Source organism: Halomonas sp. CSM-2, assembly GCF_002119345.1.
GTDB classification, from domain to species: Bacteria; Pseudomonadota; Gammaproteobacteria; order Pseudomonadales; family Halomonadaceae; genus Vreelandella; species Vreelandella janggokensis.
The window spans coordinates 1-53,609 of the sequence record NZ_NBYR01000023.1 but is presented as its reverse complement, the minus strand read 5'-3'; the positions used below and the strand labels follow the sequence as shown (position 1 = coordinate 53,609).

The window sequence follows — 53,609 nt, the reverse complement described above, 5'->3', positions numbered from 1 at the left end:
AAGGAAATGTTTAACTCAACTTTCCTTCCTGCTATTTGCCTAACCTACTGACAAACCGAGGTTTTTACACCTCATTCACCGCTGGCAACGCTGGGCGTCCCCGGCAGCGGATGCGTACTTTACGGCTTTGCTGACGAGGACGCAAGGGGCGTGCGGAATTTTTTAACTTTTCGGTTTTGCCTTGCGCATGACGGCCAATACAGGACCAGAGAGCACGTAGGTACCAAACAGCAAAAGCAGCATGACAGACGGCTCAACGGAAATCATCACAAAGCCCAGCACCACGGCTAGCAGGACCACGAAAGGCACTGGTTTTTTGAAGTCGAGGTCCTTGAAGCTGTAATAGCGAATGTTGCTGACCATCAGCACGCCAGCCGCCGCCACAACCACCAGCATCAACAGTTTGAAGCCAAAAGCATCTGCGTCGAAGCTATGGAATGTCCATACGCTCGCCGCCACCAGCGCCGCGGCTGAGGGGCTGGGCAAGCCGATAAACCATTTTTTGTCCACGCTACCAATCTGCACATTAAAGCGCGCCAAGCGCAGTGCCGCGCAAGCAACGTAGAGAAATGCCACCACCCAGCCTGTTTTACCAATGTCCTGCAGAATCCAGGTAAAGGCGACGAGCGCGGGCGCCATGCCAAAAGAAATCATGTCGGCAAGACTGTCGTATTCGGCACCAAAAGCACTTTCTGTATTGGTCATACGAGCAACTCGACCATCTAGCCCGTCAAGCACCATGGCAATAAAGATGGCGACGGCCGCCGCTGTAAAGTCACCATTGATCCCCGCCACCACGGCAAAGAATCCTGAAAACAGCGCCGAAGTAGTAAACAAGTTGGGCAGCAGGTAGATACCCTTGCGGCGAACCTTTTTGCCATCTTCAACCGCTTCTTCAACCACTTCCGTGTCGCGCAAGAAGGCTGCTGCCAAGTCCTCATTGCCGCCTATTTCTGATTGGTCAGCGGTATCTGGTCGCGTACTGCCTGCCTGGTTTTCGCCAGAATGATCTGAACTTGGTTGCTCTTGATCGCGAGCGTCCTGGGTCATAGGTCTCATCCATTAAAAGTAAATCACGGGAACAGTGATCACTTTCATTCTACACGCTGAAGACTTATCAGCCAGTCAATTGCGCCCGAGCGTGCCTTAAACAATCGCACCATAAAAAACGGGGCGCGCCAGTGCGCACCCCGTTAGCCTTCCCTGTGGTGTTAATGACTTACCACCATCAGTTTTTAGACTTATCAACCAGTTGATTAGCGGCGATCCATGGCATCATGCCACGCAGCTTGGCACCCACCTGCTCAATGTCGTGCTCGGCATTAAGGCGGCGACGCGCGGTCATTGAAGGATAGTTGCTGTTACCTTCGTTGATGAACATCTTGGCGTACTCACCCGTTTGAATACGTTTCAATGCATTGCGCATGGCGGCACGCGACTGCTCATTGATGACCTCGGTGCCGGTCACGTACTCGCCATACTCCGCGTTATTGGAGATGGAGTAGTTCATGTTGGCAATGCCGCCTTCGTACATCAGGTCGACGATCAGCTTGAGCTCGTGCAGACACTCAAAGTAAGCCATTTCTGGTGCGTAACCCGCCTCTGTGAGGGTTTCGAAACCAGCTTTTACCAACTCAACGGCACCACCACATAACACTGCCTGCTCACCAAACAGATCCGTTTCGGTCTCGTCTTTGAAGGTAGTTTCAATGATGCCGCTGCGGCCACCGCCTACACCCGCCGCATAGGAAAGCGCCAATTCCTTGGCACTGCCCGATGCATCCTGATGGATAGCGATCAGATCAGGAATACCGCCACCTTTTACAAACTCAGAGCGTACAGTGTGACCCGGCGCTTTCGGTGCAATCATGATCACATCGAGATCTTTACGCGGTTCAATCTGGTTGTAGTGAATGTTGAAGCCATGGGCAAACGCCAGAGTGGCACCCTCTTTCAGGTTCGGCTCGACTTCCTGCTCATAGATAGCCTTTTGATTCTCATCCGGCGCCAGAATCATCACCACATCGGCGGTTTGGCAGGCTTCAGGAACAGTAGCGACTTTCAGGCCAGCGCCTTCTGCCTTGGCCGCCGACGAAGAACCTTTGCGCAATGCAACGGTGACATCGACACCTGATTCTTTCAGGTTGTTGGCGTGGGCATGCCCCTGAGAACCATAACCAACGATGGTGACTTTCTTGGCTTGGATAAGGGACAGGTCACAGTCTTTATCGTAATAAACGCGCATGGCAATACTCCAAAAATGGGTTGAATCAGCAGTTTGAATAGCGTGTGGTTCAGCGTTGATGGCCACCCGTGCCGTCTTCTGCAGCACTGGGATTCGTCATTGGAGTCACTCTACGACAGCATCACCGTTGCGTAAAACGCTATGTTTGCAACATACTATTTCATTTTATGAAATACTCTCGAGGATACTGGCCTGCCATGGACTTCCGCTTACTCAAACATGTGGTCACCCTGGCCGAGACGCTGCATTATGGTCGCGCCAGCGAACTTTGCCACATCAGTCCGTCAACACTCAGCCGCTCGATTCAGCACGTTGAAGCTGAACTTGGCACTCGCCTGTTTGAGCGCGACAACCGTCATGTCACGCTGACCTCGCAAGGCTTGGCGTTTCATCACTACGCCAAAGACACGCTGGAGCAGTGGGAAACGCAAAAGCGCACCCTCGCGGCCACCACCGAACAGCTGCGCGGTGAAATCAGCATTTACTGCTCGGTCACCGCCAGCTACAGCTTTCTCTATGAGTTATTGAGCGATGTCCGCACGCGTCATCCGGGCATTGAGCTCAAGCTGCACACCGGCGACCCCGCCAACGCCATGACCCGGGTGCTGGATGGCGCTGACGATATGGCGATTACACCGCGCCCGCGCATACCGCCTGGCGCACTGGCCTTTAAATCGCTCACACGCTCGCCGTTAGTATTTATTGCGTCCAACGAGACACAGGACTGGCTACCACTCGAACCCGAAAGCTCGACCGCTGCGCAGTGGCAACGGGTGCCCATGATTCTGTCTGAAGCGGGGCTATCCAGGGAGCATACCAATACCTGGTTCAAGGCATTGGGAATCGCACCGCGGATTTATGCCCAGGTGGCCGGACATGAAGCCATCGTCAGCATGGTAGGCCTGGGTTTTGGCGTGGGCGTAGTGCCGAAAATTGTACTGGATAACAGCCCGCTGGCCGGGCGGGTTCAGGTGCTGAACGTGAAACCTGAACTCCCTCACTACGATGTTGGGTTATGCGTACTCAACCGACGTTTAAAAAATCCCATGATCGACGCTTTCTGGGCAACCGTCAGCGCCCGGTAAAAACCTTCACCCATGAAAAAGGCCGCCCAGAGAGGGCGGCCTTTCGACCAGAGGCATTCGTCAACAGAGCTGCCTACAGCGACAGCACCTTGTCGCCGCGGGCAATACCCGACACCCCGGTACGCGCCACTTCCAGAATACCCACCGGTGCCATGGCCTGAAGGAAGGCATCCAGCTTGGCGGCATCGCCGGTGATCTGTACCGTGTAAAGGCTCGGCGTGACATCGACCACCTGGGCGCGGAAGATATCCACCGTGCGCTTCACCTCGTCACGCGCGGCGCCTAGCGCTTTCACCTTCACCAGCATCAGTTCACGCTCGATATGGTTGCCTTCGGTGAGATCCACCAGTTTGACCACATCAATCAGTTTGTTGAGGTGCTTGGTGATCTGCTCAATCACCCGGTCATCGCCCACCGTCGTCACTGTAAGGCGCGACAGCGACGGGTCTTCCGTGGGTGCGACGTTAAGCGTTTCAATGTTGAAGTTTCGCTGGGAAAACAGCCCGACCACACGTGACAGCGCACCCGGTTCGTTTTCCATCAGAATCGAGATGATATGACGCATCAGGTACGCTCCGTTTTAGACAGCAGCATGTCGCGCATGGCGCCCAACGGCACCTGCATCGGATAGACGTGCTCAAAAGGGTCGACCTTCACGTCAAGAAACACCAGCTCGTGCTTGTCAGCAAACGCCCGCTCCATCGCCGGTTCCAACTCATCAATGGTTGTCACGGTGATCGCGGTGAACCCATACGCCTCAATCAACATATGAAAATCGGGCAGCGACTCCATATAGGAGTGGGCGTGGCGCGACTTGTAGTTCAAGTCCTGCCACTGACGCACCATGCCAAGCGAGGCATTGTTGAGATTGACAATCTTGACACCGACACCGTACTGCTTACAGGTCGAAAGCTCCTGCATCATCATCTGAAAGCTGCCTTCACCGGTGACGCATACCACGTCATCGTCCGGGAAGTTCTGCTTGATACCCATGGCAGCCGGGAAGCCAAATCCCATGGTGCCCAGCCCCCCTGAGGTAATCAGTCGGTTGGGTTTATCAAACTTGTAGTATTGCGCCGCGAACATCTGGTGCTGGCCCACGTCGGTGGTCACGTAGGCCTCACCGCGGGTCACCCGGCAAAGCGCTTCGATTACCTCCTGAGGCTTGAGGGCTTCCCCCGTGCTGGACGGCTCGTAAAGTTTGCCTTCACGGTCGGCGCGCCAGTCATCAATCTTCTGCCACCATTCCGTCAGTGCTTCCGGATGCGCAATTTCCTGCCCCTGCACCAGACTAATCATCTCATTAATGACACTTGAGGCCGGGCCCACAATCGGCACATCGGCGCGTACGGTCTTGGAGATGGAGCTTGGGTCGACATCGACGTGAATAATCTTCGCCGTTGGGCAGAACTTCGACGTATTGTTCGTCACGCGGTCGTCAAAACGCGCACCAATGGCGATGATCAGGTCCGCATGATGCATCGCCATATTGGATTCATAGGAACCATGCATCCCCAGCCAGCCCAAACACTGCCGGTCACTTTGAGGGTACGAGCCAATCCCCATCAATGTGGTGGTTATCGGAAAGCCCAGTTGCTTGACCAGGTCGGTCAGACCGTCGCTGGCCTTACCCAGCACGACACCGCCGCCGGTATAGAATACCGGGCGCTTGGCCTTGAGCATCATCTCGACGGCTTTCTTTATCTGCCCTGTATGGCCTCGGGTCACCGGGTTGTAGGAGCGCATCTTGACCTTCTTCGGGTAGACGTACTCGTAACGCTCGGTGGGTGCGGTCATGTCTTTGGGAATATCGACCACGACGGGGCCGGGACGTCCAGTGGCCGCCAGGTAGAAGGCTTTTTTTAGCACTTCCGGGATTTCGGATGGGTGACGAATCGAGAAGCTGTGCTTCACAATCGGGCGGGTCACACCGACGATATCGGTCTCCTGGAAGGCATCATCGCCGATCAGGTGACTCATTACCTGCCCACACAGCACCACCATGGGAATCGAGTCCATATAAGCGGTAGCAATGCCGGTCACGGCGTTGGTGGCACCCGGGCCCGAGGTCACCAGCACACAGCCGGGCTTGCCGGACGCGCGTGCATAACCGTCGGCTGCATGGGTCGCCGCTTGTTCGTGACGCACCAGAATGTGCTTCACCTTGTCCTGGCGGAAGAGCGCATCATAGATATGCAGCGCCGCACCGCCGGGATAACCATAAATGTATTCGACGCCCTCATCTTGCAAGAAGCGGGCAATCATATCTGCGCCGGAAAGCAGTTCCACAGTGTTTCTCCCCTGAAGGTCTCGAGTGCGATCCGCAGACAATTCTACGGTGTCGAGTGCGGCGGTATGCCGCTGCCAGCCATCGCTGGCACCTGATGCCAAACCCTGGCATAAGGCCCGGTTAGGGCCTGCACTCTTATCACGGCAGTTCGCCGTGTCGGGGCGTTGGCCAGGTCGGGCGGTTAGCCCAAGCCCGGAAGTCCTTCGGCGGGTAGAGGCATTCGCCTACCCTTCGCGCGGGGACTGGGGATTACCCGTTGGTTCCGCGCCCGCAAATCAGGAACCCTCAAGATTCCATTAGCATCCTCAGCCTGTCAACCTTCGATCCAACGAAAGCCGACAAACAGGTTATTTGAAAGCAAAAAAAGCCCCGCTGACATCGTCAAGCGGGGCTGATAGGCAGAGAACCTTATATTAAGAGAACACTAATTTACCATCGGCCGCACTGATATGAATGGTGTCGCCGGGTGAAAATTTGCCGGCCAGCAGATCCTGGGACAAGGGGTTCTCGATACGGCTTTGAATCGCCCGCTTGAGCGGCCTTGCACCATATACCGGGTCAAACCCCACTACGGCTAACTGTGCCAAGGCATCGTCACTGATTTCCAGACGTAACTCGTGCTCAGCAAGGCGCGCTTTCAGGCGCTCAAGCTGAATGCCGGCAATCGCCTGAATCTGCTCTTGGCCAAGCGCGTGGAACACCACCACTTCATCGATACGGTTGATCAATTCAGGCCGGAAGTGGTTACCCACCACCTCCATGACGCTATTTTTCATCACTTCGTAATCACTGTCTTGATCCTCACCAGCGCCTCCGCCCATACGCTGGATAATGTCCGATCCCATGTTGGAGGTCATGACGATCACGGTATTGCGAAAATCTACCGTGCGGCCCTGACCGTCGGTCAAACGCCCGTCTTCCAGCACCTGGAGCAGGATATTGAACACATCAGGGTGAGCCTTCTCTACCTCGTCCAACAGCATTACCGAATAGGGCTTGCGGCGCACCGCTTCAGTCAAGTAGCCGCCCTCTTCGTAGCCCACGTAACCGGGCGGCGCACCGATCAGACGGGCCACGGAGTGCTTCTCCATGAACTCCGACATGTCGATACGCACCATGGCTTCCTCGGTGTCGAACAGGTAGTTGGCCAGCGACTTGCACAGCTCTGTCTTACCTACCCCGGTGGGGCCGAGAAACAGGAACGAGCCGTTCGGGCGGTTGGGGTCAGCAAGACCGGCCCGTGAGCGACGCACGGCGTTGGCCACGGCCTCGACCGCTTCATCCTGGCCGATTACCCGTTCGTGCAGCGCCTCTTCCATACGCAGCAGCTTGTCCCGCTCGCCTTCCAGCATCTTGGCGACCGGAATACCCGTCCAGCGGGAAACGACCTCGGCAATCTCCTCCTCCGTCACGTTGGAGCGCAGCAGTTGATGGCTTGAGGTATCCGTTTCGCTGTCGGCGCTTTCAGCGATTTTCTTCTCCAGCTCGGGTATCTTGCCGTACTGAATCTCCGACATGCGGCCCAGGTCACCCTGGCGGCGGGCCTGTTCAAGATCGATACGGGCCTGTTCCAGGTCGGCCTTGAACTGCGCTGCCCCCTGAATACTGGCCTTCTCGGCTTTCCAGATCTCATCCAGATCCGCGTACTCGCGCTCCAACTCTTGGATCTGGTTGTTGAGCGCTTCCAGGCGTTTTTTGGTCGCCTCGTCGGTCTCTTTCTTAAGCGCTTCGCGCTCCATCTTGAGCTGAATCAAGCGGCGGTCGAGCTTATCCATCTCCTCAGGCTTGGAATCCAGCTCCATACGAATACGCGAGGCTGCTTCATCGATCAGGTCGATGGCTTTATCGGGCAACTGGCGGTCGGTAATGTAGCGAGTGGAGAGTTTTGCCGCGGCAATAATCGCCGAGTCCGTGATATCGACGCCGTGGTGGACCTCGTAGCGCTCCTTAAGGCCACGCAGAATCGCCACAGTGTCCTCTTCCGTCGGCTCGTCGACCAGCACCTTCTGGAAACGGCGCTCAAGCGCGGCATCTTTCTCGATATGCTGGCGATACTCATCCAGGGTAGTGGCGCCCACGCAATGCAACTCACCGCGAGCCAGCGCCGGCTTAAGCATATTACCCGCATCCATGGCGCCTTCGGCCTTGCCTGCGCCAACCATGGTGTGCAGCTCATCGATGAACAGGATCACCCGGCCTTCTTCCTGGGAGAGCTCCTTGAGCACCGCTTTCAGGCGCTCTTCAAAATCGCCGCGGAACTTGGCCCCCGCCAGCAACGCGCCCATATCCAACGACAGCACGCGCTTGTCTTTCAGGCCTTCTGGGACTTCGCCATCGACGATCCGCTGCGCCAGACCTTCGACAATGGCAGTTTTACCGACACCGGGCTCACCGATGAGAACAGGGTTGTTCTTGGTGCGACGCTGCAGCACCTGGATGGTGCGACGAATTTCGTCGTCGCGGCCAATCACCGGATCCAGCTTGCCGTCCAGCGCGCGCTGAGTCAGGTCCAAGGTGTACTTGTTGAGCGCCTCACGCTGGTCCTCAGCGTTCGGGTCGTCCACCTTGGCGCCCCCGCGCAAGCTATCTATGGCGGCTTCAAGCGATTTGCGGGTAAGCCCGACCTGCTTCATCAACTTGGTGATGGCGCTGTTCATTTCCAGCGCGGCCAGCAGCACCAGCTCGCTGGCAATAAACTGGTCGTCACGCTTCTGCGCTTCGCGGTCGGTCAAGTTGAAAAGCTTGACCAAATCCCGCGAGGGCTGCACCTCGCCATCGAACTGGCCGACCTTGGGCAAATCGTCAAGTTGCTGAACCAAGCCATCGCGCAGGCGCGAACTACTGCCCTCAGCTTTTTCGACCAGGGCCTTGATGCCGGTATCTTTGGTATCCAGTAGCGCCAGCAGCAAGTGAGCAGGCTCAAGCTGGTTGTGTCCACGGCCAACAGCCACTGATTGCGCCTCGGCAATGGCGGCCTGAAGCTTGGCGGTAAATTTATCAAATCGCATAGTTTCCTCCTGGGGGTGGCCGCGCGTTTGGACGTACGGCGTATCCCGATAACCTGTCATCATCGTGCTAATCACGATTAGATTGACTAGTTAAATGGCGTCAGCGCCAGGAGGTTTCAAGGGGAAGTGTGACCGTCTGCTGATTTACTTGATCCAGATCACGCTCGCCATTCTGCCGGTACGGCCGCCGTCTCGACGATAGGAGTAAAAGCGTGACTCGCAGGCAGTGCAGAAGTGACCGCCGCTGATGTGATGAATCCCCAACGCCTCAAGACGAAAGCGGGCCAACCGGTAGAGGTCAGCCATGTGATGCCCCAGACGATAAGGGCTGTGGTCGAACGCATCCGCCGTTTCAGGCTGAGCTGCCACAAAGGCCCCGTAGACCTCGGGGCCCACTTCAAATTGCGCGTTCGATATCGCCGGGCCCAGCCACACCAGAATATCGTCTGGATCACTGTTCATCGCTGAGACCGTGGCTTCCAACACGCCCGTGGCCATGCCACGCCAGCCCGCGTGGGCAACCGCCACCTGGGTCCCCGCTCGGTTGCAAAACAATACCGGCAGGCAGTCGGCCGTCAGCACCACACAGGCGTAGCCGCGGTCATTGGCAATCGCCGCGTCAGCCTCTGGCGCATCACATTGATACGCCTGCTGAACGCGCGCGCCATGGACTTGATTGAGCCACAGCAATGGACGCTCATCACCGAGTTCTTTTTCAAGTAACCGACGACACAGATCAACGTGGTCAGCGTTATCACCGACATGGGCAGCCGGATTGAAGGCAGCAAAATCACCTTGGCTGGGCCCCGTTTCCCGGGTGGTGACAAACGCCCCCACGTTAGCCGGTGCCGGCCAATCAGGCACCAACAGCGTGGGCTTCAGGTCAATGGCATCGCTCATTGCATGGTCTCGCTATCGTCGCGCAGGTAGTCCAACAACATTAGTAGATCATCAGGCAGGCCTGCGTGGAAAGTCAGTGTTTCGCCGCTAACAGGGTGGATAAATCGCAGCTTGCGCGCGTGCAGCGCCTGACGGGGAAACTCGCGCAGTATGTCTTTTAATGGACCAGCAGCGCCAGGCGGCAGCTTGGCGCGCCCGCCATAGAGCTGATCACCAATCAGCGGGTAGCGGGCGTGGGCCATGTGGACACGGATCTGGTGAGTGCGCCCGGTTTCCAGCTGGCAGCGAACGTGCGTATGCGCACGAAAGCGCTCCACCACACGAAAATGGGTCACCGCCGGTTTGCCTGAGGCGTTCACCGCCTGGCGTTTACGATCTTTGGGATGGCGTCCAATCGGTGCATCGATCGTGCTGCCCGCGATCGGCTTGCCAATCACCACGGCATCGTACTGGCGGGAAACAGTGCGCGCCTGTAGCTGCTCAACCAGAGCGGTTTGCGCGGGCAGGGTCTTGGCCACCATCATTAGCCCGGTGGTATCTTTATCCAGCCGGTGGACGATGCCTGCCCGGGGGACTTCCGCCAACGCAGGATGATGATACAACAGGGCGTTCAACAACGTGCCATCCGGGTTGCCCGCCGCCGGGTGAACCACCATCCCCGCTGGCTTGTTGACCACCATCACCGTCTCGTCTTCAAAGACGATATCCAGCGGGATCGCCTGAGGCTCAAAACGCGTATCTTCCTCGAGTGTTGCTTGCAGCACGAGCGTCTCGTAACCGTGCAACTTCGCCTTGGGTTTGGCTTTTTCGCCATCGACCGTCAACGCACCGGCATTGATCCACGCTTTCAAACGTTCACGAGAGTAATCACTGAACAACTCGGCCGCCGCTTGGTCCAAACGGGCACCTGCCAATGACGTTGGCACGCGTTGCGTCGCTTCAACACTGCGAGGCATAGGATAACTTCCTTTAACGACACCCCGGCAATGTAATACGAAGCCTGCGTTTTTTGCCGAGGTGATTTATAGTGGGCTGACTGTGACTTATTCTACCATTTCTACTCATGGCCATCGTCGCTTTTCGGTGATTGAGGCTTGTTTGCAACGAGGATGATGATGCGCGCTTTTTCCGCTGCCAACCGCTTTGGCGTGTTTGCTTTAAGTTTTGCTCTACTGGCTGGGTGCGCCAGCAATGGCAACAACGACACAGCCTACGACGATGACGAATACGCTGGCGTTGCCGAGCGTGAACTCTACGAACGGGCGCGCGATGCTCTTGATGCGAACCGCTTCAATATCGCGGTAGAACGCCTGGAGGCGCTGGACACCCGCTACCCGTTTGGCGAGCACGCTGAACAGGCCCAGTTGGAGTTGATTTACGCCTATTACGAGAATGGCGACTGGGAAGAAGCGCGCGCCGCCGCCAGCCGATTCATTCGCTTGCACCCCGATCACCCTCAGGTCGATTATGCCTATTACCTGCGGGGCTTGTCTGCCTGGCAGGCAGGGCGTTTCAGCCTTGAGCGCCTGCGCTTGATTGATATCTCCAAGCGCGACTTAGGCGCCACACGTGATGCTTACAGCGATTTCCGTGAGCTGATTCAGCGCTACCCACAAAGCGAGTATGCACCGGATGCTCAGCAGCGAATCGTGTACCTGCGTGAATTGCTCGCTCGCCATGAACTCCATGTGGCCGATTACTACCTGCGTCGCGGCGCCTATCTTGCCGCCGTTAAGCGCGGTCGCTGGGTGATCGAAAACTACCCTGAATCCAACGCCACTCACGATGCACTTGCCACCATGATAGAAGGCTACCAGGGTCTGGAGATGGACGACAGAGCCAACGAAGTGCTCGCGGTTCTGCGCGACAATGCGCCCAACCATGACCAGCTAGAAGGCAATCGGTTTGTACCCAAGCATATCGATTAGCGTATCGCGTATTCGCCATGTCAGGCGTTGACATGAGCTAGCAAGAAAGCTGTACAAGTTTTCTTGCTAAACCGCCATTTTAAAAGCCACGCATTCGCGTGGCTTTTCTTTTTATACTTATACTTATCAATTAGTTAACAAAAAACCACGCTAAATCCGCCGCCAATAGTTGTACAAAAGCTATATAAATGACTAATATCCTCGTACCAACATGATCAAGCATCTAAACGGTGCCTAAGGAGAAACTCAATGCTTTTGTCAAACTCACGGTTCACGGGAACCAAGATCAGTACGCGTCTTACCCTGGGGTTTTCGGCACTCCTTGCGCTTCTCGTGATATTGACGGGCATTGGTATCTACCAGGTCAACCAGATTGACCGCGACCTCGCAGTCATCAACGACGTCAACGGCGAAAAGCAGCGTCACGCGATTGACTGGCGAGGCAGTGTCCATGACCGCGCCATCGCGCTGCGCGACATTGTGCTCACTGGCGACGGCAACATTGCTGCGCTTCAGGACACCATGCAGCGTTTGCAGGACAACTACACTAGCGCCTCAGCAGGCATGCAGAGCGTTATCGCCAACAACGCCAGCCTACAGGGCCAAAACAACAGCGAAGAGCAAAACATACTCAGCCGTATTGAAGAGCAAGCCGAGTCGACCCGTACGCTCACCGACGAAGTACTGGATGCCCATGCGCAAGGAAATTATCAAGCGGCTGAGCAGTTACTGCTGGCTGAAGCCGGGCCTGCCTATGCCGAATGGCTCAACCGCATCAACCAGTTCATCGATTATCAGGAACAGCTGAATAACGCTACCACTGCGTCCGCTCGCGATACCGCATCCGGCTTCCAGATGCAGATGCTCGGCCTGACTGTATTCGCCTTGCTTGTAGGCGGCTTTATTGCGGTCTTCATGACCCGTCAGCTGATGCGTGAGCTGGGCGCCGAGCCCCATGAAGTCAAGGCGTTTGCCGAAGCCATTGGGCGTGGCGAGCTGGATAGCCAAGGGCGCTTGAAGAAGGGCGACAAGCGCAGCATCATGGCCTCTCAGGTGGAGATGGCGCGTCAACTGCAGGGCATCGTCGCTGACGTTCGGGCATCAGCCCAGGCGGTCGCCAGCAACAGCGAGCAAATTGCCGAGGGCAATAACGACCTGTCATCGCGTACCGAGCAACAGGCCAGCGCACTGGCAGAGACCGCCTCGGCCATGGAACAGCTCAACAGCACCGTCAAACTCAACGCCGACAACTCCGAACAGGCCAGCCAGGAAGCGACCAGTGCTTCCCGTACAGCGACACAAGGCGGTGACGCCGTGCGTCAGGTGGCTGACACCATGAACGATCTCAACAAGAGTTCACAGGAAATCGCCGGGATTATCTCGACCATCGATGCCATCGCCTTCCAGACCAACATCCTGGCGCTGAACGCTTCCGTTGAAGCGGCCCGTGCTGGCGAACACGGCCGCGGCTTCGCCGTGGTGGCCGAAGAAGTTCGCAAACTTGCCCAGCGCAGTGCCGACGCCGCCCGCGAAATCAATGATTTGATCTCCAGCAATCTTGAGCGCGTCAAGCACGGCAATGAACGTGCCGCCGACGCCAACAAGTCCACCGAAGAGATCGTGGCGGCAATTGGCCGGGTCACCGACATCATGAAAGAAATCAGCCATGCCAGTGCTGAACAAAGTGCCGGGGTGCAGGAAGTCGGCCAAGCGGTTACCGAGATGGATCAGGTCACCCAGCAGAACGCTTCCCTCGTACATGAAAGTGCCACAGCTGCCAACAATTTACGTCAGAATGCCCATAAACTGATCGACTCCATGTCCATCTTCAAGCTGCCTACTAGCGGCTCAGACCACACGATGGCCTTGGCCTCGTCTCAGACCACCGCTAACACTATGCCAGCCGCCTCTCGAGCCGCATTGCGTCAGCAGCAACAACCTCAGCCAGAGTGGGAAAGCTTCTAGGCAAAGGCCCCCTGTCTTCATTGCCACGGATAGGCACTCACCAAAAGAAAGGCTCCCAATGGGAAGGGAGCCCACTATTCAAGGCCCTCTGTGCTGAGGCGAATATGAAACCCACCCAAAATCTTATCGTGTTTTTCCTGCTGCCCGTCTTGATGTTCGTTGTTCCTGCCTTTGTGTTGGGCATGCTTGCCCTGGGCATTGCCCGAGAACAGTTCCTCGACCGTCACCAGACGCAATCAAACGATCTTGCCAGCCTGGTTGAAATGGCAACCTTCGAGCGCCGTCTCGGCGCCCTTCACGAACGCCTTAGCCACGTTCTCGTTGAAGCCGACAACGACCAGCTCAGTGCGTTTGATAGCTATAGCGAATACAGTCAAATTCACCTCAAGCTGAACGAAATGGGCGAGCGTATCGAGCATTTGGCGTCTTCGGGCCTGATTGATGGCATGCATGCCGAAAGTGCTGAAACGCTACTGGTCGCTTTTCAAAAATATCGGCGTTTTATCCAAATGGCCAACGAAGCCGCCACGCTTAATCAAGCAGACATCGGTTTTTTGATGCAGGAGGCGGAAAGCAACTTCAATCGTTTCATGATCCTCACCCAAGGTACCTTTGAAACACTCACCGAACGCGCCAGTGAACGTCATCAACAAACCTTCCATACCCTGAGCCGATCTATAACTACCCTTGCCTGGCTGGGATTAGGATTATTGAGCATACTGGTCGTCGCCGCTGTCTTTGCCGCTTGGCGTATCAACCGTCGACTGGTGATGGTTGGTGACGCCATCCTGGCGCTTTCCAACACGCACCAAGCATTACCTGACTTTGCCGATATCCAACACCTTAGCCAACGTCAGCGAGGGCCACTGAAGCGCATTGCCTCAGCACTGCTATCGTTTCGAAAAACCGAGCAGCAGCGTCGTGAGGCCGAACGCAAGGTACACCGACTGGCCTACTACGACAGCCTCACCCAACTGCCTAACTGGCAGCTAATGAAAGAGCACCTTCAGCATTCCCTGGACACCAACCAGCAGACAGAGACCTACGGCGCGTTGCTATACCTGGACGTGGACGACTTCAAACGCATCAATGACAGCTGCGGTCACCGGGCAGGCGATAGCCTGCTTCAAGAACTTTCCCGGCGGTTATCGGCCCTTGGTATCGAAGGCGCAACCATTGGACGAATAGGCGGTGATGAATTTGTCATGATTGTGGATGGATTACCGGCGGATCAACTGAAGGCCGCCGAGAAAACCGAGCTGCTTACCGAGAAACTCCATCACGCTCTCGGCCAGCCTTATCTTTGGGAAGAAAAAGAGCACTTCCTGAGCACGAGTATTGGCGTAGTACTGTTTGGCGACGCAGCGCATAGCGTCGACAACCTTTTTCAATACGCCAACGCGGCTGCCCACCTTGCCAAACAGTCAGCTCCCAACGGCCTGAGGTTTTATGACCCGGCGGTGCAAGCTGAACTAGAAGCCAGGACCGAGCTGGAGCGCGACCTGCGCTTGGCCATTGAACGTCAGGAATTCATACTCGTTTATCAAACGCAGGTCGATAGCACAGGGCGGGCGATTGGCGCGGAAGCGCTGATTCGGTGGGAACATCCGCAGAAAGGCATGGTATCGCCAGGGACTTTTATCCCCTTGGCCGAAGAAACCGGACTGATCGTACCGATGGGCCAATGGGTGCTCGAAACCGCTTGTGAGCAGCTCGTTGCCTGGGCCGACGATGAGAGCACCGCGCATCTGACGCTTGCGGTCAACGTCAGCGCCAAACAGTTTCAGCAGCCCGATTTTGTCGATAGCGTACGTTGCGTACTCGCCAGGAGCGGCGCTCTGCCACAACGGTTAAAGCTGGAACTCACCGAAAGCATGATAATTGGTAACGTGGACGATACCATTGCCCGCATGCATCAGCTTAAAGCGCTGGGGATCAGTTTCGCCATGGATGATTTTGGTACCGGTTATTCATCGCTCCAGTACCTTAAACGACTGCCGCTGGACCAGATCAAAATCGATCAGGCGTTTGTCCGCGACCTGCATAAGGACGCGGACGATATGGCGATTGTGCAAACCATTATTGCCATGGGGCAGGCACTGGGTTTGAACGTGATCGCCGAAGGCGTAGAAACCCAGGAGCACTGGCGCCACCTCAACGATCACCAGTGCCATGCCTACCAGGGTTACTATTTCAGCAAACCGGTCTCCGCTGTCGAAATGGTAAAGCGGAGTCTGGCACCACCGCCGATACTTGACTAGGTCTCGGAATGCCCGGCTACTCGCCGGGCTGCCAGCCATTAACGATCGGGTAGCGCCGGTCGCGGCCAAAGCCACGCGGGGTGACCCGCACACCAACTGGTGCCTGTCGCCGCTTGTATTCGCAGCGGTCAACCAGCTTGACGACCTGATAGACATCCTCCCGGGCAAAGCCCGCCGCAATGATCGCTTCGGCACTCATATCGCCTTCGATATAGCGAGCCAGAATGGCGTCGAGTACGTCATAATCGGGTAACGAGTCGCTATCCTGCTGATCAGGTGCCAGCTCGGCGCTGGGCGGGCGTTCTATGACGCGCTCGGGTATCGCCGGTGACTGGGTATTGCGCCAGCGCGCCAGCCGGCACACCCAGGTTTTGTATACGTCCTTGATGGCGTTGTAGCCGCCCACCATATCGCCGTAGAGCGTGGCATAGCCCACGGCCATTTCGCTTTTATTGCCGGTGGTCAGGACCATCAAGCCCTTTTTATTGGAGATCGCCATCAGCAGCACACCACGGCAACGCGACTGCAGATTTTCCTCGGTAGTATCCCGCTCGGTGCCCGCAAAGCTTTCCGCCAGTGTGCCCATGAACGCCTCCACCATGGGCTCGATGGGCATGATGTCATAATGCACGCCCAATAAGCGGGCCTGCTCGGCGGCATCCTGCTTGGAGATGTCAGCGGTGTAGTGGTAGGGCATCATCACCGCCTGGACCCGTTGCGGCCCCAGTGCATCCACGGCAATCGCCAATGAGAGTCCCGAATCGATACCACCGGAAAGGCCCAGCACCACACCATCAAACCCGCTTTTATTGACGTAATCGCGCACGCCGGTTACCAGGGCACAATAGAGACTTTCTTCGGGCTCAACTTCAGGCTCTATCTCCCCGGGTTGCGGCTCCCAGGTCGCGGCACTGGTTTGCAGTAACTGCACCGGCATCAAGCCGACCTCCCAGTAAGGCGCCAACACCTGTAGCTGCCCCTGGGCGTTGAAGCAACAGGATCCGCCGTCAAATACCAGCTCGTCCTGGCCGCCAATGGTATTGACGTAGACGATGGGCCGCTCGACATCCTGAGCACGCTGCTCGAGCAGGCGAAGACGTTCACTGGGCTTATCCTGATGATACGGCGACGCATGCAAGGTGATCAGCACTTCAGCGCCAGCCGTTGCCGCGGCTTTGATCGGCGCGCCATCCCACAAGTCTTCACAGATGGCGATGCCCAGTTTCACCCCTTTGTGCTCATGCACCAGCGTCTCGGTGCCCGGTGTGAAATAGCGCTGCTCGTCGAACACCTGATAGTTGGGCAGCGCCTGCTTGGCGTACTCGGCCTCCCATTGGCCGTTGTACAACAACCCCGCCAGATTATAACAGTGGCCTTCCCGTACACCGGGATACCCAATGATCACCAGCACGTCCGGCGACATCTTCTCGGCCATGCGGGCACGCGCTTCACGCAGACGCGTTTCCATGGACGGACGCAGCAGCAAATCTTCCGGCGGATAACCCGACAAAAATAACTCGGGAAACACCACAATGTCGGCACCGTGCTCAATGCGCGCTTCTCGCACGGCTTCAATGGCGCGTGCGGCATTGCCGGGAATATCCCCCACCAAGGGGTCGAGTTGAGCCATGACCAGCGTTAAATCTTGCATGGGCGATAAAATCTCTTGAGAATCTTTTAGAATGGAGACACACCATCAATACGCATTGTCCCGCAAGGGCCGCTCGCAGGCAAAGGCCGCGCTTGCAAATTGCATGAGGGCGCTAACAGGATGAACCTTTTGATTATTCGGCTACTCATTTTCGCGGTGTTGTTCTACGCCGGTCTCAAGCTTTTCAGCATGTACCGCCAATGGCAGCGTGAACGTCTTACCCAGCAGCATGACCAACAGCACGACGGCGGCCATATGGTACGCTGCCGCTGGTGCGACGTGCATTTACCCGAAGAGGAAGCACTGCGCGAGGCTGAGCAATGGTTTTGCTCAAGCGCCCATCGCGACCGTTTCCTGCAGGAGCAGCAGAGCCAGCGTGATAACGACACCGACCCATAGCCTACCCGGCAGTTAATCGTTCTGGCGTCATCTGATACGGCGCCGGATCGATCAACGGTGGGCGCCCGAGCAACTGATCCACCAGCAGGTGCGTTGACGCTGGGGCAAGCACCAGACCATTGCGGTAATGCCCCGCATTCACCGATATATTCTTCCAGCCGGGCAGTTCGCCGATAAAGGGTACGCCATCCGGCGACCCCGGTCTCAACCCTGCCCAATGATACGCCACCGGATAGTCGGCAAGCGCTGGCACGATGCCCTCCGCACTCCGGCGAAGCGACATCAACGCTTCCTGATCAGTCGCCTTGTCGAACCCACACTCCTCGAGTGTCGAGCCGACCAGCAGCAGACCGTCGGCCCGCGGAATCACGTAGCGCCCGTCCTTGAGCACAACGCGCTTTACCAAGCCAGGCGGCGTTTGATAAGCAAGCATCTGGCCTTTTACCGGCCTGACGGGCAGCGAGACCTCAAGCGTTTCCAGCAGCGCCCCGGCCCAGGCGCCGCCACATACAATCGTATGCGCCGCGGTCAGCGTCCGCTGGGCAGTGCTTACACCCTCAATGCGCTCGCCGCGACGTACAAAGCCATTCACCTCACACTGCTCATGCAGCGTCACGCTGGGCATCGCCGATAACCGGGCACGCAGCGCCTTGCCAAGGCGCGGGTTACGCACGCTGCCCAGCGTCGGCATCCAGAGTGCTCCCTCGGTCGGTGGCAGGCAATGTTCTTTGGCACGCACCATATCCGCACTCACACGCTCAAGCGGCTTGCCCATTTGCCGCGCCCAGGACAGCGCGGAATCCGGATCATCCACGCTCAGGTACAGCAGCCCTTTTTGACGGTACTCCGGGTCGATACCGGTCTCTTCCAGCAAACGCAGGGCGAGGCTTGGATAGGCGCCTTCCGACCAGCGCGACAGTTGGGAAATCGCTGGAGCGTAACGCCATGGATACAGCGGCGAAACGATGCCGCCCCCCGCCCATGAGGCTTCTTGTCCACAGTCGCCACGCTCGACCAGACTGACCTTTTGCCCTGCATCGGCTAGCTGCAGCGCGGTCATCATGCCGATGACGCCGCCACCCACAATTAAGAAATCGCTCACACACTTTGTCCGCTTTGGCTTACATAAAAAAGTATCGGCAGCCCCTAAGGTAAGAGTTTCACCACCTGCCGCTTGCTCACGAGCATAACGGTGGGCGCCAAGGGGTCAAGTGCAAGGAGGCGATATGTATCAACCAGAATGGCGCATGAACGTTGCCAAGGCTCGGGGATTTACCCTGCTGGAGCTCTTGGTCACCCTACTGGTCATGGGCATCATCGCTGTCTGGGGCATTCCCAGCTTTCAGGCGCTGGGTGAACGGACGGCGCGCACCGGCGAAATCAATCGACTGCAAACGGCGCTGGGCTTTGCCCGGCAAACCGCCATTACCCAGCGTCGGTCGATCACGCTATGCCCCATCGCCGACTCACAGACTACATCGCGCTGCGGCGATAACTGGAGCCAGGCTCTGATGGTGGTCCGTGGAGATCAAACCGAGGATATTGCGACAATCGACATACTACGCACATTTCCCGCCAGCGAACGCATCGACGTTCGCTACAGTCGGGGCTGGCGGCGAATACGCTACGATGCGCTGGGCCACAGCAGCGGTTACAACGGACGATTTATCCTCTGCCCCCAGGGCGAAAAATCCCGCTCCAGGGGCAGCACCCTGATCTTGAGCCAACTTGGACGCTGGCGAGTGGTGCCCTCACCAACCCAATGCACCCACTAGCCTGGCCAGTGGCGTCTGTCAGCCTGTAATGCCGTCCAGGTAACGCTCAGCGTCCAGCGCCGCCATGCAGCCACTTCCCGCAGAGGTGATCGCCTGACGGTAGACATGATCCATTACATCGCCGCAGGCAAAGACACCAGGCACACTGGTCGCTGTGGCATTGCCTTCCAGCCCCGACTTCACCTTGATATAGCCACCGCTCATATCCAGCTGACCGTCAAAAATGCCGGTATTCGGGCTATGCCCAATGGCAATGAATAGCCCCGGCGCGTGAATATCCTTCAGAGTGTCGTCTTTTGTCGATTTCACCCGCACGCCGGTCACCCCGGTGTTATCACCGAGCACTTCTTCCACCTGCTGAAACCACTCCAGCACGATCTTGCCCGCATCGACTTTTTCAAACAGCTTGTCCTGGAGAATTTTCTCTGCGCGAAGGGTGTCACGACGATGCACAAGGGTCACCTTGGAGGCGATATTCGAAAGGTAAAGCGCTTCCTCAACCGCGGTGTTGCCGCCGCCGACGACAACGACCTCTTGATTACGATAGAAGAACCCGTCACAGGTGGCGCAGGCCGACACGCCCTGCCCCATGAACTGCTGTTCGCTGGGCAGGCCCAGGTAACGCGCGCTGGCTCCCGTCGCCACGATCAGCGCATCGCAGGTATATACACCATTGTCGCCTTTCAAGGTAAAGGGTTTATCGCTTACGCTAACCTCGTGGATATGATCAAAAAGCACTTCGGTATTGAAACGCTCGGCGTGCAGCTTCATGCGCTCCATGAGCTCAGGGCCTTGTACGCCTTGCGCATCACCGGGCCAGTTATCCACGTCGGTGGTGGTCGTTAACTGGCCACCTGCTTGCAGTCCGGTAATCAACAGCGGCTTCAAATTGGCGCGCGCCGCATAGACCGCTGCCGTGTAGCCTGCCGGGCCAGATCCCAGAATGATTAAGCGCTCGTGACGTGTTTGCATGACACCACCTTGTAAAGAGTCGGCTGATAATTTTGCACAGAGTCTGCCTGAAATGGCGTCAAGTACAAGGGATTGCAAGGCCAGTATTACCCAAAAAGGTCGCTGCGACTTGAAACCGCAGGCGTACAGACCCACCTCTAATAACAACCATGGGCCATGATGCTCGGGTGTAACGACCCGGATGAGCCATACTGATAGTCGTCATATCAAGATCAGCCAGAGGAAAGGAAGACAGTGACCGGCGCGCATCGCGCAACGCCAAGCAATAGAGAGGAGAATCGCATGAGCAAGCTTTCTGACACGGAAAAAACATTAACGGTAGGCAACACGTCCTATCACTATTTCAGTCTGCCAGACGCAGCAGACACTCTTGGCAACATCGACCGGCTACCCAAGACACTCAAAATTCTGCTCGAAAACCAGCTGCGTTTTGCCGACGACGAGAGCGTTTCCCAGGATGACATGCAGGCCCTGGTCGACTGGCAAAAAGAAGGCAAATCCAGTCGTGAGATCGGCTACCGTCCCGCCCGCGTGCTGATGCAGGATTTTACCGGCGTGCCGGGCGTGGTCGACCTGGCGTCCATGCGCGCCGCTGTTGAAAAGCTCGGCGAGGATCCTGCCAAGATCAACCCGCTGTCGCCGGTGGACCTGGTCATCGACCACTCGGTGATGGTCGATAAATTTGGCAACCCAGCCGCTTTTCAGGAAAACGTCGACATTGAAATGCAGCGCAACCGGGAACGTTACGAGTTCCTGCGCTGGGGGCAACAGGCCTTCGATAATTTCCGCGTGGTGCCGCCCGGCACCGGCATTTGCCACCAGGTCAACCTGGAATACCTGGGCAAAGCCGTGTGGACCAAGCAGGAAGATGGTCGCACCCTTGCCTACCCCGACACGCTGGTCGGCACTGACTCACACACCACCATGATCAACGGGCTTGGTGTCCTTGGCTGGGGTGTTGGCGGTATCGAGGCCGAAGCGGCCATGCTCGGCCAACCGGTTTCCATGCTGATCCCCGAAGTGATCGGTTTCAAGCTCACCGGCAAGCTACGCGAGGGCATCACGGCAACCGACTTGGTACTGACCGTGACAGAGATGCTGCGCAAGAAAGGCGTCGTGGGTAAATTTGTCGAATTCTACGGCGATGGCCTGAAAGACCTGCCGCTGGCCGACCGGGCGACCATTGCCAACATGGCACCGGAATATGGCGCCACCTGTGGTTTCTTCCCGGTTGACGACGAAACGCTTAACTACATGCGCCTGACCGGCCGTGAAGATGAGCAGGTTGCCCTGGTCGAAGCCTACTCGAAGGCTCAAGGCCTATGGCGCGAACCGGGCGACGAGCCGATTTTCTCTGACAACCTGCATCTCGACATGACCGAGGTCGAAGCCAGCCTCGCAGGCCCCAAGCGTCCCCAGGACCGCGTGGCCCTGAAAGACATGGCGTCGGCCTTTGAAAAATTCATGCAGGAAGATACCAACGCGGAACCGACCGCCAACGGAAAACTTTCCTCTGAGGGCGGCCAGACTGCCGTGGGGGTTGAGCGCAGCTTTGAACATGACACCAGTCAGGCCGTTAAGCTCAATGACCACGATTTCAGCCTCGACCCCGGTGCCGTGGTGATTGCCGCCATTACGTCGTGTACCAACACGTCCAACCCCAGCGTGATGATGGCGGCCGGCCTGCTCGCCCGCAAAGCGCGCGAAAAAGGTCTCACCACCAAACCCTGGGTCAAGACATCCCTCGCACCGGGCTCCAAGGTCGTCACCGATTACCTGGAGGCCGCCGATTTGAATTATGACTTGGACGCGCTGGGCTTCAATCTGGTGGGCTACGGCTGCACCACCTGTATCGGCAACTCTGGTCCACTGCCCGATGAGATCGAAAAGGCTATTTCCGACGGGGACATGGCCGTTGCCTCGGTACTGTCGGGTAACCGTAACTTTGAAGGTCGCGTTCACCCGTTGGTCAAGACCAACTGGCTGGCATCGCCCCCCTTGGTCGTCGCTTACGCGCTGGCGGGCAACGTCCAGTGCGACCTGAGCAAGGATCCACTGGGTCAGGACAGCAACGGCAATCCGGTTTATCTCAAGGATATCTGGCCAAGCCAGGCGGAAATCGCCACCGCTGTCGAGCAGGTCAATACCGCGATGTTCCATAAAGAATATGGTGAGGTGTTTGAAGGCGACGATATATGGAAGGCCATCAAGGTACCCGAAAGCAAGGTCTATCAGTGGCCTGAGTCGACCTATATCCAGCACCCGCCGTTTTTCGAGGGCATGGGCCGTGAACCCGACGCCATCGAGGACGTCCACAACGCCCGCGTACTCGCCATGCTGGGCGATTCGGTGACCACCGACCATATCTCCCCGGCCGGCGCCATCAAACCCGATAGTCCCGCCGGGCGCTACCTTCAGGAGAACGGCGTCAAGCCGGTGGACTTCAACTCCTACGGCTCGCGCCGCGGTAACCATGAAGTCATGATGCGTGGCACCTTCGCCAACGTGCGGATCAAAAACGAAATGCTCGATGGCGTGGTTGGCGGCGAAACCCGTCATGTGCCAAGCGGTGAGCAGATGGCGATCTACGACGCCGCGATGAAGTACAAGGAAGAAGGCAAGCCGCTCGTCGTGATCGCCGGCAAAGAGTACGGCACCGGCTCTTCGCGTGACTGGGCGGCCAAAGGCACCCGCCTGCTGGGCGTTCGCGCCGTGCTCGCCGAGTCTTACGAACGCATCCACCGTTCCAACCTGATCGGCATGGGCGTGGTACCGCTGCAGTTCCCCGAAGGGGAGAGCCGCAAGACGCTGGGGCTAACCGGTGATGAAGAGGTATCGATTGCCGGACTCAGCGATTTAACACCTGGAGGTAGCGTCAAGGTGACCATCAAAACTGCTGATGGCGAAAAAACCGTTGATGCCAAGTGCCGGATTGATACGGAAAACGAACTGGCTTACTTCCGTCATGGTGGTATCCTACATTACGTGCTGCGTAACATGATTGGCGCAGCCTAATCGGGAAACCGACCAATGCTTGCTGGCCCCCACCTTGTGGGGGCTTTTTTTTGCACGTAAGCCCAGAAAGCGCGCCGCCGGTAGGTGCGGTATTCCGGATTCCATGAAGCACGATCGATGGCAGCGCGCAGTTCGGTACCGCCGGTCTTGAGGGCCACACCGTTCTGTTGCGCCTGGGCCGCCACTTCAAAGGCGATGGACTGACTGATGTCACGGATACGTGACAGCGGTGGCAGCAGCGCGCCCTTGCCCTCCTTGACCAATGGCGCCTCCCGCGCTAATGCCCGCGAAGCACTCATCAACATTTCATCAGTGACGCGCGATGCCCTGGCAGCCACGACCCCAAGCCCGATGCCGGGGAAAATATAGGCGTTGTTACACTGCGCAATCGGATAGGTGCGGCCGTTAAAGACCACCGGTGGAAACGGGCTGCCGGTTGCCACCAACGCCTGGCCTTCCGTCCAACGAATGACATCCTCGGGCACCGCTTCCGCCTGGGAGGTCGGGTTGGATAACGGCATGATCACAGGATGCTCACACCCCGCGTGCATGGTGCGCACCACCTGCTCGGTAAAAATCCCGCGCTGGCCGCATACGCCAATCAGCACTGTCGGCTTGATCTGCGCAATCGTCTCTTCAAGCCCTTGCCCGTTCCAGTTGGCGACCAGGTCTGCCTCGTGGGCCAGGCGGCGTTGAAAATCGCGCTGCCAGGGCTGATCGTCAGTCATCAGGCCTTCTCGGTCCACCATGTAGATGCGCGCGCGGGCTTCGCTTTCGGGCAAGCCCTCCGTCTGCATGGCCACCACCACCTGCTCGGCAATGCCGCAACCGGCAGAGCCGCCGCCGACGAAAACCACCCGCTGATCAGCAATGGTTTGCCCGCGAGCCTGGCACGCCGCCAGGAGCGTCCCTACGACTACCGAGGCGGTACCCTGAACATCGTCATTAAAGCAGCACAGCTGGTCACGATACTGCTCCAGCAAAGGCATGGCGTTGGCCTGGGCAAAATCCTCAAACTGCAGCAATACGCTGGGCCAGCGACGTTTGACGGCAGCAATGAAGGTGGCCATGAACTCATTGTATTCCTCCTGACCGATCCGCTCGTGCCGCCAGCCCATGTACATCGGGTCATCCAGCAGCGACTTATTGTTGGTACCCACATCAAGCATGATCGGCAGCGTGTACGCGGGGCTGATGCCGCCACAGGCCGTATACAGGGCCAGCTTGCCAATGGGAATGCCCATCCCGCCGATGCCCTGGTCGCCCAGGCCGAGAATCCGCTCACCGTCAGTGACAACGATCACCTTGACGTTGTCCTTGGTGGCGCTGCGCAGGATGTCGTCCATGTGCTCGCGGTCAGGGTAGCTGATAAACAACCCGCGGTGGTTGCGGTAGATATTGGAAAACTCCTGACACGCCTTGCCCACCGTCGGCGTGTAGATGATTGGCAGCATTTCTTCGAGGTGCTGTGACACCAGGCGAAAATACAGTGTTTCGTTATCATCCTGGATGGCACGCAGGTGAATATGGCGCTCCAGGTCACTGTGGCACTGCTGATATTGCCGATAGGCGCGCTCAAGTTGTTCATCGATCGTCTCCACCTTCTGTGGCAAGAGACCGATCAGGTTGAACGCCAGCCGCTCCTCCTGAGTAAACGCACTGCCTTTATTCAATAGCGGCATTTCAAGTAGGGAAGGACCGGCATAAGGAAGGTATAAGGGGCGTTTGCTCGCGGTGGTCATAAGCAGTCTCGTTTTTTAGCAAATTTCTATTGCAATGCAGCAACATAGCGCGTCTGCAGCCGTTGAGCGTAATGTAACATGCCCACCCTACAAAGGTAGCAAACAGGCGTTTTAAAGCGACAAAAAAGCCCCAACCAACGTTGAGGCGTAAATAGAAAAGTAGCCTGAAAATGGCGCTAGCTAATGACTTCTTAGCATGTTTTGGCCGTCGGCTTACGCGCAGCTTCCCCGGTGAAAAATAACGGGCGCAGTTTGACGCCTGCCATATTGCCGACAAATGCCGCCACTAACCAAAGCCAGCCATGGAGGCTGCCGGACGCAATGCCACTGAAGTAGGCGCCGATATTGCAACCAAAGGCCAGTCGCGCCCCATAACCCAGCAAAAGGCCACCGATGATCGCCGCCAGTATTGAGCGTAGCGGAATCCTGAAGTTAGGCGCAAAGCGTCCGGCAAGGCTGGCCGCCGCTAACGCCCCCAGCATGATGCCCACATTCATGACAGTGGTCACGTCGCCCCAAACGCTTGCGGCAAGCGCTGCCTCATTGCCTGGCGACTGCCAATAGCCCCACTGGGATACATCGCCACCCATCAGCTCGAAGCCTTTAGCGCCCCACAGTGCGAACGCCGAGGTAATCCCCCACGGACGCCCAGCCAACGCCAGGGTGGCAAAGTTCAATACCGCAAGGCCAATTGCGCCTGCCACCAGCGGCCAGGGGCCCGCTAGCCAGCGCTGATAACCATGCTTGTCCACTGGCGTGGCTTGTTCGAGCCTGCCATGGCGGCCTTTTTCCATCACCACGGTAAACGCTGCAATGGCGGCAAACAGCACCAGGCTAATGGCGATACCGCCACCGGCGCCTGCCACCCTCACCAGGGAAACGGGCTGAAAGGCGGGCAGGCTTTGCCACCAGCTAAAGTGCGCGGTGCCGATCACCGACCCGACGATGAAAAAGATCAGCGTGATGACCATGCGGGCATTGCCGCCACCGGCCGTGAAGAGGGTCCCCGAGGCGCAGCCACCGCCTAGTTGCATACCCACGCCAAACAGAAAAGCGCCGACCAGCACCGAGATACCTATGGGCGCCACAAAGCCGTACACCTCTTGACCAAACAGCGTACCCGCGCCCAATGCGGGGAAAAACAGCACCACGGCTAGCGCCAGCATGATCATCTGTGCCCGCAGGCCGCGTCCACGCCGCTCTTTGATGAACACCCGCCACGCAGACGTAAAGCCAAACGCCGCATGATAAAGCACCATGCCAAATAGCCCACCGACGATCATCAGCAGACCGGTATTGGCCTCAAAGACCACACCAATGACCAGTGCGCCCAGCACAACCGCCGCTGTGGCGATAAGTGGCACACGATACGGGGCGGAGGGGGTTTCAGTCGTTGTCGACATACAGTCACCTTGGCAACACCAAAAGCGCCTGGCGGGGAAACCGGCGCTTTTGGTCGATATAGATAATAATGATGATGAGCCTACCGATTGCTCACGATAGCGTAAAATGCTTTATCGGGCATCTTCTATATCATTAAAGAATATAAACGCACCGTCCGGCGACAAGCACGCTTTTTTAGCCGATTCACCTTGAATCCGCGCCGATGCGGCTGCATATAAGGAGTCAAATTTCCTTATATCGCGAGTCCGTTTATGTCATCCATCATTGATCCTCGCACCGGTGAAGCATTAACCAGTCCTGAATCTGGCCAGGACGGCCAAGCCAGCGGCGACCAGCCACCGGTTCGCCCCGAAGACGTCATCATTGACCTCAACGCCGGTAATATCCAGCAAGTCCTGGAAGCCTCCATGAAAGTCCCGGTACTGATGGACTGCTGGACGCCTGACTCCGAGCCGTGCAAACAGCTCATGGCGGTATTGGAGCGGCTCGCGGTCGAGTACGGAGGGGCCTTCCTGCTCGCCAAACTGGATACTCAGGCCAACCCTGAGATTGCCAGTCAGTTGGGCGTGCAATCAGTACCCGATGTTAAACTGATCAGCCAGGGTGGTCTGGTCGATGGTTTCCAGGGCGCGCTACCTGAAAAACAGATTCGTGAGTGGCTCAATCGCTATTTCCCAGCCCCGGAAGACGCGCCACCCAGCCCCGAAGAGCAGGCTGAAGCGGCTCTCAACGAGGGCGATCCCGCTGGTGCACGGGACATTTACCAAAACCTGGTCAGCCAATACCCGGGCCACTACCCCTACCAGATCGGCCTTGCCCGGGCGCTGGTCAGCGAAGGGCGCCGCGATGAAGCCCGCAGCCTGTTGGACAACCTGCCCCCGGAAGAGCGCGACGCCCCGTCTGCTCGCGGCGTTCGGGCGAGCATCGAGTTCGGCGAACAGGCACTTTCCAGCGACGAAATTGCCGCCCTGGGTGACCGCACCGATAGCGAAGCGCAATACCAACGCGCCCTGCGTCAGGTAGCGGATGGCCAGTACGAAGCCGGACTGGAGGCGCTGCTGACGCTCATGAAGCAGGACCGCGCCTACAATGACGATGCCGCACGCAAGACACTGCTGCAGGTATTCGACGCCCTGGGAGCTGACCACCCGCTGACGGTCACCTATCGCCGTAAGCTGTTTGCCCTGCTCTACTGATCGTTCAACCGGCCAATAGCGTATCCATACGAGCTAACGCCGCCTCCAACTGCGAGGCGGTGGTGCCAAAGTTGAGCCGCACAAACCCCGGGTGGCCAAACGCCGCACCGTCTGAAAGAGCGACACCCGCCTGCTCAAGCAGTGACGCCTGCGGCGATTCACCCAGGCCTGCTTGGCGCATATCCAGCCACGCCAGGTAGGTTGACGCGGGTGGGCTCATCTCGACCCCCGGCCACGTCGCGACCCTCGCCTTGAGCGTCGCGCAATGCTCGCGTAGAACCCCTAGCAAGGCCTGACGCCAAGGATCTCCGTGGCGGTAAGCCGCTTCCGCTGCCACCAACCCCAGCACGTTGCCATCGGGCAACAAGCCTTTGGCGGCCTGGGCGAAGCGCTTGCGCAGGCTTTTGTCGGGGATCACCGCGCAGGCAGTGGTCAAGCCCGCCAGGTTGAACGTCTTCGACGGTGCCCAGAGCGTAATGGTGCGTTTGGCAAGTGCCGGGAAAGCCGCGACCAGCGGCTGGTGGTGCGCCCCTTCGTCAAGCAGCAAATCGCAATGCAGCTCATCGGACACCACCCAAAGATCATGGCGTTCGACAAATGCCGCCAGTGCAGCCAGCTCGCCATGCGACCAGACGCGGCCAGTGGGGTTATGCGGGTGACACCACAGTAGCAGGCGCGTTTGCGGGGTCACCGCAGCTTCCAGTGCGCCGATATCCAGCCGCCAGCTATCGTCGGCGCTGACCGGCGTGGCCAATGCCGCCTGCTGAGGCAACCGGCCGGTACGCTCGGCCACCGCCAGAAAAGGCGGGTAGATCGGGGTCACGGTCAACACGCCGTCATCCGGGGCCGTCAGCGCCAGGGCCGCCAGATGCAGCGCGGGCACCACGCCCGGCAGCCACTGTTGCCACTCGGGTTGTATAGGCCACAGATAGTGGTCAGCGCTCCACTCGCACAAGGTTTCTGTTAACGTATCAGGCACTTCACCGTAGCCATAAACACCGTGAGATACCCTGGCGTGTAGGGCCTCTATCACCGCGGGCGGTGAGTGAAAGTCCATGTCCGCGACCCATAGGGGAAGCACATCATCGGCGTACCGGTGCCATTTTTGCGATGCCCACCCCCCGTTGGGGTGGCGTCGTTCAATGGGCGTGGCAAAATCAAATGCCATTATGTCTCTCACTTATCTAATCGGGGGTGCTATAGAGCATGCCGCAAGATGACTTTTATACCAAGGTCCGCGCAGGATGCCCGGCGCTATTACGCCAATGGCGTTCGCTCGGCCAGGCTGATGCCGACCGCCTCGCACTGATTCTCGCCGAGACGGCGCGGGTCGCCAAGCTTGGCGAACCCAGCGAGACGCCGACAGGCGCCACGCTGGATGCCTGGAGCCATGCTCAGGACACCGACATTCCGCTATGGGCACCGCGCACAGCGGTGTTCCTGCTAAACCAGATGCCCGCACGGCCAGTCCCCAAGAGCGATGCAGAAGCCTGCGCCTGGGCATACTGCTGGCTGCGCAACCGGCATTTTGACCACCTGGAAGACGCGCATCTGGCACTTCCAACTCATTTGCAAGCCCCGCTGAAAAGCGCCTTGGCAGCCGCTTGGCGTGACCAGCAAGGGCTTCGCCTGGTGTGAACCAGCACCGCTGACACTTGACCAAGCGCTTGCTTGGGGTAATCCTGAAGCAGGTCGTCCATCGACTGTTTGATGCTCCGCGCCACTAACAACCTGTTACTACCAACAAGGATAGCGCCATGTTTACCCGCACCATCGAGCCGGCGTTTTACGACACTGATGCCCTGGGCCACATCAACAACACTCGCCTTCCCGCCTGGTTTGAGTTGGCCCGCAACGACCTATTCAGGTTATTCACCCCCGACCTGAACCCCAAAGCATGGCGGCTGATCATGGCGCGGATGGAGGTCGACTACCGTGCTGAACTGTTTTATGGTCACGATATCGAATTACGTACCTACCTGACGCGCCTGGGCAACAGCTCCTTTACTGTTACCCAGGAAGCGCGTCAGCATGGCAAGTTAACCAATGTCGGGCACACCATTCTCGTGCAGTACGATCATCAGGCTAAATGCACTGTGCCCATCGAAGGCGAGTTGCGGGAAGCGCTCTCCGCCCATCTCCAAGACGCGCCCGACCCCGCCTGAACCGCGACGCCCCGGCAACGGGGCGGCCAGGAGTGCCCCATGGCGATCCGCTATAACCTTTGGCTAGACCCGGACAACACCGCCCAACACCGCGCCGTCGAGGCCGACCTTGAGCGCTACTTTATGGAACGCTTTGCCGATTATCCGCATATTCGCTTGTTCGGCGCCGACCCCTACGATTATGATGCGCCGTTCAACCGCCTGTACGATGTACTGATGGCGCGAGCGGCTGAATATTGTGAGCGTACCTGGCATTATGTGGCCTCTCCGGAACAGCTCAATCGCTGCTTTTTTCGCGCCGTTGGCCGCTCCACCAAGTTTGTCCGGGATTAATCCTGCGCACTACTACCACTTCCCTTACACCCGATGACTGCCTGCAAGAGACTCGCCCATGGTGATTCGCACTGATCAAGCGCCCGACGAACGCCAACTGGCGATTATTACCCAGCAGCTCGGCCGCCCGCCAAAGGGCATTGAGGCCGTGACGGCTACCGACGGTAATGGCACCCCACTGGTGCTGCGCATGGCCCCGATTGTCGAGGGCAAACCTTTCCCGACGCTCTACTGGCTGTGCTCCGACGTGCTCAAAGTCGAGATATCGCGCATTGAAGCCGTCGGCGTTATCAAGTCGCTGGAACAGCAGCTACAGGACGACCCCGCTTTTCTCGCCGCCTACCAGCAAAGCCATCGTGACTATGTGGAGACTCGCTGGGCACTGATGAACGATGCTCAGCGTGCCGAGGTCGTTGAGCGCGGCTACACCGACGTACTCACCCAACGCGGTATTGGCGGCATCAGCAACTGGCAGCAGGTTCGCTGCCTGCACACCCAGTACGCCCACCACCTTTGCGGCAACAATGTGATTGGCCAATGGATGGATGCTCACTATCAGGTCGACGCCTGTCTGCCTTGAGCCTTCATCTCGGCCCCCATTAGTACAAGGAAGCAAGATGTCCCGAATCTGCGTTTATCTTGGCTCTCGGGAGGGCAATAGCCCTACCTTTCGTCACGCCACCCATGAACTGGGGCACACCCTGGCAGCTCGCGGTCATACACTGGTCTACGGCGGCGCCCGGGTCGGTTTGATGGGCGTACTGGCCAATGCGGCACTTGACGCCGGGGGCGAGGTGGTTGGCGTGATGCCGGATCATCTGGTCGAGCGCGAGCAGGCCCACTTTGGCCTTAGCGAGCTGATACGCGTGCCCAATATGCACGAGCGCAAGGCAACGATGGCCGCCAATGCCGATGCGTTCATTGCCCTGCCCGGCGGTATCGGTACCTTTGAAGAACTGTTTGAAATCTGGACCTGGGGGTATCTGGGCCTGCATGAAAAGCCGCTGGGACTCCTCAATGTCGACGGGTTCTACTCGCCGCTGCTGACGTTTTTGAACAGTACCGTCCAGCAGGGATTCATGGCACAAGCAACGCGAGACATGCTGCTCGACGCCGAAACACCCAAGGCAATGCTTGAGGCGCTTGAAAGATAAGGGGGATGGTTAAATAACGCCTACGCTTACTGACAAAGCTGCTGGGTGCGCTGGTAAGTCAGTTGCAGTAACCGCGCGTCTTCACCGGCACGATGGCGATGAATGCCGCGCTCGGCGATGACCGCTACCTTGGTATCGCTCCATAGCGCCTGCTGATCTTCACTCAGTAGAATTCTCAGCGCTTCCAGACGAAAGCCCGGCAGCATGCCCGCATGATGAAACAACAACGATAGCCAGGTATTGTCATATCCCCAGCTATCGCTATACGCCTTGCCCTCGTCACTTAATTCGTCGTTCAGCCAGCGTGCCACCTGACGTACCGGAAAGCCCTCGCGGCACAATCGATCGCGGGAGATGCCGTGCAGCAACTCAGCCTTCGGGTCCCAGTGGGTCCATTCATCAAGCGGTTGAATAAGGAACGCACAGGTGGACCCGTCGGCACGGGCAATGCCTACCTCGATCGGGTAGCTACCGCGCCCGAAACCGGACGCTTCAATATCCAACACCGTCGGTAGCGTCTCGGACACGGACGACCTCACTTGCGAAAAAAGGGACGGCACATCATGCCGCAACAGGGTCGGACGGCTCACTTACCAGGCTCTGCCAATAGGCAGCCTGGTCGGCATCCACCGCTAGGCCCAGCTCGCCGACCCGGTAAGCATGCGCCAGGCGTTCAGCCGCTAGTGAATGACCGGATTGTGCCGCACGTGCATACCAGGTCACCGCGTAATCATCGCGGCTCGGGTACTGCGCACAGCCGGTCTCATAAATTTTCGCCGCCTGATACTGCGACTTTACATCGCCTGCATGGGCGGCTTCCATGACATAGCGCGCCCCGCGTGCTTTATCGTGGGGCGACAGGCTTCGCTGTAACAGCATGTTGCCATAAACGGAAAGCGCGTCGGGATGGCCCGCCTCAGCGCAGCGCTTGAACAAGTTCAGCGTCAACCGCTGAGTACGCGGTGAGCGTGGCAACAGCCAACGATTTTGAAACAGCCTTTCGGCCAGACGAAACTCAAGCCGAATGAACAAAGATGATGCCTGTGGCATGGCCAACCACCCTGCCTGTTTGTGAAACCTTGGGCCAGCCGTCACTCTCTATGAGACAACCAACCACGCGACAAACCGGCCCTTGGCCGGTCAATGGGCTGGCAAGCATACGCCTGCCATGGCGACGACTCAACCCCTCTTATTTGCTGCCTGGCGAACGCCTCGCTAACATGCCCAACAACCCCGACGCGATGCGCTGGAAATACCGCGCATTCCGCAGGTCATTGTGTTCATACTAGGAGACCCATCATGCAAACGCGACCACTGGGCAGAACCGGGATGCAAGTCAGCCGACTTTGCCTGGGCACCATGACATTTGGCGAACAGAACAGCGAAGCCGAGGCCCACGAGCAGCTTGATCGAGCTGTCGCTTTTGGGATCAACTTTATTGATACCGCCGAAATGTACCCGGTACCGCCCAAGGCCGACACCCAGGGGCTGACAGAGCGCTACGTGGGTAGCTGGCTCAAGCAGCGTGGCGAACGCGACGATGTCATCCTGGCCACCAAAGCTGCAGGCCCTGGGCTTGACCACATACGCGGCGGGCCACGCCTGACCCGCGAACACCTCTTCAAGGCGATCGACGCAAGCCTTGAGCGCCTACAGACCGACTATGTGGATCTTTACCAGTTGCACTGGCCCGATCGCAGCACCAACTTTTTCGGCAAGCTCGGCTATACGCACAACGAAGAAGAAGATGCCACACCGCTCGAGGAAACCTTGAGCGCGCTGAAAGAGTTGGTCGACGCCGGTAAAATCCGCGCCATCGGCCTATCGAACGACACCCCTTGGGGCACCATGCGCGCCCTGCAGCTCGCCGACCAGCTTGACCTGCCGCGCGTGGCTTCGATCCAAAACCCCTACAACCTGCTGAATCGCTCCTTTGAGGTCGGCCTGGCGGAAATTGCCCACCGCGAAGACGTCGGGCTGCTAGCCTACTCGCCGCTGGGCTTTGGCGTACTCTCGGGCAAATACCTGAATGGTGCCAAACCGCCCAAGGGCCGCCTTACCCTGTTTGAACGCTTCAAGCGCTACACTTCGCCGGAAGCCGACGCCGCTACCCACGCCTATGTGGCGCTGGCCCGCGATTACGGTCTCGACCCCGCGCAGATGGCACTGGCCTTCGTCAATTCGCGCAGTTTTCTGACCAGTAACATCATCGGTGCCACCACCATGGAACAGTTGGAAAGCAACCTGGCCAGCGAAAGCCTGAAGCTCGACGACGAACTGCTGGAGGCGATCGACGATATCCATCGCCGCATGCCCAACCCCTGCCCTTGATGGCAGACAACGCTATCGACCTTATAGCCTCGGCCAACGCCGAGGCTTGGTATAATACGGATCATTATTTCTGCGACGTCCAAGGAATCTGCCATGTTGAGCGTTATTTCGCCGGCCAAAACACTGGATTTTGAAACCCCATCAACCACCCGAGACGTCAGCCAGCCGGATTTTCTGACCGACAGCCAAGCACTCATTGATATTCTGCGCGACTATTCGCCTCAGCAAATCAGTGACCTGATGGGCATCAGCGATAAACTGGCAGGGCTGAATGCGGCACGCTTTGCCGACTGGCAGCCGCCGTTTTCGCTGGAAAACGCCAAACCTGCCGCACAGGCTTTCCAGGGCGATGTCTATACCGGGCTTGAAGCCGATACCTTTAGCGACGCTGAAAATCGCTATGCCCAGCAGCACCTGCGCATTCTCTCGGGGCTTTATGGTCTGTTGCGCCCGTTGGATTTGATTCAGCCCTACCGGCTGGAGATGGGCACCAAACTGCCCAACCCGGCGGGCAAGGACCTGTATGCCTATTGGAAGCCCACGCTGACAACAGCGCTGGACGCGGCGATTACCGAGAGCGGTTCCAAGGTACTGGTGAATCTTGCTTCCAACGAGTATTTCAAAGCCGTGGATGCCAGGAAGCTGGATGCCCGAGTCATTACGCCGGTGTTTAAAGACGAGAAAAACGGCGCCTTCAAAATCATCAGCTTCTACGCTAAAAAAGCGCGCGGCCTGATGAGTGCCTGGATCATTAGACAGCAGGTCAATGACCCAGACGCGCTAAAAGACTTTGATGTCGCGGGATATCGCTTCGATGCCGCTGCGTCCCAGGGCGACACCTTTGTCTTCACCCGCCGCGAATCGGATCGTTAAGGGTTCCCGCTAGAAAAACCGGACGACCCTATCGGCACGCGGTTTCAGGAACTGGCGATGCACGGCGCTGAAAGACGTGGTATCGCAGCGATGAAGCCACTCATAAACCACCATATCCGCCGAGACCGCCTGCGCCCCCAGGGCGCAGGCCCGCTCGCGCGCCAAGACGGCCTCCTCGACCCGGCGGCTGGCCGTTGCTTCCGTCAGCCAATAGACCGCATAGCCTTCGTCCAGCAGCCCCATCGCCGTTTGCAAGACACAGATATGCGCCTCGGTGCCACACAGAACCACCTGCTGCCTGCCCGAGGCGCTCAGCGCTTCACGAAACGCCGTCTCTTCCATCGCCCCGAAGTGCTGCTTCTGCCAAATCGTTGGCGCTTGCCGCGCTTCCAGCAGCGCCGGTGCCGTGCCGCCCAGCTTTTCAGGCATCTGTTCGGTCAACCATACGGGGACTTCAAGCGCATCCGCCACGCCATACAGCCAATGGGCCTCGGCAATGGCCTGGCTACCGCCATCAATCACCGGCACTAAACCAGCTTGAAAATCGACCATCAGCAGTAAGCTTTTATCGCGTTGCAGGCGCACGTCATCACCTCGTTTTAGTGGAAACGGCCGAGCCCCACGGCGGCTCGCAGTCTATCCATGGTCACCGCCGTTTCTTCCCGCGCTCTTTCAGCCCCTTTCTGCAGAACCGCTTCAATATGACCCGGGTCTTCCATGAGTGCGTTATAGCGCTCGCGGGGTTTTTCCAGGTGGGCGTTGAGATACTCAAACACCTGGTTCTTGGCATCCCCCCAGCCAATGCCGTCGGCATACTGCTGGCGCATGGTCGCTGTTTCCTCGGTTGAGGCAAAGGCGGCGTAGATCTGGAACAGCGTGCAGGCATCCGGGTCTTTAGGCTCGCCGGGTTCCAGCGAGTTGGTCTTGATCTTGCGCACCAGCTTCTGCAGCTTTTTCTCGGCGACAAAGAGCGGAATGGTGTTGTTGTAACTCTTGGACATCTTGCGTCCGTCCAGCCCACCGAGCACCTGGCTCTTTTCGTCCACCACCGCATTGGGCAGCGTGAAATAGTCGCCTTTGTACAGATGGTTGAAACGACCCGCGATATCCCGCGCCATCTCGATATGCTGGATCTGGTCGCGCCCGACCGGTACCTTGTTGGCGTTGAACATCAGGATATCCGCCGCCATCAACACGGGGTAGCCGAACAGCCCCATGGTGATGCCTTTATCCGGATCCTGGTTGCCCGCTTCTTCGTTCTCGGCCACAGCGGCCTTGTAGGCATGGGCACGGTTCATCAGTCCCTTGGCACACACGCAGGAAAGCATCCAGGTAAGCTCAGGGATTTCAGGAATATCCGATTGGCGATAGAAAATGGCGTTGTCGGTATCCAGTCCCAGCGCCAGCCAGGTCGCGGCAATTTCCAGTCGCGACTGCTGCACGCGCTTGGGGTCCTGGCACTTGATCAGCGAGTGGTAGTCGGCCAGAAAGTAGAACGACTGTACGTTGGGGTCCTGGCTCGCCTCAATGGCGGGTTTGATCGCCCCGACGTAGTTGCCCAGATGGGGCGTCCCGGACGTGGTGATACCGGTAAGAACACGGGTTTTGGGTGACTGACTCATGGTTTTTGGGCTCATCATTGAACGTACATAGCAATATGATACGTGCATAATCATAGGGATGCGACAAACGTGGTTTAGTTTTATCACCAATATCAAGGCAAGCGCCAGTATTGATAAAATAAACAACCTCAAGATTACTTAAAAATACTTATTCTAGAAACATGAAGTAAGGGTCACTGACAGCGACACGTTCTTCTCGGTCATTATATAAAGCCCCGAAAGCTACCAAGCAATTGCGACCATCCACAACCAAAGGAAAATAAAAACACTCCGATTCTTCTGTCGCACACCGGTCAACGACTTCCCCAAGCTGATTGATCTGCTCCCATTTCATTTCTTCTATTGCTTCTCTCTCATATTCATCCCCCCAAATAATCGCCCCTATACCTTCATTGACAACGTGTGAGTAAGCAGATTCAGCATTCATATTAGCTTGCACAACTGCTCGATAGTTACCTGACATGTACTCACCAACTACTGCAGTCTGCATAGCAGTCAGCCCTAGCAAGCTAGCTCCAGTCAGCAATGCCATTACAATTATCAAAGCAGCGCCATTTTGTTTTTGACATAAAAGCTTCATTCGTCACCAAAATTTATATTTTCAGACAGTCGCTCTAGCTGTCGGCGCATTGAAAATTCGTAGCCATAGATCGAAAGCAAATCCCAAACACTAAAATCTGCATTAATACCGCTAACATTATTAAATGCAACCGAGCCACTAGAAATAATGCTTCCGACAAAACTAACGCCTGAAACACTTATATTGGCGCTTCCACCGCTCCATATGAGGCCTCTAAATAGAGCATTGGAATTACCACTTCCATTAAAATTAACTACCCCACCTGCGACAATCGCAACATCAAATACTGATTCGTTATTATTTTGCGACATTGAAATACCATTTTCAGCTACGATCACTTTCCCACTTAGCTTCGCTACATTTAAATTATTTATATTACCGTTACAGTAAAAAGCGTCACGAGATGAATTCATTATTTCGTCCGCTCTACATGTGGCCACAACGTTTTCCAGCTTACTAAACGCATTGATGTAATCCGTATAGAAATCATGCGAAGCGCCCTGTTGTGGAGAAGGCACACTAGCCAACCCCAGGTTTGAATTAGCCGTTGATTCAGCAACAAGAATATTGTCTGCTCCACTTAACGCACCACCGGCAATCACAACATCCCCCTTGCCTTCTTGGCTCACCGGCGCCTCTGCAAACCACTTATAAACTTCAGGCCGATTCATAATATGAAAAACAATCGGTTCACCGTTATTTTCAATTGGTAGTGACACACGATAAAGCGCGCCGTTATCCGGTACAGGCTCTCCCAACTCGTGCTCTTCCACGGAACAATCCGACAAATCGTCACTGACAAGGTCTTTGCGGAAACTGACCAACGGCTGGTTGCCCTCATCAGTATCTGCCACGGTGCAGGTGCACTGACTTTTTTCCTGGACTAGCTCTGACTCGCATTCAAGCGTGTAGCGCCCAGGTCCATACTGTCGAATCTCGCGGGTAATGCGCTGGGCGATAAATACCAGGTTTTCCTGCTTTCGGCTGATCTTGTCGACGTTTTGAAAGGTTTGAAAAGTGGTCAGAAACAGTTGCCCCGCGCCCAGGATGATGATGGTGCCGATCACCATGGCGACCATCAGCTCTACAAGCGTGAACCCGCGTTGGCGCTGTTGCATCATTGCACCTCAAGCTCGGGAAGGCGGAAGGTGTAATCGAACTGGTCATTATCGTCTTCACTTAGCGCCAGGATCACCGTAAATCGGCACCTATCTTCACCGTTGCCGTTGGTAATGTGGCTGTCGCTTTTAATCACATTACGCAAAGGGGTGTTATCGTTATTCTGGAACCAGTGGTTTGCCCATGCCTGTTCGACTGCATCAACGTTGATATCCGCACAGGTTTCGCTAGGCTCAAGCATTGCCAACCGCCCCCAAAGCCGCTCCTGAGCGTCGACGGCGGCAACGCTGGCTACGGAGCGCTGATAACCTTGGGTCGCGCTTTGCAACGCTTTTAACTGCATGGCAGCGACGCCCACCAGACCCAACGACAACACCAGCAGTGCAATCAGCGCTTCTACCAGACTGAAGCCACGCTGCATCATTGAGCGGCCTCCTTATGCAGGCTGCCTGTTACGCGAACGGTGAGCGTCACCGGGTCGAGATTGTCTTCCGAGAGCGTAATCTCGCACTGGCCATCAACGTCATCGCAGTCGCTGATATCCGCATCACCCAGGCTTTCAAACACTAAAGAGAAGCTGCCTTCGGGCTGGGTAATATTGTCGGTTTGCCCTACGCGCATGACGTTCGCTTCTCCGTCGCCTTGAGCACTTTCGGCCCAGTAACACCACGGGGCGTCGTTGCATGCGTCAGGGCGGCGCGCAGCGTTGAGTTCGTTGGGCGGGGAAAATTCCACCGTGATGGGCTGACGCTGCTTGATCGCTTCGCTGCGGGCAAAGGTCAGCACCGATTGCATCTGGTTAACATCACCAGCCAGCTGTTGGCGAGCCATAAACGTGGAAAAGGCAGGCGCCGCGAGAAGCATCAACAACGCCGCGATGACCAGCACGATCATCAGTTCAATGAGGGTAAAACCGCGTTGAGGCATCGTCCTACCAGCACTCATCGGGTGCTTGCGTGCCCTTGGCATTCAGGGTCAACGGCGCATCGCAGCCATCATCCTGGCCATTCCTGGCCGTTGCCGTCAACGTATAACCGCCGTCTCCATCCTCACTGGAAAAACCAATGGTATAGTTTTGCTCAGGTGACTGTGTCGTTTCCAGACAGCTAGCGGCATAGGCAAAAGTGCGCGTGTAACACTGCTCCAACTCAGACGATGCCTGCATGAGCCCGGCGTGGGCGTCGGTGCGCAGCGATTTTTGCGCGTAGCGGGTATAGCTGGGGTAGGCAATGGCCGCCACGATCCCGATGATGGCCAGCACAATCATTAATTCAATAAGGGTAAAGCCGCGCTGGCCGTGGCGTAACGAGGGCGGATGAGAAACGTAATGCACGCGGCGTTACTCCTGTATTGGTTGGCTCATACCATTTCAGTATGTCGCAAACCCATACGCTTTGCATTACGTAGCCTTAGATTAGCTTCTAGGAATTAGCCGCTGGCGATCACCTGCTCGCGCAGCTCCCGAGGCATCGAGAAGGTGATCGTTTCTTCGCGGCCAAGCAGTTCCTGGGGCGCGGTGGCCCCCATGGTCTGCAGGCGTTCGATGACGCCCTTGACCAGCACTTCCGGCGCGCTCGCCCCGGCCGTTACGCCGATGCGGTTGATGCCATTCAACCACTGGGGCTCGATCTGCTCGGCGTTGTCGATCAGGTAAGCAGGCGTGCCCATACGCTCGGAAAGCTCGCGCAGGCGATTCGAGTTGGAGCTGTTAGGGCTACCCACCACCAGCAATAGATCGCTATCAGCGGCCAGTTCACGCACGGCATCCTGACGATTCTGCGTGGCGTAGCAAATGTCGTCCTTGCGTGGCCCCTGAATCTCGGGGAATTTATCGCGCAGCGCATCGATGACCTTGGCGGTGTCATCCATCGACAGGGTGGTTTGCGTCACAAAGGCCAACTGAGTCGGGTCTTTAACGTCCAGCTTAGCCACATCATGCTCGTCTTCCACCAGGTAAATGTGCCCGCCTCTGGCCGTATCGTAACGCCCCATGGTGCCCTCGACTTCCGGGTGACCCTGATGGCCGATCAGGATGCATTCCTGGCCGCGCTTGGCGTAGCGCAGCACTTCAAGATGCACTTTGGTGACCAGCGGGCAGGTGGCGTCAAAGACTTTCAAGCCGCGCTCTTCGGCTTCCTGCTGTACCGCACGAGAGACCCCGTGGGCAGAGAAAATCACGATCACGTCATCGGGCACTTCGTGCAGTTCCTCGACGAACACCGCGCCGCGCTCGCGCAGCGTTTCCACCACAAAGCGGTTATGGACCACTTCGTGGCGGACATAGATCGGTGGCCCAAACACATCCAGCGCCCGGTTGACGATATCGATTGCACGGTCGACCCCTGCGCAAAAACCGCGCGGGTTGGCCAGTTTGATCTCGATAGGGTGTGTTTGCTGCTGTGATTGCATAAGTCGCGCCTTGATGCTGAGCACCGTTGGATAAATATCGTCGCCTGTCAGTAGGTGGTCTCTCAGTGCGTCGTGACCGGCTTCACGTCGAGCACTTCCACCTCAAACGTAAGGGTACGCCCCGCAAGAGGATGATTAAAGTCGACCTCGATCCGGTCGCCCTCAATCGTTTTGACCACGCCAGGCAATTCCGTTCCCGCTTTATCGGCAAAAGACATCACCATACCAATCTCGGGTGTTTCATCACCGAAGTCGTCACGCTTCAGCGTTTGAATATTCTGTGGGTTGTGCTGGCCAAACGCATGTTCAGGGGTAATCTCGAAACTGCCCTCTTGCCCCGCGGCCATGCCCTTGATCGGGTGCTCGAAGCCGGGCGGCAGATTGCCATCGCCATACTGAAAGGTAGCGGGCACTTTCTCTTTGGTCGAATCGACCACCGTGCCGTCTTCCAGCTTGAGCGTGAAGTGCAAGGACACTTCCATACCGTCGTCAATTAAATAGTCGCTCATTGCGTTACTCGCTTTTGAAGGGAGGTTAGGACTGCTGGGCTTTTTTGCGTCGCCGCTCGCCCACCACCGACTCCCAGATTAGCCCGGCAGCCCCCAGGGTAATGCCGATATCCGCCACGTTAAATGCCGGGTAGTACCAGCCCGCCGCGTGAAAAGACAGAAAGTCGACCACATAGCCGTGGACGAGCCGATCAAAGAGATTGCCCAACGCCCCGCCGATAATCAGCGGCAGCGCCACGGCCAGCAGCTTTTCATCGGCCTTGATCCGCGACAGCCAAATGCTCAGCCCGATGCTTGCGCCAATCGCGATAATCGCAAAGAACCAGCGCTGCCAGCCGGGATGGTCAGCCAAAAAGCTGAACGCCGCCCCTGGGTTATGCAACAGAGTAAGGTTGAAAAACGGCAGCACTTCCACCGGCTGGGCGTAGCTCAACAAACTGCTGGCCAGATACTTGGTCGCCAGGTCCAGCACGACCACCGCTGCCGCCAGCCACAGCCAGCGCAGCGGCCGATGCATCGGCGGCCGCTGTGGACGCGTATTGGTCGCGTTAGGCATAGTAACGAATCTCGCCGTTGCCTTCGGGAAGGTTGCTGATGCAGCGGCCGCATAAATCGGGATACGCCGCATGAGTACCTACGTCGGGGCGATGGTGCCAGCAGCGCTCGCACTTGGTGTTCTCGCTTTGCGCCACCGCCACCTTCAGACTTTCAAGCTCGGTGGTTTCAGCATTCTGGGCCTCAGCCAGCGGTTTAAGCGTTACCTCACTGGTCAGCATCACAAAGCGCAGTTCATCGCCCAGCTTGGTCAGCGTCGCGTTGAGCTCGTCGCTCACGTAAAGCGTCACCTCGGCGGCCAGGCTTCCCTTGATCACCTTGGCATTACGGGCATCTTCCAGGCACTTGTTCACTGCGTGCTTGACCTCCAGCACCTGCTCCCAGAAATCACGCCCCATCGCGGCGTTATCATCCAGCGTTTCAAGGCCGGTGTAATAGGTTTCCAGCAGGACGCTGTCGCCACGCTCACCGGGAATGTGCTCAAAAATCTCTTCGGCGGTGAACGACAGGATCGGCGCGACCCAGCGGGATAGCGCTTCCACCACGTGGTAAAGCGCGGTTTGCGCGCTGCGCCGGGCCAGCGAATCCACCTGAGTGGTGTACTGGCGATCCTTGATCACATCCAGATAGAAGCCGCCCAGCTCACGGGCACAGAAACCATGCACCTGCTGGTAGACATCCAGGAAACGGTACTCGTCATAGGCGGTGTCGATACGCCCCTGCAACTGCGCGGCGCGATCGACTACCCACTGATCCAAGGCCAGCATGTCACCAAAGGCCACCTTATCCGTCGCCGGGTCAAAGCCGTTGAGGTTGGAAAGCAGGAAGCGCGCAGTGTTGCGAATACGCCGGTAGACGTCCGCGGTGCGCTTGAGGATCTCGTCCGAGACCGCCATTTCACCGGAGTAATCGGTCGAAGCTACCCAGAGGCGCAGAATGTCAGCGCCCAGCTTGTCCATGACCGTTTGCGGAACGACCACGTTGCCAATCGACTTGGACATCTTGCGGCCCTGGGCATCCACGGTGAAGCCGTGGGTCAGCAACTGGCGATACGGCGCGTGGCCGTCAATGGCTGAACCGGTCAGCAGCGACGAATGGAACCAGCCACGGTGCTGGTCGGAACCTTCCAGATACAGATCCGCCCGCGGGCCGCTTTCATGGCCGTGAGGATGCGATCCACGCAGCACGTGGCGGTGGGTGGTGCCAGAGTCGAACCATACGTCCAGCGTGTCGGTCACCTTGTCGTAATCAGCGGCTTCGGCACCCAGCAGCTCCGCCGGGTCGAGCTTGAACCAGGCATCGATACCTTCCTGCTCGACGCGCTTGGCCGCTTCTTCCATCAGCTCAACGGTGCGCGGGTGCAGCTCGCCGGTCTGCTTGTGCAGGAAGAACGGAATCGGCACGCCCCAGTTGCGCTGGCGGGAAATACACCAGTCCGGGCGATTGGCGATCATGCTGTGCAGGCGCGCCTGACCCCAGGCAGGGGTAAACTTGGTCGCTTCAATGCCTTCCAGGGCACGCTCGCGCAGGGTTTTGCCATCTTTGCCCTTGATATCCATGCCCACAAACCACTGGGCGGTGGCACGGTAGATCACCGGCGTTTTATGCCGCCAGCAGTGCATGTAGCTGTGGGTGATCGGCGTGTGGGCCATCAGCGCATTCACCTCGCGCAACTTTTCGACGATATGCGGATTGGCCTTCCAGATCATCTGGCCGCCGAAGAACGGCAGGTCGTCCGCATAAACGCCGTTGCCCTGCACCGGGTTGAGCATGTCGTCAAATTCCATACCGTGCTCGCGGCAGGTAATGAAGTCATCCATGCCGTAGGACGGTGCGGAGTGGACAATACCCGTGCTGCCGACTTCCGCCTCGACGTAATCGGCAAGGTACACCGGCGACAGGCGGTCATAGAACGGGTGACGGAAATTGATCAGATCCAGCGCCGCGCCCTTGGCGGTGGCAATCACCTCGCCGGTTAGGGCATAGCGCTCCAGACAGCTTTCGACCAGATCTTCCACCAGCAGCAACAGGCGCTCGCCGGTATCGACCAGCGCGTAGGTGAACTCGGGATGGACGTTCAACGCCTGGTTGGCGGGGATGGTCCAGGGGGTGGTGGTCCAGATCACCACGGCGGCGGGCTTGGGCAGCGCGTTCAAGCCAAAGGCTGCCGCCAGCTTGTCAGCGTCTTCCACGGGGAAGGCGACGTCGATGGCATCCGACTTCTTGTCGGCGTACTCGACTTCCGCTTCAGCCAGTGCCGAGCCGCAGTCAAAGCACCAGTTCACCGGCTTCAAGCCCTTGAACACATAGCCCGCGTCGACCATCTCCGCCAGCGCGCGCATTTCGCCCGCTTCGTTGGCGAAATCCATCGAGCGGTAGGGGTGATCCCAATCACCGATCACGCCCAGACGCACAAAGTCGGTCAGCTGGGTTTCAATCTGCGCCCCGGCATACTCGCGGCAAAGCTCGCGGGCGTGATCAGGTGCCAGGTGCTTGCCGTGGGTAGTTTCCACCTTGTGCTCAATGGGCAGACCGTGGCAGTCCCAGCCCGGCACATAGGGCGCGTCAAAGCCTGCCAGGTTCTTCGACTTGACGATAATATCTTTAAGGATCTTGTTGACGGCGTGGCCGATATGAATGCTGCCGTTGGCGTAGGGAGGGCCATCGTGGAGCACGAACAGCGGCGCCCCCGCGCGTTCTTCGCGCAGGCGCTGATAGAGGTTCATATCCTGCCATGTCGACACCCGCCCTGGCTCCTGCTTGGGCAGCATGCCGCGCATGGGAAAGTCGGTTTCTGGCAAGTTTAGCGTGTGCTTATAATCCATAGTCCGGTCAGCCGTCGTTATCTTCGGCGGAATCGCCCGCCAAGGAGGAATCAGAAGATGCGGTCTCTCGCCCGAGCGGGGCCGAGGCCAGCGGGAATGTTGCGTTGTTGCCAGCAGCGGCGGTCGCAAAGTAGCGCCGCGCCTGACGCTGATCGCGCCCAATCTGCGCTTTCAGCGCCTCGATATCGTCAAACTTGACCTCGCCCCGCAGCCTCGCACAGGGCACCACCGTCATGCGCTGGCCATACAGATCACCTGAGAAGTCGAACAGGTGAACCTCCAGGGTCGGCCGCGTGGCACCCACCGTGGGCCGAAAGCCGACATTGGCCACGCCCAAATGGCGCTCGCCGTTTTCCAGCTCGCCAACAACGGCGTACACCCCGCGCAGCGTGAGCGGCTGGGGCAACATCGGCAGATTGGCAGTGGGTACGCCAATGGTGCGGCCCAGTTGCTGGTCACGCACCACCCGACCGTCCACCGAATAGGGGCGACCCAGCAGGCGGGCGGCGGCGGTGAAGTTGCCGCTGGCCAGCAGTGTACGCACCCGCGAGCTGGAAACGCGCTCGTCGTCTACCGTAAAGGTGCGGGTATGCTCAACGCCGAAGCCCTGTTCGCGGCCCACCTCCTCCAGCAGGGTAAAGTCGCCGCGCCGGTCGCAGCCGAAGCGAAAGTCGTCGCCGACCACCAGGTGCTTTACGTTCAGCCCGTCGATCAGTACCTGGTCAATAAACTCACGGCCGGTGAGGCTGCGCAGCGCATCGTTAAACGGCAGGCACAGCACCTGCTCGGCACCGTGGTGCCCCAGCAGGCGGACCTTTTCACGCAGCCGCGTCAGCCGGGGCGGCGCCTGGTCACCGGCAAAAAACTCGCGCGGCTGGGGTTCAAACACCACCACGGTCAGTGGGCCGCCCAAGCGCGCGGCGTGCTCGCGGCATTGCTGCAAGATCGCCTGATGGCCGCGGTGTACCCCATCGAAATTACCGATGGTCGCCACGCAGCCCCGCGAAGACGCCGTTAAATTGTGCAAACCTCGAATGACCCGCATGGCACCTCAGCCGTTGCTAGCCCGCTCACCCGCTCAAGAAGCAGGCAGCAAAGCCACCGATTATAACGAACCTGGCCGCTGTCGTGCAGCGTCAGGCGCGCATTTTCAAATGCCGCACCCGCAACCCCAGCGCGCCCAGCCAGGCAAAGTAAAGCCCTGCGCCCAGCGCCACCAGCCCCGACACCCAGGCGACCCGCTGCCACAGGCTCATGGCAAGCCAGGTTGTCCACTCGGGGGCAATGGCGTACAGCGCAATACTCATCAACGCGCAACCGCCTAAAAGCTGCACCGCAAAGCGCCCCCAGCCCGGCTGAAACACCAGCACGCCTTCCTTGCGCAGCAGGTAACCGAGCAGCCCGGCATTCAGGAACGCCGACAGCGCCGTGGCCAACGCTAACCCGGCGTGGGCCAGCGACCAAACCAGCATCAGGTTGAAGGCCATATTGGCGACCATGGCAAAGATGGCCACCTTCACTGGGGTCTTGGTGTTCTGGCGGGCAAAAAAGCCCGGCGCCAATACCTTGATCAGCATAAAGGCCACCAGCCCAACGGCGTAGGCGCGCAGGCTCATCGCCGCCATCTGGATATCGGTATCGGTCATCGCGCCGTAATGGAACAGCGTGATCAATAGCGGCTCCGCCAATACCACCAGCGCCAGCGCGGCGGGCAGCCCCAGCAGCAGCACCATGCGGATTGCCCAGTCGAGCATGGCGGCAAAGTGCGCGTTTGACTGGTCAGCGTGGCGCTTGGAAAGCGCGGGCAAGATCACCGTGCCAATCGCCACGCCAAACACACCCAGCGGGAGCTCCACCAGCCTATCGGAATAATACAACCACGACACGCTACCCGCGGCCAACAGCGAGGCCAGCACGGTATCCAGCAGCAGGTTGATCTGCGATACCGACACGCCAAACAGCGCCGGCCCCATGAGCTTCAATATTCGCCGGACGCCTTCATGGGCCAAGTTGGGCCATGGGGTGGGCATCAGCCCCAGGCGCAGCAAAAACGGCACCTGAAACACCAGTTGCGCCACCCCGGCGATCAAAACCCCCCATGCCAGTGCCATGGCGGGTTCTTGCATCAAGGGCGTGAGCAACAAGGCCGCGCCGATCAGCGACAGGTTCAACAGCACCGGGGTAAACGCCGGGACCGCAAAACGGTTCCAGGTGTTCAGCACGCTACCGGCAAAGGCGGTAAGCGAAATCAGCAGTAAATACGGGAAGGTCAAGCGCAGCATGTCCGCGGTCATGGCGAGCTTTTCCGGGTCGCGCCCAAATCCCGGTGCAAACAGCCAGATCAACCAGGGCGCACCCAGCATCGCAAGCGCGGTAATCAGTGCCAGAATCGCGGTTAAGCTCCCCGCCACGGCATTGAGCAGCTCGCGAATTTCCTGCTTGTTGCGCTGGGTCGAGTACTCGGAAAGCACCGGCACAAAGGCCTGGTTGAACGCACCTTCGGCAAACAGACGGCGCAGAAAATTGGGAATCTTGAAGGCCACGAAAAACGCATCGGCCCCGTCGCCCGCGCCCAGTAGCGCCGCCACCACCACGTCGCGCGCAAGCCCCATGACCCGCGACAGCATGGTCATGGCACTGACAATCAACCCCGAGCGCATCAACCCTCTTCCCGGGGGCTGCTCCTGACCTTCCTGCTGCGAATTCGTGGTCATCGCCTTCGCTATCCTTCCCTTGGCAATCCACAGACACAAAAAAACCGGCCGCAGCCGGTTTTTTTTAAGGCGCCTGCCGGCTTACGCCGCCAGTGCTTTAATACGCTTGTTCAAGCGGCTTTTCAGACGTGCGGCTTTCTTCTTGGAAAGGACGTCTTTATCAGCGATGCGGTCGATGACCGGCTGCGCCACCTTGAACTCTTCCATCGCCTTGCCATGGTCGCCAGTCTTAACCGCTTTGAGTACGCGCTTAATATAGGTACGGACCATGCTGCGTTGGCTGGCTTTCAGGACACGACGGTTCTCGGCCTGGCGGGCGCGCTTGCGAGCTTGCTTGCTGTTCGCCACTGGTATCTCCTTGGAGAATAAGGTTGCCACTAAAGGGCAACGGATTAACTATGTGTTCGTCGCGAGCCGAGACGGCCAATGCGACGCTTCCGTAACAACCAATTGTTTTGGCGACAAATTTTGTGCAATAAGCCGACCAAAATAGTGTAGCGAGCAGTTCAATTCAGCTGCCCGCTCACGGGTCTTGTCTGAGAGGATGGCATAGTCTATCACGCAGAATGCGGCCTTGCTAGCAGTAGTCACTCGGCACGATAGCGCAGCCGCCTTACGGCGCTGACTGTCCCATGGGCGCCAAAATCTTGCGCAGAAAGTGGCGCGTCCGTTCATCCCTTGGCGCGGTAAACAGTTCCTCGGGTGGAGCCTGCTCGACGATACCGCCCTCGTCCATGAACACAACCCGGTCGGCTACCTCCCGGGCGAACTGCATTTCATGGGTGACCACGATCATCGTCTGGCGCTCAACCGCCAACTGCTTCATCAGGCTCAAAACTTCCTCTACCCACTGAGGATCTAGCGACGACGTGGGTTCATCGAACAGGATCACGTCAGCGTTAGCCGCCATGGCTCGGCCAATGCCCACGCGTTGCTGCTGGCCGCCTGACAGCGACGCGGGGTAAGCATCCGCCTTATCAGCCAGGCCGATGCGCTCCAGTATTTCTCTGGCCCGCGCGTGCGCCTTGGCTTTCGGCAGCTTGTCCACCACGATCATCCCCTCACTGATATTATCCAGCGCGGTCTTATTGGCAAAAAGGCCGTAGTTCTGGAAGACAAACGCCGTGCGGCGACGCAGCGCCAGAATATCGGCCCGGCTGGCGCGTTGGGTATCAACGTTTAAATCGCCCACCTGCAAATGCCCGGCATCCGGTTTTTCCAGGAAGTTAATACAGCGCAGCAGCGTTGATTTGCCCGTTCCGGAAGGGCCGATAATCACGATAATCTCGCCCTGCGCGAGGCTCAGGTCAATGTCCTGGAAGACGGTATGTGCTCCAAAGCGCTTGGTAATCCCTTGCAGCGAAATCATCGTTGGTAGGCCTTATTAAGATAGCTTTCTAACCGACGCTGCCCCCAGGACAGCATTTCCACAATGACCCAGTAGATCACCGCGACCAGTAAAAACGCCTCTAAATAGAGAAAGCTGCCCGACGCTTCTTTTTGCGTGGCGCCCATCAATTCTGTCACCCCCAGCGTAAAGGCCAGTGAGGTCGCCTTGATCATGTCAATGAAGTAATTCATCAACGTCGGCGTCGCCACACGGGTTGCCTGGGGCAGAATAATGCGGCGCATCAGTTGTGACTGGGTCATGCCGATGGAAAGCGCGGCTTCGGTCTGGCTGCGATCAATGCCCACAATCGCCGCGCGAATCGACTCGGCCATATAGGCCGAGAAGTGCAGTGTCAGCCCCAACACGGCGGCAGCCACGCCGGTAATCGCGATCAACGAACTAAACAGCTGCGGCAAGCCATAGTAGAAAAGAAACAGCTGAACCAGCAGCGGTGTACCGCGGAAAAACGAGATAAACAGCAGCGAAAGCCCATTTAAAAACGGCACTTTCGACACGCGAATCACCGCCAGCAGACACGCCAACACCAAGGCAAACAGCATGGCAAGGGTCGCCATTTGAAGTGTGAGCGGCAGATAGCGCAGCAGAACCGGCAGCAATCCCCACATATACTCAAGGTCAAGCATAGCAATATCGCTTATAAGCAAACGGCCGTGGCAATGCCACGGCCGCGTTACACGGAGTCACCCGGCCGTTACGGCTGAGTGATATCAGTATCAAACCACTTTTCCGATATCTTGCGCAGCTCACCGCTCTCGCGTAGCTCTGCCAGGGCATCGTCTACCCGGTCGCGTTGCGCACGACCCACTTCGTCATCACGGAACGGCAACGCATTCTGGATGGTCGAGAAAGGCTGGCCCGCCAGCTCTAAAGGCAGGCCTTTCTCCTTGATGACCTGGGTCGCACTCACGCGATCCATCACAAATGCCTCTACCCGCCCCAAGGCCACATCCTGTTCAATGTTGGACTCATAGGTGCGAATATCGATTTCATCGGCATTGGGCTGTTCACGCAGCAGTTGCTCGTAGTTAGAACCCAGGTTCACCGCCACGCTTTTGCCGGATAAATCTTCGACACCTTCAATAGTGTCATTCCCGGCCTTTACCACTACCTGTGCACCGTCATACACATAGGGTTCCGTGAACACATACTTGGCTTCACGCTCTGGGGTAATGGTGATCTGGTTGGCGATCGTATCAATACGCCCCGACTCCAGCATGCCCGCCAGACCCGAGAAGCTAGCCGTCACGAACTCGATGTCATCACCGGTAATCTCGCCAACGGCGTTCATGACATCTACCTCAAAGCCCTTGAGCTCGTCCTGCTCCACAAAGGTAAAGGGGAAGTAACCGCCCGACATGCCAACGCGGAGCGTATCGGCCTGGGTCGTGGCGGCAAACACGCCACTGGCAATGCTCAGTGAGAGTGTGGCAAGGGTAATCGTCAGTTTGCGTGTCAGTCGCATGGTGGTAATTCCTGTTGGATAGCTAAAAGCACTAATGACGTTATCTTACCCTTGCATCAACAGCGAATAAAAGAATATAAAAGCTGTTTTTTATTCCCCAATAATCTTTTGTGATGGCAGGGAACGTCTTCGACAGTTCATCTAAAAAGCTTCCCACTCAGGTTCGTTTCTTTTCGTGTTGCGTTGGGGCGCCTGCTGAGAGGCAGGCGGCTTAGGTAGTGACGGCGACGCAGTGCCTGTGGCATCACCACTGAGCTTGAACGCATCCACCAGGCGGGTGAGACGGTTGGCTTCCTGCTGAAGCGACGCAGCCGAGCCGCTGGTTTGCGATACCAGCGTGACGTTCTGCTGCGTGGCGGAGTCCATCTGCGTCAGCGCCGTACCCACTTGCTGAATGCCGGACTCCTGCTCGCGCACGGCCAGTGAAATCTCGTTCATCAGCCCTGACACCTGGCGGATGGCCTCTACCGTATCCTGAATCCCCTCGCCGCTGCGTACCGCTTGCTCGGCACCGCTGGCGATACGCTGGCTGATATCCGTTATCATCTCACGAATCTTTTTGGAGGAATCCGCGCTGCGACTGGCGAGATTGCGCACCTCGCTGGCCACCACCGCAAAACCGCGGCCATGCTCACCCGCGCGCGCCGCCTCGACCGAGGCATTGAGCGCCAGAATGTTAGTCTGAAAGGCAATCGAGTCGATGACTTCGACAATTTCGCCCACCTTGCGCGAACTGGTCTCGAGTTCACGCATCAACTCCACCGAGTGCTGAACCTCTTTGACGCCTTTCTCGGCTTTTTCAGCCGCCTGGCTGGAAATGGTATCGGCATTGCTGGCCGACTCACTGTTCTGACGCACGATCGAAGACATCTCTTCCATGCTGGACGCCGTCTCTTGCAGGGCAGACGCCTGCTCCTCGGTTCTGGACGCAAGGTCCTCGCTGCCGGAGGCAATCTCGTCCGACGCCACATTGACATTGCGGGCACCGTCGCGCACCGCCTGGAAGCTTGTATCCATGCGCGCGATAAAGCCATCGAACTCCCGTGCCAGCTCACCAATCTCGTCACGCCGCTGACTATCAATACGCGCGGTGAGATCGCCCTCACCCTCGGTAATATCGCGAATGCGCCCGCTGACCTGGCGAAGCGCCCGGGACATCAGGTTCGGCCCCATCAAGGCAATCACCAGCGTGGCCAATAACACCAATGCCGTGAAACCCATTACCCAACGCTGCTGAACGGCGACTGCCGCCAGTGTTTCTTGCTCCAGCGCCAGGCCACGCGCATCGGCGCTTTCCCCGGCAATGTTGTAAAGCTCCCGCAACGAATTAAAGGCCGCTAACGAGTCGCCTTCCAGTTGCGCCTCAGCAGCGTCAAGCTCGCCGTCTGCATGCAGGTCGAAAACACGCTGAGACGCCGACTCCCATGCCGCGTAACGATCCTCGAACGGCTCAAGCCCCTCGCTTACCTGTGGATACGCCTCCAGTAGCCCGAGGAAGTCATGCATCCGGTCATACGCCTGCTCGGCATTTTCGCGGTAATCGTCGTACTGAGCGCTTGCCCCCTCACTGCCCGGCGCTTCACGCAGTACTTCAAGTTCGGCCACCCGTGCCTGGTAGAGGTCGCGGTCCGCATTGAGCACCGCTGAAACGGCCGGGTTAAAGGAGCCACTGAACGCCGTCATGCGTTCACGCATCGACTGGACAAGCAGACTATCGACCACCACGACGCCCAGCAGCGACAGGGCCACCAGGATAAACGCCAGGGTGTATTTCACATTGATCTTATGGAGTTTTTCCAGCATCGCATCAGCCTTTGAGTTGTCATCTTTATTATGGTGATAGCCAACCCTGGCAGAATGTTGCTGTGTCCTGTCTTTTTACTATCGGCTGCGAAGTGGTGGGCTTTAGGGCAGGTGGCAAGCAGTATAGGAGTGAAGAAAATCTGCTCGATTTAAGCATGAGGGTCGATGGCTAACTTATCAGAAGCTGGCTTTTTTGATGACTGACGGTCAGCATAACCACTGCGTACTGGGCGCCCAAGACGATAGCGTTGGAGGCTCGCTCAAACGCTACACTTTCGCCTTGCCGTCGATCACTGCTTGAAAACCGCTGGCGGTCACCGGCTGTTTGTCGGCATCCACGACCTTTCCCCCAATCCGCGCGAGCTCTTTCGCTAACTTTACCAAGCGCACCAGTTGAAGTTTGTTAGGCGTGGCATTGCGTGATTTTTTGATCATTTTCAAGGTCACGCCCTTCACAGGGAACTGGCCGTTATCCTGATTGAAGGAAGGCAGTGTGGCGGGTGGGTAGGCGTGGGCAATATAAATCGGGTTGCGGGGCGAATCTCCCGCCAGGGTGAAAGATTTACTGCTGCTTTCATACACCGCGCCCGAAGAAGAAAGCACAATGCTCAGGCGCTCATTACTGGCAACAGTGGGCTCATCAAATATCACAAACAGTCCCCATGCATCCGAATCTTTATTCACAAGCACCGGGGAATCGTCTGGCACTGCTGGGATGGATGAAGTCACGGGCACACGCTTAGCCGAGCGAAACTTTACTTCTAGCGCTCCCCCGCTCAAAAGCAAATATAACACCACCAAGCCACAGGTAAGGCTGAACCAGATCGACAAAATAGCGATCATGAGTATCAATTCTGTGGAATCCACTGCCAATTCTCTTCTAGTTAGTATGGTGAGCGCTGCCTTGCGAGCCATCTGAACTGCGCAGCCAGCAGGTATATATCAGATGAAAATCATACACCAAGTTACTTGCCCTCTGTCCAGCGGTACCGAAGGCCTGTGTACGAGGAGAAGCTGCGACTATTTTATGTCTAGAACATCAAGCGAGCCTGCTCACGCTACTGTTTGATCGCGTTATCCAGTATCACCCGTAGCTTATAGTAATCCTCTGGCCTTTTTTCATGCATGCCGGTGGCAGCAAATCGTTTGATTACTTGCTGCGTTTTGTCGATCACCTTTAGCATCTTATCGATAACGAGTTGATGTTCATCAGGGTCATGTATTATCGTTAAGAAGCATTACTTCCCGTCAAATATCGCACGCTCGCTTGGAATCTGTGATCCGCTTTCTTGATCTAACCAATATCGATGCCCGAGAGGAACAGGCCCACCGTCACCTTCTGGGCAAAGAAAACTTTTTAGCATCTACGAGACTTGCACCCCCCTGTTTCTTCAAGGCGCTTAATTAAATTTCTATCTGATGACTGAACCAACAACACACGCTCAATTAACGAAAGGAAAGCGTTCAGATATAACCGCAAATCCTTTGCGTTTCGGTTGGTGCCGTATTTACCCTTCGGCTCCGGCAAATCAAACTCCGGTTCGACTCCCTGAGCTAAATGCACTGCAGCTACCAACGGGTCCAAAACAGCACTTCTATAGCCCTGTCTTGATACTTGCTTTTTATTTCCGTAGCGATCACGCATGACGTTGGGAAAGTACAACCTGAATCCGTGAGACCGGCCCCCGGAAGCACTTCTAACCCACTGACCTGCATGGCAATATAGCCATTATCGCCATTCACCCAGACAGTGCCATGCCCAACATAAAGTTCCGCGCCAGTTGCCGCACCCTCACCAGCCACGCCGGGCTGTCCATCATCGGGCAATGCTTCGAGATCGCTGGCGTCGACAGCATCGACAGCCGCTTCCCMACCACGCTGGGCATGCGCACCAGTGACGTGATCAAG

At 57.5% G+C, this 53,609-nt stretch carries 49 protein-coding genes and 1 pseudogene; 16 read left to right on the top strand and 34 right to left on the bottom strand.

Annotated elements, in window-relative coordinates; genetic code table 11:
- Nucleotides 1-162: 162 nt before the first annotated feature.
- Nucleotides 163-1,050 carry a CDP-diacylglycerol--serine O-phosphatidyltransferase gene (gene pssA, locus B7L15_RS17195; protein ID WP_085920146.1) on the bottom strand — a complete coding sequence of 296 codons (888 nt, stop codon included), beginning with the start codon at nucleotides 1,048-1,050 and terminating at the stop codon, nucleotides 163-165.
- Nucleotides 1,051-1,228: 178 nt separating this feature from the next.
- Nucleotides 1,229-2,245 carry a ketol-acid reductoisomerase gene (gene ilvC / locus B7L15_RS17190; protein WP_085920145.1) on the bottom strand — a complete coding sequence of 339 codons (1,017 nt, stop codon included), beginning with the start codon at nucleotides 2,243-2,245 and terminating at the stop codon, nucleotides 1,229-1,231.
- A gap of 197 nt (nucleotides 2,246-2,442) precedes the next feature.
- Between ilvC and ilvY the strand changes: the two genes are divergently transcribed.
- Nucleotides 2,443-3,330 carry an HTH-type transcriptional activator IlvY gene (ilvY, locus tag B7L15_RS17185; RefSeq protein WP_085920144.1) on the top strand — a complete coding sequence of 296 codons (888 nt, stop codon included), beginning with the start codon at nucleotides 2,443-2,445 and terminating at the stop codon, nucleotides 3,328-3,330.
- A 73-nt stretch (nucleotides 3,331-3,403) separates the two neighbouring features.
- Here ilvY and ilvN read toward each other — a convergent pair whose 3' ends face one another.
- The 5 genes from ilvN to rluD form a co-directional block, all read right to left on the bottom strand.
- Nucleotides 3,404-3,895 carry an acetolactate synthase small subunit gene (gene ilvN, locus B7L15_RS17180; RefSeq protein WP_066316765.1) on the bottom strand — a complete coding sequence of 164 codons (492 nt, stop codon included), beginning with the start codon at nucleotides 3,893-3,895 and terminating at the stop codon, nucleotides 3,404-3,406.
- Nucleotides 3,895-5,619, bottom strand: a complete 1,725-nt coding sequence (locus B7L15_RS17175) for an acetolactate synthase 3 large subunit (RefSeq protein WP_085920143.1) — start codon at nucleotides 5,617-5,619, stop codon at nucleotides 3,895-3,897. The genes ilvN and B7L15_RS17175 overlap by 1 nt, the downstream gene beginning before the upstream one ends.
- 414 nt (nucleotides 5,620-6,033) lie before the next feature.
- The gene (gene clpB / locus B7L15_RS17170; RefSeq protein ID WP_085920142.1) at nucleotides 6,034-8,628 is read right to left on the bottom strand and encodes an ATP-dependent chaperone ClpB; all 2,595 of its coding nucleotides are present in this window, start codon (nucleotides 8,626-8,628) and stop codon (nucleotides 6,034-6,036) included.
- A 144-nt stretch (nucleotides 8,629-8,772) separates the two neighbouring features.
- The gene (pgeF, locus tag B7L15_RS17165) at nucleotides 8,773-9,528 is read right to left on the bottom strand and encodes a peptidoglycan editing factor PgeF (protein WP_085920141.1); all 756 of its coding nucleotides are present in this window, start codon (nucleotides 9,526-9,528) and stop codon (nucleotides 8,773-8,775) included.
- A complete protein-coding gene (gene rluD / locus B7L15_RS17160; RefSeq protein WP_085920140.1) occupies nucleotides 9,525-10,484 on the bottom strand; it encodes a 23S rRNA pseudouridine(1911/1915/1917) synthase RluD in 960 nt (319 codons plus the stop codon). The genes pgeF and rluD overlap by 4 nt, the downstream gene beginning before the upstream one ends.
- Nucleotides 10,485-10,643: 159 nt before the next feature.
- Between rluD and B7L15_RS17155 the strand changes: the two genes are divergently transcribed.
- From B7L15_RS17155 to B7L15_RS17145, 3 genes are all read left to right on the top strand, one after another.
- Nucleotides 10,644-11,456 (top strand): outer membrane protein assembly factor BamD, encoded by an 813-nt coding sequence (locus tag B7L15_RS17155; RefSeq protein ID WP_085920139.1) that lies wholly within the window; start codon nucleotides 10,644-10,646, stop codon nucleotides 11,454-11,456.
- Between the two features lie 249 nt (nucleotides 11,457-11,705).
- On the top strand, nucleotides 11,706-13,421 hold the full coding sequence (locus B7L15_RS17150) for a methyl-accepting chemotaxis protein (protein WP_085920138.1): 1,716 nt from the start codon (nucleotides 11,706-11,708) through the stop codon (nucleotides 13,419-13,421).
- Between the two features lie 104 nt (nucleotides 13,422-13,525).
- A complete protein-coding gene (locus B7L15_RS17145) occupies nucleotides 13,526-15,682 on the top strand; it encodes a putative bifunctional diguanylate cyclase/phosphodiesterase (protein WP_085920137.1) in 2,157 nt (718 codons plus the stop codon).
- A gap of 16 nt (nucleotides 15,683-15,698) precedes the next feature.
- Here the strand turns inward: B7L15_RS17145 and B7L15_RS17140 are convergent, their stop codons facing one another.
- On the bottom strand, nucleotides 15,699-17,333 hold the full coding sequence (locus B7L15_RS17140; protein WP_085920136.1) for an NAD+ synthase: 1,635 nt from the start codon (nucleotides 17,331-17,333) through the stop codon (nucleotides 15,699-15,701).
- A 120-nt stretch (nucleotides 17,334-17,453) separates the two neighbouring features.
- Here B7L15_RS17140 and B7L15_RS17135 point away from each other — a divergent pair, with 120 nt between their 5' ends.
- A complete protein-coding gene (locus tag B7L15_RS17135) occupies nucleotides 17,454-17,732 on the top strand; it encodes a PP0621 family protein (protein WP_085920135.1) in 279 nt (92 codons plus the stop codon).
- A gap of 1 nt (nucleotide 17,733) precedes the next feature.
- On the opposite strand, the gene thiO is transcribed toward B7L15_RS17135, so the two are convergent.
- Nucleotides 17,734-18,834 carry a glycine oxidase ThiO gene (gene thiO, locus B7L15_RS17130; RefSeq protein WP_085920134.1) on the bottom strand — a complete coding sequence of 367 codons (1,101 nt, stop codon included), beginning with the start codon at nucleotides 18,832-18,834 and terminating at the stop codon, nucleotides 17,734-17,736.
- A 124-nt stretch (nucleotides 18,835-18,958) separates the two neighbouring features.
- On the opposite strand from thiO, the gene B7L15_RS17125 reads away from it, so the two are divergent.
- On the top strand, nucleotides 18,959-19,507 hold the full coding sequence (locus tag B7L15_RS17125; protein ID WP_085920133.1) for a GspH/FimT family pseudopilin: 549 nt from the start codon (nucleotides 18,959-18,961) through the stop codon (nucleotides 19,505-19,507).
- Nucleotides 19,508-19,525: 18 nt separating this feature from the next.
- On the opposite strand, the gene trxB is transcribed toward B7L15_RS17125, so the two are convergent.
- Nucleotides 19,526-20,479, bottom strand: coding sequence for a thioredoxin-disulfide reductase (gene trxB / locus B7L15_RS17120; protein WP_085920132.1), 954 nt, complete (start codon nucleotides 20,477-20,479; stop codon nucleotides 19,526-19,528).
- 282 nt (nucleotides 20,480-20,761) lie between these two features.
- Here trxB and acnA point away from each other — a divergent pair, with 282 nt between their 5' ends.
- On the top strand, nucleotides 20,762-23,494 hold the full coding sequence (acnA, locus tag B7L15_RS17115) for an aconitate hydratase AcnA (RefSeq protein ID WP_085920131.1): 2,733 nt from the start codon (nucleotides 20,762-20,764) through the stop codon (nucleotides 23,492-23,494).
- Here acnA and B7L15_RS17110 read toward each other — a convergent pair.
- On the bottom strand, nucleotides 23,491-25,236 hold the full coding sequence (locus B7L15_RS17110) for an NAD-dependent malic enzyme (RefSeq protein WP_303393821.1): 1,746 nt from the start codon (nucleotides 25,234-25,236) through the stop codon (nucleotides 23,491-23,493). The two genes, acnA and B7L15_RS17110, sit on opposite strands and share 4 nt — an antisense overlap.
- 191 nt (nucleotides 25,237-25,427) lie before the next feature.
- Complete coding sequence (locus B7L15_RS17105) at nucleotides 25,428-26,639, bottom strand: YeeE/YedE family protein (protein WP_085920130.1); 1,212 nt, start codon at nucleotides 26,637-26,639, stop codon at nucleotides 25,428-25,430.
- Nucleotides 26,640-26,891: 252 nt separating this feature from the next.
- Between B7L15_RS17105 and B7L15_RS17100 the strand changes: the two genes are divergently transcribed.
- On the top strand, nucleotides 26,892-27,836 hold the full coding sequence (locus B7L15_RS17100; RefSeq protein WP_085920129.1) for a co-chaperone YbbN: 945 nt from the start codon (nucleotides 26,892-26,894) through the stop codon (nucleotides 27,834-27,836).
- Nucleotides 27,837-27,840: 4 nt separating this feature from the next.
- On the opposite strand, the gene B7L15_RS17095 is transcribed toward B7L15_RS17100, so the two are convergent.
- A complete protein-coding gene (locus B7L15_RS17095) occupies nucleotides 27,841-29,004 on the bottom strand; it encodes a MalY/PatB family protein (protein WP_085920128.1) in 1,164 nt (387 codons plus the stop codon).
- A 38-nt stretch (nucleotides 29,005-29,042) separates the two neighbouring features.
- Here B7L15_RS17095 and B7L15_RS17090 point away from each other — a divergent pair, with 38 nt between their 5' ends.
- The 5 genes from B7L15_RS17090 to B7L15_RS17070 all read left to right on the top strand — a co-directional run bounded on the left by B7L15_RS17090 (nucleotide 29,043) and on the right by B7L15_RS17070 (nucleotide 31,488).
- Nucleotides 29,043-29,474 (top strand): hypothetical protein, encoded by a 432-nt coding sequence (locus B7L15_RS17090; RefSeq protein WP_085920127.1) that lies wholly within the window; start codon nucleotides 29,043-29,045, stop codon nucleotides 29,472-29,474.
- Nucleotides 29,475-29,593: 119 nt separating this feature from the next.
- Nucleotides 29,594-30,001 (top strand): acyl-CoA thioesterase, encoded by a 408-nt coding sequence (locus B7L15_RS17085; RefSeq protein WP_085920126.1) that lies wholly within the window; start codon nucleotides 29,594-29,596, stop codon nucleotides 29,999-30,001.
- Between the two features lie 39 nt (nucleotides 30,002-30,040).
- Nucleotides 30,041-30,334, top strand: a complete 294-nt coding sequence (locus tag B7L15_RS17080; protein ID WP_085920125.1) for a hypothetical protein — start codon at nucleotides 30,041-30,043, stop codon at nucleotides 30,332-30,334.
- A 58-nt stretch (nucleotides 30,335-30,392) separates the two neighbouring features.
- Nucleotides 30,393-30,914: a DUF501 domain-containing protein gene (locus tag B7L15_RS17075; RefSeq protein WP_085920124.1), complete on the top strand. Its 522-nt coding sequence runs from the start codon at nucleotides 30,393-30,395 to the stop codon at nucleotides 30,912-30,914.
- Nucleotides 30,915-30,951: 37 nt separating this feature from the next.
- The gene (locus tag B7L15_RS17070) at nucleotides 30,952-31,488 is read left to right on the top strand and encodes a TIGR00730 family Rossman fold protein (protein WP_085920123.1); all 537 of its coding nucleotides are present in this window, start codon (nucleotides 30,952-30,954) and stop codon (nucleotides 31,486-31,488) included.
- A 26-nt stretch (nucleotides 31,489-31,514) separates the two neighbouring features.
- Here the strand turns inward: B7L15_RS17070 and B7L15_RS17065 are convergent, their stop codons facing one another.
- Together B7L15_RS17065 and B7L15_RS17060 are read right to left on the bottom strand one after the other, a co-directional pair.
- Nucleotides 31,515-32,015 carry a hypothetical protein gene (locus B7L15_RS17065; protein ID WP_085920122.1) on the bottom strand — a complete coding sequence of 167 codons (501 nt, stop codon included), beginning with the start codon at nucleotides 32,013-32,015 and terminating at the stop codon, nucleotides 31,515-31,517.
- A gap of 34 nt (nucleotides 32,016-32,049) precedes the next feature.
- Complete coding sequence (locus tag B7L15_RS17060; protein WP_085920121.1) at nucleotides 32,050-32,538, bottom strand: tetratricopeptide repeat protein; 489 nt, start codon at nucleotides 32,536-32,538, stop codon at nucleotides 32,050-32,052.
- A 249-nt stretch (nucleotides 32,539-32,787) separates the two neighbouring features.
- Between B7L15_RS17060 and B7L15_RS17055 the strand changes: the two genes are divergently transcribed.
- Nucleotides 32,788-33,819 carry an NADP(H)-dependent aldo-keto reductase gene (locus B7L15_RS17055; protein ID WP_085920120.1) on the top strand — a complete coding sequence of 344 codons (1,032 nt, stop codon included), beginning with the start codon at nucleotides 32,788-32,790 and terminating at the stop codon, nucleotides 33,817-33,819.
- Between the two features lie 93 nt (nucleotides 33,820-33,912).
- Entirely contained in the window at nucleotides 33,913-34,692 is a 780-nt protein-coding gene (yaaA, locus tag B7L15_RS17050; protein ID WP_085920119.1) for a peroxide stress protein YaaA, read from the top strand.
- A 9-nt stretch (nucleotides 34,693-34,701) separates the two neighbouring features.
- Here the strand turns inward: yaaA and B7L15_RS17045 are convergent, their stop codons facing one another.
- The 19 genes from B7L15_RS17045 to B7L15_RS16955 form a co-directional block, all read right to left on the bottom strand.
- Complete coding sequence (locus B7L15_RS17045; RefSeq protein ID WP_085920118.1) at nucleotides 34,702-35,277, bottom strand: isochorismatase family protein; 576 nt, start codon at nucleotides 35,275-35,277, stop codon at nucleotides 34,702-34,704.
- A 14-nt stretch (nucleotides 35,278-35,291) separates the two neighbouring features.
- Nucleotides 35,292-36,314: a tryptophan--tRNA ligase gene (locus B7L15_RS17040; RefSeq protein WP_085920117.1), complete on the bottom strand. Its 1,023-nt coding sequence runs from the start codon at nucleotides 36,312-36,314 to the stop codon at nucleotides 35,292-35,294.
- 148 nt (nucleotides 36,315-36,462) lie between these two features.
- Complete coding sequence (locus tag B7L15_RS17035) at nucleotides 36,463-36,894, bottom strand: pilus assembly PilX family protein (protein WP_085920116.1); 432 nt, start codon at nucleotides 36,892-36,894, stop codon at nucleotides 36,463-36,465.
- Entirely contained in the window at nucleotides 36,891-38,012 is a 1,122-nt protein-coding gene (locus B7L15_RS17030; RefSeq protein WP_176243721.1) for a PilW family protein, read from the bottom strand. The genes B7L15_RS17035 and B7L15_RS17030 overlap by 4 nt, the downstream gene beginning before the upstream one ends.
- Nucleotides 38,012-38,437 (bottom strand): type IV pilus modification PilV family protein, encoded by a 426-nt coding sequence (locus B7L15_RS17025; protein WP_085920114.1) that lies wholly within the window; start codon nucleotides 38,435-38,437, stop codon nucleotides 38,012-38,014. Before B7L15_RS17025 ends, B7L15_RS17030 begins: the two co-directional genes overlap by 1 nt.
- The gene (locus B7L15_RS17020) at nucleotides 38,434-38,940 is read right to left on the bottom strand and encodes a GspH/FimT family pseudopilin (RefSeq protein WP_085920113.1); all 507 of its coding nucleotides are present in this window, start codon (nucleotides 38,938-38,940) and stop codon (nucleotides 38,434-38,436) included. Before B7L15_RS17020 ends, B7L15_RS17025 begins: the two co-directional genes overlap by 4 nt.
- Before the next feature lie 4 nt (nucleotides 38,941-38,944).
- Nucleotides 38,945-39,346, bottom strand: a complete 402-nt coding sequence (locus tag B7L15_RS17015) for a type IV pilin protein (RefSeq protein WP_303393820.1) — start codon at nucleotides 39,344-39,346, stop codon at nucleotides 38,945-38,947.
- A 95-nt stretch (nucleotides 39,347-39,441) separates the two neighbouring features.
- Nucleotides 39,442-40,422: a 4-hydroxy-3-methylbut-2-enyl diphosphate reductase gene (gene ispH, locus B7L15_RS17010; RefSeq protein ID WP_085920112.1), complete on the bottom strand. Its 981-nt coding sequence runs from the start codon at nucleotides 40,420-40,422 to the stop codon at nucleotides 39,442-39,444.
- Nucleotides 40,423-40,484: 62 nt separating this feature from the next.
- Nucleotides 40,485-40,931 carry an FKBP-type peptidyl-prolyl cis-trans isomerase gene (gene fkpB / locus B7L15_RS17005; RefSeq protein ID WP_085920111.1) on the bottom strand — a complete coding sequence of 149 codons (447 nt, stop codon included), beginning with the start codon at nucleotides 40,929-40,931 and terminating at the stop codon, nucleotides 40,485-40,487.
- 25 nt (nucleotides 40,932-40,956) lie between these two features.
- Nucleotides 40,957-41,487, bottom strand: a complete 531-nt coding sequence (lspA, locus tag B7L15_RS17000; protein ID WP_085920110.1) for a signal peptidase II — start codon at nucleotides 41,485-41,487, stop codon at nucleotides 40,957-40,959.
- Nucleotides 41,480-44,311, bottom strand: coding sequence for an isoleucine--tRNA ligase (gene ileS, locus B7L15_RS16995; protein WP_085920109.1), 2,832 nt, complete (start codon nucleotides 44,309-44,311; stop codon nucleotides 41,480-41,482). The genes lspA and ileS overlap by 8 nt, the downstream gene beginning before the upstream one ends.
- A gap of 7 nt (nucleotides 44,312-44,318) precedes the next feature.
- A complete protein-coding gene (ribF, locus tag B7L15_RS16990; protein ID WP_085920108.1) occupies nucleotides 44,319-45,356 on the bottom strand; it encodes a bifunctional riboflavin kinase/FAD synthetase in 1,038 nt (345 codons plus the stop codon).
- Between the two features lie 91 nt (nucleotides 45,357-45,447).
- Nucleotides 45,448-47,025: a murein biosynthesis integral membrane protein MurJ gene (murJ, locus tag B7L15_RS16985; protein ID WP_085920107.1), complete on the bottom strand. Its 1,578-nt coding sequence runs from the start codon at nucleotides 47,023-47,025 to the stop codon at nucleotides 45,448-45,450.
- A gap of 81 nt (nucleotides 47,026-47,106) precedes the next feature.
- Nucleotides 47,107-47,373 (bottom strand): 30S ribosomal protein S20, encoded by a 267-nt coding sequence (rpsT, locus tag B7L15_RS16980; RefSeq protein WP_066316664.1) that lies wholly within the window; start codon nucleotides 47,371-47,373, stop codon nucleotides 47,107-47,109.
- Between the two features lie 265 nt (nucleotides 47,374-47,638).
- Nucleotides 47,639-48,394, bottom strand: coding sequence for an amino acid ABC transporter ATP-binding protein (locus tag B7L15_RS16975; protein WP_085920106.1), 756 nt, complete (start codon nucleotides 48,392-48,394; stop codon nucleotides 47,639-47,641).
- On the bottom strand, nucleotides 48,391-49,059 hold the full coding sequence (locus B7L15_RS16970; protein ID WP_085920105.1) for an amino acid ABC transporter permease: 669 nt from the start codon (nucleotides 49,057-49,059) through the stop codon (nucleotides 48,391-48,393). The genes B7L15_RS16975 and B7L15_RS16970 overlap by 4 nt, the downstream gene beginning before the upstream one ends.
- Nucleotides 49,060-49,127: 68 nt before the next feature.
- A complete protein-coding gene (locus tag B7L15_RS16965; RefSeq protein ID WP_085920104.1) occupies nucleotides 49,128-49,898 on the bottom strand; it encodes an amino acid ABC transporter substrate-binding protein in 771 nt (256 codons plus the stop codon).
- 141 nt (nucleotides 49,899-50,039) lie between these two features.
- The gene (locus B7L15_RS16960) at nucleotides 50,040-51,701 is read right to left on the bottom strand and encodes a methyl-accepting chemotaxis protein (RefSeq protein WP_085920103.1); all 1,662 of its coding nucleotides are present in this window, start codon (nucleotides 51,699-51,701) and stop codon (nucleotides 50,040-50,042) included.
- 267 nt (nucleotides 51,702-51,968) lie between these two features.
- The gene (locus B7L15_RS16955) at nucleotides 51,969-52,616 is read right to left on the bottom strand and encodes a hypothetical protein (RefSeq protein WP_139839390.1); all 648 of its coding nucleotides are present in this window, start codon (nucleotides 52,614-52,616) and stop codon (nucleotides 51,969-51,971) included.
- 840 nt (nucleotides 52,617-53,456) lie between these two features.
- Here B7L15_RS16955 and B7L15_RS20110 point away from each other — a divergent pair.
- Nucleotides 53,457-53,609: pseudogene (locus B7L15_RS20110) on the top strand (IS1380 family transposase); the annotation flags it as partial.

Coding starts and splice junctions, on each gene's coding strand:
- ilvN (WP_066316765.1), bottom strand. CDS start 3,895: ATGCGTCATATCATCTCGATTCTGATGGAAAACGAACCGGGTGCGCTG.
- B7L15_RS17040 (WP_085920117.1), bottom strand. CDS start 36,314: ATGAGTCAGTCACCCAAAACCCGTGTTCTTACCGGTATCACCACGTCC.
- yaaA (WP_085920119.1), top strand. CDS start 33,913: ATGTTGAGCGTTATTTCGCCGGCCAAAACACTGGATTTTGAAACCCCA.
- trxB (WP_085920132.1), bottom strand. CDS start 20,479: ATGCAAACACGTCACGAGCGCTTAATCATTCTGGGATCTGGCCCGGCA.
- B7L15_RS17075 (WP_085920124.1), top strand. CDS start 30,393: ATGGTGATTCGCACTGATCAAGCGCCCGACGAACGCCAACTGGCGATT.
- B7L15_RS17060 (WP_085920121.1), bottom strand. CDS start 32,538: ATGCCACAGGCATCATCTTTGTTCATTCGGCTTGAGTTTCGTCTGGCC.
- murJ (WP_085920107.1), bottom strand. CDS start 47,025: ATGACCACGAATTCGCAGCAGGAAGGTCAGGAGCAGCCCCCGGGAAGA.
- B7L15_RS17080 (WP_085920125.1), top strand. CDS start 30,041: ATGGCGATCCGCTATAACCTTTGGCTAGACCCGGACAACACCGCCCAA.
- B7L15_RS16975 (WP_085920106.1), bottom strand. CDS start 48,394: ATGATTTCGCTGCAAGGGATTACCAAGCGCTTTGGAGCACATACCGTC.
- B7L15_RS17100 (WP_085920129.1), top strand. CDS start 26,892: ATGTCATCCATCATTGATCCTCGCACCGGTGAAGCATTAACCAGTCCT.
- lspA (WP_085920110.1), bottom strand. CDS start 41,487: ATGCCTAACGCGACCAATACGCGTCCACAGCGGCCGCCGATGCATCGG.
- B7L15_RS17025 (WP_085920114.1), bottom strand. CDS start 38,437: ATGATGCAGCGTGGCTTCAGTCTGGTAGAAGCGCTGATTGCACTGCTG.
- B7L15_RS17105 (WP_085920130.1), bottom strand. CDS start 26,639: ATGTCGACAACGACTGAAACCCCCTCCGCCCCGTATCGTGTGCCACTT.
- fkpB (WP_085920111.1), bottom strand. CDS start 40,931: ATGAGCGACTATTTAATTGACGACGGTATGGAAGTGTCCTTGCACTTC.
- B7L15_RS17110 (WP_303393821.1), bottom strand. CDS start 25,236: ATGACCACCGCGAGCAAACGCCCCTTATACCTTCCTTATGCCGGTCCT.
- B7L15_RS16970 (WP_085920105.1), bottom strand. CDS start 49,059: ATGCTTGACCTTGAGTATATGTGGGGATTGCTGCCGGTTCTGCTGCGC.
- B7L15_RS17090 (WP_085920127.1), top strand. CDS start 29,043: ATGCCGCAAGATGACTTTTATACCAAGGTCCGCGCAGGATGCCCGGCG.
- ilvY (WP_085920144.1), top strand. CDS start 2,443: ATGGACTTCCGCTTACTCAAACATGTGGTCACCCTGGCCGAGACGCTG.
- pgeF (WP_085920141.1), bottom strand. CDS start 9,528: ATGAGCGATGCCATTGACCTGAAGCCCACGCTGTTGGTGCCTGATTGG.
- B7L15_RS17055 (WP_085920120.1), top strand. CDS start 32,788: ATGCAAACGCGACCACTGGGCAGAACCGGGATGCAAGTCAGCCGACTT.
- B7L15_RS17150 (WP_085920138.1), top strand. CDS start 11,706: ATGCTTTTGTCAAACTCACGGTTCACGGGAACCAAGATCAGTACGCGT.
- B7L15_RS17135 (WP_085920135.1), top strand. CDS start 17,454: ATGAACCTTTTGATTATTCGGCTACTCATTTTCGCGGTGTTGTTCTAC.
- B7L15_RS17155 (WP_085920139.1), top strand. CDS start 10,644: ATGCGCGCTTTTTCCGCTGCCAACCGCTTTGGCGTGTTTGCTTTAAGT.
- B7L15_RS16960 (WP_085920103.1), bottom strand. CDS start 51,701: ATGCTGGAAAAACTCCATAAGATCAATGTGAAATACACCCTGGCGTTT.
- ileS (WP_085920109.1), bottom strand. CDS start 44,311: ATGGATTATAAGCACACGCTAAACTTGCCAGAAACCGACTTTCCCATG.
- B7L15_RS17035 (WP_085920116.1), bottom strand. CDS start 36,894: ATGAAGCTTTTATGTCAAAAACAAAATGGCGCTGCTTTGATAATTGTA.
- B7L15_RS17085 (WP_085920126.1), top strand. CDS start 29,594: ATGTTTACCCGCACCATCGAGCCGGCGTTTTACGACACTGATGCCCTG.
- B7L15_RS16955 (WP_139839390.1), bottom strand. CDS start 52,616: ATGGCTCGCAAGGCAGCGCTCACCATACTAACTAGAAGAGAATTGGCA.
- B7L15_RS17070 (WP_085920123.1), top strand. CDS start 30,952: ATGTCCCGAATCTGCGTTTATCTTGGCTCTCGGGAGGGCAATAGCCCT.
- B7L15_RS17145 (WP_085920137.1), top strand. CDS start 13,526: ATGAAACCCACCCAAAATCTTATCGTGTTTTTCCTGCTGCCCGTCTTG.
- ispH (WP_085920112.1), bottom strand. CDS start 40,422: ATGCAATCACAGCAGCAAACACACCCTATCGAGATCAAACTGGCCAAC.
- B7L15_RS17095 (WP_085920128.1), bottom strand. CDS start 29,004: ATGGCATTTGATTTTGCCACGCCCATTGAACGACGCCACCCCAACGGG.
- acnA (WP_085920131.1), top strand. CDS start 20,762: ATGAGCAAGCTTTCTGACACGGAAAAAACATTAACGGTAGGCAACACG.
- B7L15_RS17125 (WP_085920133.1), top strand. CDS start 18,959: ATGTATCAACCAGAATGGCGCATGAACGTTGCCAAGGCTCGGGGATTT.
- ribF (WP_085920108.1), bottom strand. CDS start 45,356: ATGCGGGTCATTCGAGGTTTGCACAATTTAACGGCGTCTTCGCGGGGC.
- B7L15_RS16965 (WP_085920104.1), bottom strand. CDS start 49,898: ATGCGACTGACACGCAAACTGACGATTACCCTTGCCACACTCTCACTG.
- rluD (WP_085920140.1), bottom strand. CDS start 10,484: ATGCCTCGCAGTGTTGAAGCGACGCAACGCGTGCCAACGTCATTGGCA.
- pssA (WP_085920146.1), bottom strand. CDS start 1,050: ATGACCCAGGACGCTCGCGATCAAGAGCAACCAAGTTCAGATCATTCT.
- ilvC (WP_085920145.1), bottom strand. CDS start 2,245: ATGCGCGTTTATTACGATAAAGACTGTGACCTGTCCCTTATCCAAGCC.
- clpB (WP_085920142.1), bottom strand. CDS start 8,628: ATGCGATTTGATAAATTTACCGCCAAGCTTCAGGCCGCCATTGCCGAG.
- B7L15_RS17020 (WP_085920113.1), bottom strand. CDS start 38,940: ATGCCTCAACGCGGTTTTACCCTCATTGAACTGATGATCGTGCTGGTC.
- B7L15_RS17140 (WP_085920136.1), bottom strand. CDS start 17,333: ATGCAAGATTTAACGCTGGTCATGGCTCAACTCGACCCCTTGGTGGGG.
- B7L15_RS17030 (WP_176243721.1), bottom strand. CDS start 38,012: ATGCAACAGCGCCAACGCGGGTTCACGCTTGTAGAGCTGATGGTCGCC.